General features: G+C 63.6%; 39 protein-coding genes and 1 pseudogene. 27 read left to right on the top strand and 13 right to left on the bottom strand.

Annotation, left to right across the window (positions count from 1 at the left end; all coding sequences use genetic code 11):
* Positions 1–83, top strand: an 83-nt coding sequence (locus J9892_RS13230; RefSeq protein WP_202904331.1) for a transposase, incomplete at its 5' end; no start/stop codon positions are given.
* A gap of 57 nt (positions 84–140) precedes the next feature.
* On the opposite strand, the pseudogene J9892_RS13225 reads toward J9892_RS13230, so the two are convergent.
* A pseudogene (locus J9892_RS13225) lies at positions 141–701 on the bottom strand (AMP-binding protein); the annotation flags it as partial.
* Between the two features lie 323 nt (positions 702–1,024).
* Between J9892_RS13225 and J9892_RS13220 the strand changes: the two are divergent.
* On the top strand, positions 1,025–1,564 hold the full coding sequence (locus J9892_RS13220) for a glycine zipper 2TM domain-containing protein (RefSeq protein WP_010674678.1): 540 nt from the start codon (positions 1,025–1,027) through the stop codon (positions 1,562–1,564).
* Positions 1,565–1,719: 155 nt separating this feature from the next.
* Here the strand turns inward: J9892_RS13220 and J9892_RS13215 are convergent, their stop codons facing one another.
* Entirely contained in the window at positions 1,720–4,938 is a 3,219-nt protein-coding gene (locus tag J9892_RS13215) for an ExeM/NucH family extracellular endonuclease (protein WP_246876670.1), read from the bottom strand.
* 553 nt (positions 4,939–5,491) lie between these two features.
* On the opposite strand from J9892_RS13215, the gene J9892_RS13210 reads away from it, so the two are divergent.
* The 4 genes from J9892_RS13210 (at position 5,492) to J9892_RS13195 (ending at position 9,815) form a co-directional block, all read left to right on the top strand.
* On the top strand, positions 5,492–6,613 hold the full coding sequence (locus tag J9892_RS13210; RefSeq protein ID WP_010674676.1) for an ABC transporter substrate-binding protein: 1,122 nt from the start codon (positions 5,492–5,494) through the stop codon (positions 6,611–6,613).
* A gap of 101 nt (positions 6,614–6,714) precedes the next feature.
* Positions 6,715–7,767, top strand: a complete 1,053-nt coding sequence (locus J9892_RS13205; protein ID WP_010674675.1) for an iron ABC transporter permease — start codon at positions 6,715–6,717, stop codon at positions 7,765–7,767.
* Entirely contained in the window at positions 7,760–8,530 is a 771-nt protein-coding gene (locus J9892_RS13200; protein WP_010674674.1) for an ABC transporter ATP-binding protein, read from the top strand. Before J9892_RS13205 ends, J9892_RS13200 begins: the two co-directional genes overlap by 8 nt.
* Before the next feature lie 55 nt (positions 8,531–8,585).
* On the top strand, positions 8,586–9,815 hold the full coding sequence (locus tag J9892_RS13195; protein WP_010674673.1) for an MFS transporter: 1,230 nt from the start codon (positions 8,586–8,588) through the stop codon (positions 9,813–9,815).
* Between the two features lie 200 nt (positions 9,816–10,015).
* Here J9892_RS13195 and J9892_RS13190 read toward each other — a convergent pair whose 3' ends face one another.
* The 5 genes from J9892_RS13190 to fadI all read right to left on the bottom strand — a co-directional run bounded on the left by J9892_RS13190 (position 10,016) and on the right by fadI (position 15,518).
* Entirely contained in the window at positions 10,016–10,900 is an 885-nt protein-coding gene (locus J9892_RS13190; protein WP_010674672.1) for an AEC family transporter, read from the bottom strand.
* A gap of 11 nt (positions 10,901–10,911) precedes the next feature.
* A complete protein-coding gene (locus tag J9892_RS13185) occupies positions 10,912–11,469 on the bottom strand; it encodes a YaeQ family protein (protein ID WP_010674671.1) in 558 nt (185 codons plus the stop codon).
* A 188-nt stretch (positions 11,470–11,657) separates the two neighbouring features.
* A complete protein-coding gene (locus tag J9892_RS13180) occupies positions 11,658–11,798 on the bottom strand; it encodes a TIGR02808 family protein (protein WP_005325161.1) in 141 nt (46 codons plus the stop codon).
* A gap of 262 nt (positions 11,799–12,060) precedes the next feature.
* Positions 12,061–14,208: a fatty acid oxidation complex subunit alpha FadJ gene (gene fadJ, locus J9892_RS13175; protein WP_201972182.1), complete on the bottom strand. Its 2,148-nt coding sequence runs from the start codon at positions 14,206–14,208 to the stop codon at positions 12,061–12,063.
* A complete protein-coding gene (gene fadI, locus J9892_RS13170) occupies positions 14,208–15,518 on the bottom strand; it encodes an acetyl-CoA C-acyltransferase FadI (RefSeq protein WP_039039117.1) in 1,311 nt (436 codons plus the stop codon). Before fadI ends, fadJ begins: the two co-directional genes overlap by 1 nt.
* Before the next feature lie 183 nt (positions 15,519–15,701).
* On the opposite strand from fadI, the gene J9892_RS13165 reads away from it, so the two are divergent.
* From J9892_RS13165 to J9892_RS13115, 11 genes are all read left to right on the top strand, one after another.
* On the top strand, positions 15,702–16,652 hold the full coding sequence (locus J9892_RS13165; protein WP_151027840.1) for an AAA family ATPase: 951 nt from the start codon (positions 15,702–15,704) through the stop codon (positions 16,650–16,652).
* A gap of 28 nt (positions 16,653–16,680) precedes the next feature.
* Positions 16,681–17,571, top strand: a complete 891-nt coding sequence (locus J9892_RS13160; RefSeq protein WP_171865403.1) for a DUF58 domain-containing protein — start codon at positions 16,681–16,683, stop codon at positions 17,569–17,571.
* Positions 17,556–18,113 carry a DUF4381 family protein gene (locus tag J9892_RS13155; protein ID WP_235673820.1) on the top strand — a complete coding sequence of 186 codons (558 nt, stop codon included), beginning with the start codon at positions 17,556–17,558 and terminating at the stop codon, positions 18,111–18,113. Before J9892_RS13160 ends, J9892_RS13155 begins: the two co-directional genes overlap by 16 nt.
* On the top strand, positions 18,110–19,072 hold the full coding sequence (locus J9892_RS13150) for a VWA domain-containing protein (RefSeq protein WP_151027838.1): 963 nt from the start codon (positions 18,110–18,112) through the stop codon (positions 19,070–19,072). Before J9892_RS13155 ends, J9892_RS13150 begins: the two co-directional genes overlap by 4 nt.
* 21 nt (positions 19,073–19,093) lie before the next feature.
* Positions 19,094–20,551 (top strand): tetratricopeptide repeat protein, encoded by a 1,458-nt coding sequence (locus J9892_RS13145; protein ID WP_210538459.1) that lies wholly within the window; start codon positions 19,094–19,096, stop codon positions 20,549–20,551.
* Positions 20,552–20,613: 62 nt separating this feature from the next.
* The gene (locus J9892_RS13140; RefSeq protein WP_210538460.1) at positions 20,614–22,092 is read left to right on the top strand and encodes a BatD family protein; all 1,479 of its coding nucleotides are present in this window, start codon (positions 20,614–20,616) and stop codon (positions 22,090–22,092) included.
* 30 nt (positions 22,093–22,122) lie between these two features.
* Entirely contained in the window at positions 22,123–22,713 is a 591-nt protein-coding gene (locus J9892_RS13135) for a sigma-70 family RNA polymerase sigma factor (protein WP_029314498.1), read from the top strand.
* On the top strand, positions 22,706–23,449 hold the full coding sequence (locus J9892_RS13130; RefSeq protein WP_210538458.1) for a DUF3379 domain-containing protein: 744 nt from the start codon (positions 22,706–22,708) through the stop codon (positions 23,447–23,449). The genes J9892_RS13135 and J9892_RS13130 overlap by 8 nt, the downstream gene beginning before the upstream one ends.
* Before the next feature lie 407 nt (positions 23,450–23,856).
* Positions 23,857–25,128: an outer membrane protein transport protein gene (locus J9892_RS13125; RefSeq protein WP_010674659.1), complete on the top strand. Its 1,272-nt coding sequence runs from the start codon at positions 23,857–23,859 to the stop codon at positions 25,126–25,128.
* Positions 25,129–25,379: 251 nt separating this feature from the next.
* Positions 25,380–26,636 (top strand): outer membrane protein transport protein, encoded by a 1,257-nt coding sequence (locus J9892_RS13120; RefSeq protein WP_210538457.1) that lies wholly within the window; start codon positions 25,380–25,382, stop codon positions 26,634–26,636.
* A gap of 116 nt (positions 26,637–26,752) precedes the next feature.
* On the top strand, positions 26,753–27,994 hold the full coding sequence (locus tag J9892_RS13115) for an EAL domain-containing protein (protein ID WP_010674657.1): 1,242 nt from the start codon (positions 26,753–26,755) through the stop codon (positions 27,992–27,994).
* A 61-nt stretch (positions 27,995–28,055) separates the two neighbouring features.
* Here J9892_RS13115 and J9892_RS13110 read toward each other — a convergent pair whose 3' ends face one another.
* Positions 28,056–29,222 (bottom strand): thiolase family protein, encoded by a 1,167-nt coding sequence (locus J9892_RS13110; RefSeq protein WP_010674656.1) that lies wholly within the window; start codon positions 29,220–29,222, stop codon positions 28,056–28,058.
* 132 nt (positions 29,223–29,354) lie between these two features.
* On the opposite strand from J9892_RS13110, the gene J9892_RS13105 reads away from it, so the two are divergent.
* Positions 29,355–29,753 (top strand): MerR family DNA-binding transcriptional regulator, encoded by a 399-nt coding sequence (locus J9892_RS13105; RefSeq protein WP_010674655.1) that lies wholly within the window; start codon positions 29,355–29,357, stop codon positions 29,751–29,753.
* A gap of 107 nt (positions 29,754–29,860) precedes the next feature.
* On the opposite strand, the gene J9892_RS13100 is transcribed toward J9892_RS13105, so the two are convergent.
* Complete coding sequence (locus J9892_RS13100) at positions 29,861–31,105, bottom strand: dicarboxylate/amino acid:cation symporter (protein WP_029314496.1); 1,245 nt, start codon at positions 31,103–31,105, stop codon at positions 29,861–29,863.
* Positions 31,106–31,373: 268 nt separating this feature from the next.
* On the opposite strand from J9892_RS13100, the gene J9892_RS13095 reads away from it, so the two are divergent.
* From J9892_RS13095 to J9892_RS13085, 3 genes are all read left to right on the top strand, one after another.
* Complete coding sequence (locus J9892_RS13095) at positions 31,374–31,658, top strand: pyrimidine/purine nucleoside phosphorylase (protein ID WP_010674653.1); 285 nt, start codon at positions 31,374–31,376, stop codon at positions 31,656–31,658.
* Between the two features lie 156 nt (positions 31,659–31,814).
* Positions 31,815–33,197, top strand: a complete 1,383-nt coding sequence (locus tag J9892_RS13090) for an L-serine ammonia-lyase (RefSeq protein ID WP_010674652.1) — start codon at positions 31,815–31,817, stop codon at positions 33,195–33,197.
* A 284-nt stretch (positions 33,198–33,481) separates the two neighbouring features.
* On the top strand, positions 33,482–34,852 hold the full coding sequence (locus tag J9892_RS13085) for an L-serine ammonia-lyase (protein WP_010674651.1): 1,371 nt from the start codon (positions 33,482–33,484) through the stop codon (positions 34,850–34,852).
* Positions 34,853–35,014: 162 nt separating this feature from the next.
* Here J9892_RS13085 and J9892_RS13080 read toward each other — a convergent pair whose 3' ends face one another.
* Together J9892_RS13080 and J9892_RS13075 are read right to left on the bottom strand one after the other, a co-directional pair.
* Positions 35,015–35,977 carry a lytic murein transglycosylase gene (locus J9892_RS13080; RefSeq protein ID WP_010674650.1) on the bottom strand — a complete coding sequence of 321 codons (963 nt, stop codon included), beginning with the start codon at positions 35,975–35,977 and terminating at the stop codon, positions 35,015–35,017.
* On the bottom strand, positions 35,974–36,252 hold the full coding sequence (locus tag J9892_RS13075) for a YcgL domain-containing protein (RefSeq protein WP_029314494.1): 279 nt from the start codon (positions 36,250–36,252) through the stop codon (positions 35,974–35,976). Before J9892_RS13075 ends, J9892_RS13080 begins: the two co-directional genes overlap by 4 nt.
* 106 nt (positions 36,253–36,358) lie before the next feature.
* On the opposite strand from J9892_RS13075, the gene minC reads away from it, so the two are divergent.
* The 6 genes from minC to J9892_RS13045 all read left to right on the top strand — a co-directional run bounded on the left by minC (position 36,359) and on the right by J9892_RS13045 (position 40,063).
* A complete protein-coding gene (gene minC, locus J9892_RS13070; RefSeq protein ID WP_039039101.1) occupies positions 36,359–37,084 on the top strand; it encodes a septum site-determining protein MinC in 726 nt (241 codons plus the stop codon).
* A gap of 18 nt (positions 37,085–37,102) precedes the next feature.
* Positions 37,103–37,915 carry a septum site-determining protein MinD gene (gene minD, locus J9892_RS13065; RefSeq protein WP_010674647.1) on the top strand — a complete coding sequence of 271 codons (813 nt, stop codon included), beginning with the start codon at positions 37,103–37,105 and terminating at the stop codon, positions 37,913–37,915.
* A 2-nt stretch (positions 37,916–37,917) separates the two neighbouring features.
* Positions 37,918–38,187, top strand: coding sequence for a cell division topological specificity factor MinE (gene minE / locus J9892_RS13060; RefSeq protein WP_010674646.1), 270 nt, complete (start codon positions 37,918–37,920; stop codon positions 38,185–38,187).
* 180 nt (positions 38,188–38,367) lie between these two features.
* A complete protein-coding gene (locus tag J9892_RS13055) occupies positions 38,368–38,694 on the top strand; it encodes an HI1450 family dsDNA-mimic protein (protein ID WP_029314491.1) in 327 nt (108 codons plus the stop codon).
* A gap of 53 nt (positions 38,695–38,747) precedes the next feature.
* Complete coding sequence (gene mtgA, locus J9892_RS13050; RefSeq protein ID WP_113979241.1) at positions 38,748–39,455, top strand: monofunctional biosynthetic peptidoglycan transglycosylase; 708 nt, start codon at positions 38,748–38,750, stop codon at positions 39,453–39,455.
* A gap of 284 nt (positions 39,456–39,739) precedes the next feature.
* Entirely contained in the window at positions 39,740–40,063 is a 324-nt protein-coding gene (locus J9892_RS13045) for an HI1450 family dsDNA-mimic protein (protein WP_010674643.1), read from the top strand.
* Positions 40,064–40,108: 45 nt separating this feature from the next.
* Here J9892_RS13045 and J9892_RS13040 read toward each other — a convergent pair whose 3' ends face one another.
* Both J9892_RS13040 and J9892_RS13035 read right to left on the bottom strand, forming a co-directional pair.
* On the bottom strand, positions 40,109–40,420 hold the full coding sequence (locus J9892_RS13040; protein ID WP_039039099.1) for a DUF1289 domain-containing protein: 312 nt from the start codon (positions 40,418–40,420) through the stop codon (positions 40,109–40,111).
* A gap of 1 nt (position 40,421) precedes the next feature.
* Positions 40,422–41,291, bottom strand: coding sequence for a S1-like domain-containing RNA-binding protein (locus tag J9892_RS13035; protein ID WP_042014378.1), 870 nt, complete (start codon positions 41,289–41,291; stop codon positions 40,422–40,424).
* Positions 41,292–41,742: the final 451 nt, after the last annotated feature.

Raw genomic sequence — 41,742 nt, 5'->3', positions numbered from 1 at the left:
GGTCACGCTCTTACTTTGCGGGCTCTTGCGGCGGAGCACCGTTGGAGGTGATCAAGCAATACATTCAAAACCAGCGGGGCTGACGCCCCGGCGAAATTCCCCTCCCACCTACGTCGGAGGGAGTCCCCTTTCGCATTTAAGATGGCCTGCCACTCGTCCGCCGGCAGCCAGCCGGGTTCGTCCCCGTCCCCCAGGGCGATGAACCCCTCGTAGTCGAGCTCGCCGATCAGCTCCCCTTCCCGGTAGAGGGGATCGTCGATGGCGATCACCAAGGGCTGGCTGTCAATGAGAGAGAGCGCCTTTCGCACCACGGCGCCGAACTCCCGGTCCACCAGCACCACCTTGCTCTGGGCGTGCTGGAAGATGAAGGCCATGGCGTCCGCATCGAGCCGGGTGTTGATGGTGTTGAGCACGGCGCCGCTCATGGGTACCCCGAAGTGCGCCTCGAACATGGCCGGCACATTGGGGGCGACGATGGAGACTGTGTCCCCCTCGCCAATGCCGCGACGGCGCAGGGCCGAGGCGAGCTGGCGGCAGCGCCGCTCGGTCTGGGCCCAGCTCTGGCGCAGGGTGCCGTGGATCAGCGCCGGATAGTCGGGATAGACCCGGGCGGCCCGCCCCAGAAAGCTCAAGGGGGTCAGCGCCTCGAAATTGGCGGGCGTCTTGCCAAGGCCGGCGTCGTACATGTTCTGCTCTGTCATCGGATCCTTCCTCACAGGGACACAAAACGGGGTGGCTCTCGCGGTTCACCACGACCGGCATTGCGCCCTGATGCGGGGCCAGGATGCCGGCTGGAACCGGATGAAAGGGTATCAAGGGGGGCAGATCCCAGGTATTAGCGAAACGTCTTAGGGGCCCTCGGCCCTGCTCCCCCTGTCGCCAATCGCCGACGCTATTTTTGCGCGGTCACTTTTTGCGCAGTCAGCCCCTGTCGCGATCCCGTGGCCCTTGCCTTGAGCCTGCGGCGCAAAATGCCAAGAATGATCCCAAGCCCTCAACGGGTATGAGTACGAGGAGAAGAGTGATGAACAAATCCATGTTGGCAGGTGTCGGGATCGGTGTGGCCTCTGCGCTGGCATTGTCGGCGGTCGCCAGCGGATCCCTGTTTTCATCAGAGCCCCAGTTTGCCGAGGTGCTGGCCAGCAAGCCGGTGACCGAGACCATCAAGACGCCGCGTCAGGAGTGCCGCAACGTCACCCTGACCCACCGCAAGCCGGTGCAGGACGAGCACAAGATCCTGGGTACCGTGGTTGGCGCGGCCCTGGGCGGCGTGGTCGGCCACCAGTTTGGCGGTGGCAGCGGCAAGAAGGTGGCCACCGCCGCCGGTGCCGTGGCAGGGGGTTATGCCGGGAATCAGGTGCAGGGCAACATGCAGGCGGGTGATACCTACACCACCACGGAGCAGCGCTGCAAGACGGTGCAGGAGAGCAGCACCCGCACCATCGGCTATGACGTCACCTACCGCCTCGCCGGCCAGGAAGGGGTGGTACGCATGGAGAAGCAACCCGGCCCCACCATTCCGGTCAAGGATGGCAAGCTGGTACTGAGCAACGCGCAGGGTTGATACTCCGTTAGGAGCGCCCTGCCATGAAGAAGGCCCACCACGATGGTGGGCCTTTTTCATCTTCGCAACCCAACCTGTCTGCAACAGGTCTTCCCAACAAAAGTTTTCTCAACAGAAAGGGGCCCGCAGGCCCCTTTCTTGTTGCTCAATCATCCTCAGTGGCGACCGAAGGGCCACCAGGACTTGTCGTTGTCCAGAATGTCGACCCGGGTCTGCTGGACGGCGCCCGGCTGGGCCCCTTTCAGCTTCTCGAGGCTCACGCTGAACTGCTCGGTGGGCTCGACGAACCAGTCATCGATGACCAGCACCTTGACCGACTTGCTTCCCCCCTCGCCCGCGGCCCAGCTCACCGACTGGCCGAGCCAGGGCAGGAAGTCCAGCCCCCAGCGCGCCGTGATCCCCTCAAGGCTCACCCTGGCACGGGCGGGCTTGCTGAGATCGCCGCTTCGCACCAGGGGGATCTCGGCAAACCACTGCTCCTCGTTCACCGTCATGGTGGGGTGAGCCAGCGCAATGGTGGACGGCGCCAGCTTGTCCTTGATGGTCACCAGGGTCTGGTGCTGATCCCCCAGGGCCGCGCCGCTCGCATCATAGAGCTCCAGGGTGAAGGTCTCGTCCCCCTCGCGCAGGGTGTCGCTCTTCACCGGGATGCTGATGGTCTGGCTGTCGCTCTGCCCGGCGGCCCAGTGCAGGGTGCCGGTAAGCGGCGCCACGTCGTTGGCATCGGCGCTGCCGTAGGCGATGCGATAACTCACGCTGGCCTCCCCATGGCTGCCATCGCTGCGGCTGACGGTCAGGGACAGGGTGTTGCCCTCCTCCACGCTGGCGGCGGCGCTCTCGAGGCTCAACACCCCGGCGGGGGGCAGCGGATACTGGATGGCCACCAGCACGGGGTCGTGATCCGAGGCGCTGAAGGGCCCCTCGGATTTCGCCAGCTGGCCGCTGTACTTGCTGCCGTACTCGAAGAAGTTGCTCTCGGCGGAGTTGATGTGCCAATCCTCGATGCCGATCACCTTGGCCGCGAGGCTCGGATTGGCCAGGGCGTGATCTAGGTTGCCGAGCTCTCCCTCATAGCTGTAGGAGTAGGTGTCGGTGCCGTGGAAGCGGGTGTTGAGGTTGATAAGGCCATATCCCTTGCCCAGGGCGCTGCCGCTCTCTTCGAAGGGCTGACCCGCCAATGTGGTGAAGGAGGCGCTCATGATCTGGCGCGACTGGGCGGCCGGATCATAGTCGGTCAGCACCCGGATGGGGTCCTCCATGCCGTAGGCGTTCATGTCGCCGATAAGCAGCAGATCCCCGGCCAAATCCTTGAGGGTCTCCCCCAGCACCTTGGCGGCGGAGACCCGCAGCGCGTTGCAGTGGCCCTGGCCATCGAGGGGATCGGCTGTGGCGTAGTCGGGGTAATCCTCGAAGCAGGCGGAGCCCTTGGACTTGAGGTGGTTGACCACCAGGGTCAGGGGCGCATCCCCCTTGGGCGAGCTGAAGCGCTGTACCAGCGACTCGCGCATCCCCTGGTTGATGGTCACCGGCTTGCCGCTGGCGTCCTGCGCCTCGGCCTGCTGCACCGGCAGCGCGATGAGGCTGGCGGCCCCCTCCGGGGTCACCTTGGCGGGCCGGTAGATGAGGCCCACCGTGATGGCGTCGGTGCCGATGGGCTTGCCATCCGGCGAGGCAATCCAGCGGTAGTGATCCGCCTCGTCCGGCTGGGCGGCGTTGAGGGCCCCCACCAGGTTGGCGATGGCGGAGTTGTCGCCATAGCCGTTGTTCTCGATCTCCATCAGCCCCACCACGTCGGCATTGAGGCGGGTAATGGCGCTGACTATCTTGGTGCGCTGCAGCTCGAACTCCGCCACCGTGAGGGCGCCCCGGTTGCTGCCGGTGGGGTTGGCATCCCCTCCCACGACAGTGGTGAAGAAGTTGAGCACGTTGAAGCTCGCGACCCGCAGATCCCCCGCCTCGGCGAGCTCGGGGGTTTCCACCCGATCCCAGCCGCTGTGATCTATCTGGCTTGCGTCGATGCGGTTGCTGGCCACCAGCCGGAACAGGTTGTAGGAGTAACCGAGGGCCCCCTCCAGCCCGTTGAGCCTGTCGCCGATGCGCAGGTAACCGTCCTCGGCATTGAAGCCGGGGAACCAGGGCAGCACGCCATCCGGCGCCTTGGCGTCGGTCTCCACCACCAGCTGGTTCTGCTGGTTGCGCAGGGCCCAGTTGCTTGCCTCCTCGCTTTGGGCCGCAAATTTCTGGGTCGACTTGATAAGCGGCGCACCATAAGAGAGCACCAGGTTGTTGCGCTTGCCGTCGTAATCGAAGCTGAAGTTGCGGGTCACCACCAGGCTGGATTCGGGCACCAGCCTCACCTGCATTCCCTCGTGACGCTCCAGCAGCTGGCTCAGGCTCTCCCCCGCCACCGGCACCAGATCCACCGCCGCCGGCACGGCGCCGGCAGGCTGGGTCACCGCCAGTTCGTCGGCACTGAGCTGGGTCTGGTTGAAATACTCCTTCACCTTGCCCGAGACGCACACCTCGGCCCCCGGCACGACGGCAGCGTTGGCCTTGGTGCTGTAGACGAAGAGACCGTCGGAGGTGGCCGGCTCCCCGTCCCCCTGCACGTCCTGAATGAAGAAGCCCTTGTAGAGGCCGCTCACCACCTGGGTCACCACGCCGCGGGTGGCATAGGCCTGTTCGGACTCAAACTTGCCGGCCGGCACCAGCGGGCTGCTGCTGCCGGGGCCCTGAATGGCGGGCACGGGCACCAACTGATCCACCGGGCAGACGAAGGCGGGCGGCTGGGTGCCATCGCAGGGACCATCGCCGCTGCAACCCAGACCGCTGGCGTCATCCTTGGGAGCAGCCACATATTCGAGCGCCGGATCGAAAGGGGCGGTCGCATCGACCCGGCCCGTGGTGACGGTGGCCTTGCGGCGCAGGGTCATGTCCAGGGTCGAGACGCCGCCCGAGACCCAGGCCGTGCCCGGATCCACCCCCACCTGGCCGAAGCTGTCCACAAGCTCGCTGCCGCGATAGAGCACCAGGGCGTCGTCACCGTTGAACACCAGGTTGCCGCTGGTCTGATTGGCCTTGGCCAGGATCTCGCTGCTGGCGGAGGGATTGGCCAGCACCAGGCTGGCCCCCGGCGCCAGGGTGCCCTGCAGCGCCAGGCTGTTGGTGGGGGCCTCGGTGAGGGGTTTGCCGTTGGCATAGAGCGCCAGCCGGTATTGGGAGAGATCGACGGCGTCGCTGCCGAGGTTGCTCAGCTCCAGCGCCTTGTTGTTGCCGGACCCTTCCAGGTATTCGGTGATAAGCAGTTGCGCCTGCGCCTGTCCAGCGAGCGCCAGCCCGACGGCCAGCGCCACGAGAGAATGTCTTCCTGACATGGTCAGTTTCCTTTTTTTATTTGCAGTTCGTGTTATTGGCGCCCCGCGCAAGGCGGGCCGCAGCACCTTGTTGCCGGCGAGATCATGACGATTCGGTGCCATGATCCCGCGGCGGGCCTACTCTGCCCCTTTGACGGCGGAGCCGCTGGGAGCTGGCTAACAATGACAACAAAATGTTGCGTGCAGGTGACGGGCAATACCCGAATGGGCAGTGTCCGTCATCGGTGCGCAGGAAATCGTCGCCACCTCTGGCGGTGCCATGCCAGGGAGACTAGACATCGGACAGACTCCAGGGTTGAGAGCGCGAGAGGTGCGGCGGCCAGTACCCTGCTCCACACGCGGCAAGATGGGCACCACGGGCCACCCTTTTTCCATGCAAACAGAGAGAGGGCTTCTATTGGAGCAGGGTGTTGTGCCGCGGTGGCATGGGTTCCAGTAGTGACATAAATAACAAGAGAGGGGATGGCACAAAGGTTTGTTGCTTTTGCGCTCGCGAATGGCAATAGTTCTCACTTTCTTTTTTTGACCGTCTCTATTCCCGAGGTGCTACAAGATGTTTCGTCACCCCCTGGCAAAGTTGCTGCTGCTCGGCCAGCTCGTCCTGGCGAGCTGGATGGCGCAGGCCGCCCCCCCCGTTGAAGTGGAAGATGTGATGGGCCGCAAGGTCTCCCTGAGCCTTCCGGCCAGCCGCATCGTGCTCGGTTTCTATCCCGAAGATTACCTGGCCGTGGCCGGTGAAGGCGGCGCCGAGCGCCTGGTGGGCATGTCCCTGAGCTGGTTCATGAAGTCCCGTCCCGCCATCTGGTCTCTCTACGTGGCCAGCCAGCCACAACTGGCCAAAGTGCCGGACCTTGGCAACGTGCAGGATCAGAGCTTCTCCATCGAGAAGACCCTGGCGGTCAAGCCCGATCTGGTGATCCTGGCGAAGTGGCAATACGAGGCCCTGGCCGCGGACCTGCCGCGCCTCGAGCAGGCGGGGATCCCGGTGGTGGTCATCGACTACAACGCCCAGACCCTGGCACAGCACATGGCGAGCACCCTGCTGCTTGGCAAGCTGACCGGCCAGGAGGCCCGTGCCCGGAAGATGGCCGACGAGTACAAGGCCAAGATTGACACCATCACCTCGCGCATCGCCGCCGCGAAGCGCAAGCCGCCCCGGGTCTACATCGAGCTGGGTGACAAGGGCCCGGCCGAGTACAGCTACACCTATGGCAAGGACATGTGGGGCGCTATGGCCCTGCTGGCGGGCGGTGAGAACGTGGCCGCCCCCTTCGTCGATCGCTGGGGCCCCATCCACCCGGAACAACTGCTGGCGAGCAAGCCCGAGGTGATCCTGATGGCGGGCTACGAGAGCGTGAGCAGTGCTGTCGCCATGCAGGTGGGCCAGGATGTGTCGGCCAAGACCGTGCGCCAGCGCCTGCAGGGCTTTGCCGCCCGTCCGGGCTGGCGCGAGTTGCCTGCGGTGAAGCAGGGTCGCCTCTACGCGGTCTATCACGGCGCCACCCGCAGCATCATGGATGCCGCCCTCATCGAGTTCATGGCCAAGGCCCTCTATCCGGACCTCTTCCAGGATCTCGACCCCCTGGCCACCTATCAGGCGTTCTACCAGCACTACCTGCCCATCCGTCCCCAGGGCACCTTCATGCTGGGCATCAAGCAGGATGACGCAAGCTAATCCCGGCACTTCGGGTGCGGCCCACCTCGGCCACCCCCTCTTCAGCAACCCTCTTGGATTGTGTGGGCGCCTCTTGCGGCGCCCGTTTCAGGATTGACATCATGAATGATTTGGCTGCCCTGCAGCAGACCCTCGCCCGGCAGCGGCAACGGGAGCGCCGTCGCTGGCACTGGCTCCTGCTGCTCGCCCTGGTCCTGTGCATTACCCTGGTGCTCGACATCGCCACCGGCCCCTCCCTGCTGGCCCTGCACGACGTGATCGATGCCCTGGTTTCCCCCGCCCAGGCCGATCCCATGACCCGCACCATCGTCCACGACATGCGCCTGCCCATCGCCCTCATGGCCCTGGTGGTCGGCGCCTCCCTCGGTCTTGGCGGCGTGCAGATGCAGACCCTGCTGGACAACCCCCTCGCCAGTCCCTATACCCTCGGGCTCGCGGCGGCGGCGGGCCTGGGCGCGGCGCTGGCCCTCTACACCGGCGGCCTCGGGCTTCCTCCCCTGGTGGCCATCCCGGCCGGTGCCTTCATTGTGTGCATGTTTGCCGCCTGCCTGCTGTTTGGTCTGGCCATGATGCGCCATGTCAGCAGCCAGACCCTGATCCTGGCGGGCATCGCCCTGCTGTTCCTGTTCCAGTCCCTGCTCTCCCTGCTGCAGTTCCTCTCCTCCCCCGAACTCAACCAGCAGATCCTGTTCTGGCTGTTTGGCAGCCTGATGCGCACCACCTGGGACTCCCTGATCATCACCGCCGTCGTCACCCTGATCTGCACCCTGCTCATCTACCGGGATGCCTGGGCCCTCACCAGCCTGCGCCTCGGGGAAGCCCGCGCCCGCAGCCTCGGGGTCAATGTCGACAGACTGCGCATGAAGACCCTGGTGCTGGTCGCCCTGCTCACCGCCACCGCCACCAGCTTCGTCGGCGTGATCGGCTTCGTCGGCCTGGTGGCCCCCCATATCGCCCGCATGCTGGTGGGGGAAGATCAGCGCTTTTTGATCCCCCTCTCCGCCCTGTGCGGCGCCTGCATGCTCTCGGCGGCCTCGGTGCTCTCCAAGTCCATCATTCCGGGGGCCCTCTTCCCCATCGGCATCGTCACCGCACTCATTGGCGTGCCCTTCTTCATCTGGTTGATCCTCGGCAGGGGGCGTAAACGTGCTTGAAATATCCCGACTCTCCCTCTCCCTCGGCCAGCAGACCTTGCTGCGGGATCTCAGCCTCACTCTGCATCCGGGTCAGGTCCATGTGATCATCGGCCCGAACGGGACCGGCAAGACCTCCTTGATGCGCACCCTCTTTGGTGAACTGACCCCGGACAGTGGCGACATTCGCCTCGGGGACCAGAGTGCCCGCCAGATGACGCAGGCCAGGTGGCGCCAGCAGTTTGGCTACATGCCCCAGAACATCCAGCTGGAGCTGGATCTCAGCGTCATCGAGGTGGTGGTGCTGGGGCGCCTCGACAGCCTCTCCATGCGCCTCGCGGACGAGGACATCCTGGCCGCCGGCCGTGCCCTGCAGGCGCTTGGCATCGCCCATCTGGCGGATCGCCCCCTCTACTCTTTGAGCGGCGGCCAGCGGCAGATGGTGCTCTTCGCCCAGGTGCTGCTGCGCGACCCCCGCATCATGATGCTGGACGAGCCGGTCAGCGCCCTGGACCTGCACCACCAGATGCAACTGATGGAGCACCTGTGCCAGCAGACCCGGGAGCAGCAGTGGATCACCCTGGTGGTGCTGCACGATCTCAACCTGGCCGCCCAGTTTGCCGATCAGCTGATCGTGCTGGCAGGGGGAGATCTGCAGGCCTTCGGCCCCCCCGCCCGGGTGCTCGACGCGGCCCTCATCGAGCGCCTCTACCAGGTGCCGGTGGAGATAAGCCACGATCAGCACGGCATCCCCTTCCTCAGAACCCTGCGAAAGACATCATGACACAGTCCTGCGCCACCCCGGCGACCACCTCCCCACGCACTGGCGGGAGGCGACCATGAACGGCGCCTCCTACTGGCGGGACTGGCAGGGCATGAGCCCGGCCGCCCGCCTGCTCATCACCAATGGGCTCGCCTTCAACCTCGGCTTCTACATGATGATGCCCTTCCTCGCCCAGCACATGGGCAGCGGGCTCGGCCTGGCCGGCTGGGCCTGTGGCCTCGTCATGGGGATGCGGGTCTTCAGCCAGCAGGGGCTCTTCCTGCTGGGCGGCACCCTTGGGGATCGCATCGGCTACCATCCCGCCATCGTCTGGGGCTGCCTGGTACGATCTTTAGGCTTCGTGCTGCTGGGCTGGGCCGAGTCCCTGCCCATCCTGCTGCTGGCCGCCGCCCTCACCGGCTTTGCGGGGGCTCTGTTCACCCCCTGCGCCCAGGCCTACCTTGCCAGCGAATGCCACAACCCGAGCCAGCGTCAGCGCGCCTTCGCCCTGCACAATCTGGCCAGCGAGGCGGGCATGCTGCTCGGCCCCCTGGTCGGCCTCACCTTGACCCAGCAGAGCTATACCCTGACGGGGATCCTGGCGGCGAGCCTCTTCGCCCTGCTCGGAGTGCTGCAATACCGGGTGCTGCCTAAACGCCCGGTGAGCAACCCGAGCCCCCGTGGCGCCATCTTGCGCCAATGGGGGGAGATAGTGCGCCAGCGCCCCTTCATGGGGTTCACCCTGCTGGCAGGCAGCTACCAGATCCTGTTCCACCAGCTCTACCTCGCCCTCCCCGCCCATATCCAGAGCCTGCCGGACGCCACCCACCTGCTCGGCGGCGTCTTCACCCTCTCGGCGGTGATCGGCGTTCTGCTCCAGCTCCCAGCCTCCCGCCTGGTGGAGCGCCGCCTGGGAGTACCGCTCGCCATGGGGCTGGGGATAGGCATGATGGGCCTGAGCTATCTCGCCCTGCCCCTGCTGGCACCCTGGCCGACGGCAGGCGTGTTGACGCAGGTGGCCCTGCTTTCCCTGGGCTCCATCCTCTGCTTCCCGCTCTTCGCCGCCCAGCTGCCCCGCTACGCGCCCCCTGAGCAGCTCGGCAGCTACTACGGCTTCTATGCCAGCGCCGGGGGCTGCATGGCGCTCTTTGGCAACCTGCTCATCGGCTTTATGCTGGGGGATGCGGGCAGCCGCCCCGCCACCGCCATCTGGTGGCTGCTGGCCCTCGCCGGCCTGCTGGCGGGGTTTGGTCTCTATACCCAACTGCGCAAGGATGGCCAGGTTCAGCCTGCTCCCCATCAATAAACAGGGCGGCCAAGGCCGCCCGGTTTTATTCCCTTTCTCCCCCTTCCACTCTCTGCCTTATCCGGCTAAACCGGCTTCAAAACCTTGTCAGATACGCGAGCAAGCTCGGCTGTACTCGATGAGCAAAACAACATCGGACATGCACGATAGCAATAAAAAGGACGCCATCGGGCGTCCTTGAAGAGGAAGACAGAGCAGGGTCAACTCCCCAGATGCAGCGCCAACCAGACCGCCAGCGGGATCACCACCACCGAGAGCGCATTGCCGCCGAGCACAATACTGGCCACCTTGTCGGGCTGACACTGGTACTGCTCGCACAGGATGTAATTCAATACCGCCGGGGGCAGCGCCACCGACAGCATCAGGAGTGGTATCCAATCAGGTTCGAGGGGCAGCAGCCAGACGGCGAGCCCCAGGGAGAGGCCCCCCGCCAACAGGTAGAGCAGGTTGCACTTGATGGCCAGCCCCAGATGATCCAGCTCCCCTTCCATCAGCCGGATGCCTAAGGCAAACAGCATCAGGGGCACCGCTATCTGGCCGAGCAGAGCGGCGCTGGTCACCAGGTATTCCGGCAGCGGGATATGCAGGTTGGCCACCAGCAGCCCGGCGAAGGCGGCCCAGAGCACGGGGCTTCTCAGCCAGAGCCAGCGGGAGCTGCTGGCGGAGAGGATGAACATCCCCACCGAGAAGTGGAGCAGGTTGGAGAGCACAAAGAGGATGACGATGGCGCCGAGCTGCTGCTCGCCAAAGGCGAGCACCATCAGCGGAATGCCGAGGTTGCCGGTGTTGCGAAACATGGCGGGCAGGATCAGTGCGGCCCGCTCTATCTCCTTGAGTTTGAGCAGGGAGAGCAGCGAGCCGGGAAGCAGGATCACCAGGGCACCGGCCCCCACAAGGGGCAGGTGCGCCGCCAGATCCAGGGGGTATTTCACCAGGGCTGAGAAGACCAGCGCCGGGGTAAAGAGCTCGATATTGGCCCGGTTGACATAACCCAGGGCCCCGCCCGGTCGCAGCCGTCCATAGAGGGCGCCAAGGCCCACCACCGCAAACACGGGAATGACGATATTGAGCAGGGCGCTGAACATGGGTATCCCGTTTACAGTTCGCGGGCCGGGCGTCCCATCAGCACCACGGGGTCCAGCGTCACCTCCTGGCTGCCGTTGCTGACCCAGAGCTGGCCGTCGGAGATGGTGCAGGTGAGCTGCATGGTGCGCTCCACCATGGCCGCCAGGGGCAGGGTCTGGCTGTCGGAGAGTTCGATGACGCTCAGGTTGTCGTGCAGACCGAGCTTGCCCTGGTTCTGCTTCCACCAGACGCTGGTGCCACGACCGCCATAGAGGTAGAGCACCACCTGGCGAGAGCGGTTGCATGCCTTCTTGAGGCGGCGCTCGTCCGGCTGACCCAGCTCAATCCAGAGTTCAATCTCATCGGAATAGTTCTTGCACCAGAGCTCGGGCTCGTCGTCGGCAGAGAGCCCCTTGGTGAACTCCAGCCGCTCGGCGGCATGCCAGGCGAAGGCCGCTAGGCGGATCATCATGCGCTCGTCGGTCTCGGAGGGGTGACGGGCCAGGGTGAGGGAGAAGTCCTGATAGAGATTGCGATCCATGTCAGACAAGCTGATCTGGGCCTTGAAGATGGTTGCCTTGAGCGCCATAGAAGTCGTGAATACCTGATAAAAGAGAAGGGGGCGGACATGCCGGGCGTCAGTGTAATCAAAATGGCCGCCGGGTTCGACCGTCTTGCGCTCCGTTTACCCCATCAGGGGCGGGCAAGTGCTTCAGAAGACACAAAAAACAAATGCCAGTCCGAGGACTGGCATTTGGCGGCATGAACGAGAGTGACTCACTTCTCGGCGGACTTGACCCCGAAGGCATTGAGCAGCAGGCAGCAGGTGACTGCCACGGCCACGAAGCCACTCAGAAAGATAAAGGGCATGGCCCCGTATCCCAATATGTTCCAGATGGTTTGTTCGAGCAGACTCATAGTGTGTCCTTCATCCAGTGAAATGGGTGTCCCTTTCGTGACGGGGTCGCCCCCGTTCCTGATGAGACTATTTGACCTCAACCCGCGCCTGAGTCCTATGCCACCAAAGTAATAAATGGGGCACCAGTTTGCGCCAGATCAAGGTTTTCCCCCTCCCCGCCCCGTTTTTCTTCGCGCCCCCGCCCCAAACCGGAAAGTTACGCCCAACAAAAAGCGAGGCGACCTTGGGGTCGCCTCGCTCGATGTATGCCGTCGAGAGCCATCAGTAGAAGGTCTGCTGCTCCGCCGCCATCGCTTTCAGCCGCGCACAGGGGGCGAAGCGGTCGCCAAAGCGCTTCTGATGGTGCTCAAGACGCCCCACCAGATAGTCGATGCCGAGGCTGTCCATGTAGCGGAACGGACCGCCCAGGAAGGGGGGGAAGCCGATACCGAAGATGGCGCCGATGTCGCCATCCCGGGCCGAGGCCACCACGCCGCCATCCAGGGCCATGGCAGCTTCGTTGAGCATCAGCAGCACGCAGCGCTCGGCGATCTCCTGCCTGGCCAGTTTGGCCTGGGGCTTGACGCCCAGCACGTCGTAGACGCTCGCGTCCACCGTCTTCTTGCCCTCCTTGCCGGTGAGCTTGTTGCGCGGGGCCGCCTTGCCATAGAGATAGAAGCCCTTGCCGTTCTTGCGCCCCTTGCGATCGTCTTCCAGCAGCTTGTCAAACGCCTTGGGGGCCTGGAACTGCTCACCACCCAGCTCCTTTTCGAGGATGGGGGAGATCTTGGCCCCCACGTCGATCCCCACCTCGTCCAGCAGGGTGATGGGCCCGACCGGGAAACCGAAGTCGAGCAGAGCGCCGTCCAGTACCTCCACCGGCTCCCCTTCCAGCACCAGGCGCGCCGCCTCGTTCATGTAGGGCGCCAGGATGCGGTTGACATAGAAGCCTGCCTCGTCCTTCACCACGATGGGGGTCTTGCCCTGGGCCCGGGCGAAGGCCAGGGTGGTGGCCACCGTCTCGGCGCTGGTACCCGCGTGGGGAATGATCTCGGCCAGCGGCATCTTGTCCACCGGGCTGAAGTAGTGCAGCCCCACCACCCGCTCCGGATGCGTCGCCGCCGAGGCGATCTGGTGGATGGGCAGGGAGGAGGTGTTGGAGGCAAACACGGTGTGCTCGCCGCACTCGCGCTCCACGTCCTGCACCATCTGGTGCTTGAGGTTGATGTCCTCGAATACCGCTTCCACCACCATGTCCACCCGGTGGAACCCGGAATAGTCCAGGGTGCCGGTGAGCAGGCTCATCTGTTTCTCCAGCTCACTGCGCAGCAGTTGGCGACGCTTGAGCTTCCTCGCGAGGAGGTCGTAGCTGTAACGCATGGCATTGCCGATGCCGGCGCTCGCCACATCCTTGATCCGCACCGGTACCCCCGCCTTGGTGGCGGTGACGAAGGCGATACCGCCCCCCATCAGGCCGCCCCCCAGCACGGCGGCATGACCCACCTTGCGCGGCTCGGCCCCCTGATAGCTCACCTCTTTCTTCATCTCCGTGGTGGCGAAGAAGAGGGAGCGCAGGGCGGCGGATTCCGGCGTCATCACCAGCTCGCCGAAGTGGCGGGCTTCGGCCAGCAGGCCGGCCTGCATCCCCTCCTCCACGCCGATGCGCACCACCTCGATGATACGCTCCGGCGCCGGGTAGTTGCCCCGGGTCTTGGCCTTGACCCCCTTGCGGGCCTGATCGAACAGCACCTTGCGACCAAATTTGTTGGTCTCCAGCACCTTGCCCTGCAGATCCCGTTTCAGGTGGTGGCGCGGCTTGCCCTTCTTGGCAAGCTTGATGGCGGCCTCCAGCAAAATGGACGGGGGCACCATGTCATCCACCAGCCCGAGCTTCCTGGCCTGTTTGGCCCGCACCTGCTTGCCGGTCAGCATCAGATCCAGTGCCTTGGCTACCCCGATGAGGCGCGGCAGGCGCTGGGTACCGCCGGAGCCCGGCAGCAGGCCGAGCTGCACTTCCGGCAGGCCCAGCACGGTTTTACCGTGATCGGTCACCACCCGGCCATGACAGGCGAGCGCCAGCTCCAGCCCGCCGCCGAGGCAGGGGCCGTGAATGGCGGCGATCACCGGGATCCCCAGGGCTTCGATCTCGGCGAACACGTCCTGTCCGGCCCGGGACAGCGCTTCGGCATCCTGGGCGCTGGTGCAGGCCGCCAGCATGGCGATGTCGGCCCCGGCAACGAAGGAGTCCTTCTTGCCGGAGACGATCACCAGGCCGATCAGATCCCCGTTCCCCTTCACCTCGGCCAGCAGAGTGCGGATCTCGTCCGCAAAGGAGGCCTTCAGGGTGTTCATGCTCTCACCGGGCACATCCATGGTGAGGATGCCGATGCCGTCTTTGCGAATATCCAGAGAAAAAGTCTTGGCACTCATCATTCCACCTCCAGCACCATGGCCACACCCAGCCCACCCGCCGCACAGGCGGTGTTGAGCCCCAATCCCCCACCCCGGCGCCGCAGTTCATGCAGGGTCTGGGTGATCATGCGCGCCCCGGTGGCGGCAAAGGGGTGACCAAAGGCCAAAGAGCCGCCGAGCACGTTGAACTTCTCCATGTCCACCTCGCCAATGGCCTGATCCCGGCCCAGCTTGTCACGGGCAAATTCGGCGCTTGCAAACATCTTGAGGTTGGCCAGCGTCTGGGCGGCAAAGGCTTCGTGCATGTCGATGAGGGTCAGATCCCCAAGGGTGATGCCGGCACGGTCCAGCGCCAGCGGCGTGGCATAGGAGGGGCCCATCAGCATGTCCTGCCATACGTCGATGGCGGAAAACGCGAAGCTGCGGATGTAACCCAGCGGCTCCAGACCCAGCTCGCGGGCACGCCCTTCGCGCATCATCAGCACGGCGGCGGCGCCGTCGGTAAGCGGAGTGGCGTTGGCGGCCGTCACCGAACCGTGGGCCCGGTCAAAGACCGGTTTGAGCTTGGCGTAACTCGCCAGATCCGAGCTTTCACGGATGTTGTTGTCCCGCTCCAGCGGCGACTTGTAGGGGGGCACGTGGGCGGTGAACACCTCACCATTCAATTTGCCCTGCGCCCAGGCTTCGGCCGCCAGGGTGTGGGAGCGGTGGGCCAGCGCATCTTGCGCCTCGCGGCTGATCTGGTGGGTCTTGGCCATCTGCTCGGCGGTCTGCCCCATGGAGAGACCGGTGGAATACTCGGCCACGGCCGGGGGCACCGGCAGCAGGTCCTTCAGGCGCAGACGGCGCAGAATATTGAAACGCTGCTGGAGGTTGCGCGCCTTGTTGAGATCCACCAGGGCGCGGGCCAGAGACTTGCTGACCCCGATGGGCAGCACGGAAGAGGAGTCGGCACCGCCGGCAATGGCGATGTCCACCGTGCCGGCCATGATGGATTCGGTGACGTTGGCCACCGCCTGGAAACTGGTGGCGCAGGCGCGCGACACGCTATAGGCATCGGTGCTGACGCTCATGCCGGTGCCGAGCACGATCTCCCGGGCGATGTTTGGCGCTTCCGGCATCTGCACCACCTGGCCGAACACCAGCTGGTCGATGAGCTTGGGGTCGAGATCGGTGCGGGCGAGCATCTCGCTCACCACCAGTTTGCCCAGATCCACCGCAGGCACGCCGTGAAAAGCGGTGGCCTGCTTGGCAAAGGGGGTGCGCAGACCCGCCACGACGGCTATCCGTTCGCCCTGGCGAGTCGTCAGTTTCAATGGCTGTTTCATCCTGGCTCCTTGGGTTAAAAAGGCAGAGGTCTGACCTCATTGCGCCACATCTTAACAATCCAATCACAACTTTCATACGGCTGATTGAAACTAAATTGTCCCCATCTTGCCACCCTCCCTCGCCCTTGTGAGCCAACTGGGGTATAAAAAGATCAACTTCCATAAAAACAACGGGTTTATCGCATGGCAGCGGCCGAGTTCAGAGCACTTGGAGACTATCTGGGCAGCCAGATCCTGGGACAGGGTCCCCTCATCGAGGGGCTGCTGATCGCCCTGTTATGTGAAGGACATGTGCTGATCGAGGGTGCCCCCGGTCTTGCCAAGACCCGGGCGGTCAAGGCGCTGGCCGGTGCCGTGGAGGGGCGCTTTGCCCGTATCCAGTTCACCCCGGATCTGCTCCCTGCCGATCTCACCGGCAGCGAGGTCTTCCATCCCCAGGATGCGAGTTTCGTGTTTCAACCCGGTCCTCTGTTCAACCATCTGGTGCTGGCGGACGAGATCAACCGGGCGCCGGCCAAGGTGCAATCCGCCCTGCTGGAGGCCATGGCCGAGCACCAGATCACCGTGGGCAAGAAGAGCTGGCGCCTGCCCTCCCTCTTCATGGTTGCCGCCACCCAGAACCCCATCGAGCAGGAAGGGACCTATCCCCTGCCGGAGGCCCAGCTCGATCGCTTCTTGCTCAAGCTGCTGGTGGATTACCCCAGCCCCGCCATGGAGCTGGCCATCCTCCAGCTCAACGCCCGCGGCGACGCCCTGCCGACGCCGCCGGTCACCCTCAGCCAGTCCGACCTGCTGGAAGCCCGCACCGCCGTTCAAGGGGTACAGATGCAGGGGCGCCTCGAGCACTATCTGGTGCAACTGGTGTGCGCCACCCGCCCCGGCAGCGGCCTGTGCCCCGAGCTAGACCCCCTGGTCGCGGTGGGGGCCAGTCCCAGAGCCAGCATCGGCCTCGCAAGAGCCGCACGGGCCCGGGCCTGGCTCGCCGGGCGCGACTTCGTGCTGCCCGAAGACATCCAGCAACTGGCGCCAGCCGTGCTGCGCCACCGCCTCATCCCGAGTTATCAGGCGCTGGCGGACAACCTCGATAGCGAGGCGCTCATCGCCCTGCTGCTGGATGCCATTCCATGCCCCTGAGCCGACCCCCACAGGCAGCCCTATCGCCATGACCCCCGTCGCCGAGCCCCAGGATCACCCCGACATCGCCCTCACCCTCGAGCGGCTGCTGGCGGTGCGCCTCTGGACGCGCCAGGGCGAGCGTGCTCGCATTCATCAGGCGGCCCAGGGGCGTATCGGGCGCCAGCCCGGGCTCCATTTCAGGGAGCTTCGCCTCTATCAGGCCGGTGACGAAGTGCGTCACATCGACTGGCGGGTCACCGCCCGCCTCGGTCGCCCCCACACCCGCCTCTACGGGGAAGAGCAGGATCAGGCCCACTGGTTGCTGCTGGATCTCTCACCCGCCATGTACTTTGGCTCCCGCGCCCAGCTCAAGGCCCGCCTTGGCTGCGAGCTGGCCGCCGCCCTGCTCTGGCAGGGGGAGAAACAGGCCAATACCTTGATCTGCCAGGGCGCAGCCCCCCACACAGAGCACCAACGCGGCTCTCTCATGCCTCTGCTGGAAGCGCTCTGCCACCATTACGAGGCAGGGCTGGATCGCGCCCCCCCGCCTAGGACGCTGGCCCAGACCCTGGCACGACTCACCCTGCCCCACGGGGCCAGATTGACCCTGATAAGCCATCACCAGGCACCGGACCAGGCCCTCTGCCAGCAGTTGCAACGCCTTCGCCTGCGCCACGATATCCACTACTGGCAGATCCGCGATCCCCTGGAAGCCGCTCTGCCCGAGCAGGGGCAGCTGGCAGTGCAGGCAGGCAGACACAGCGGTTGGCTCGCGGGAGAAGATCCCCGCTTTCGCGCCCGCTACCAGAGGGCGGCCGACGAGCAGGCCGAGGCCTGTCGCCAGCAGTTGCTGCCCCTGGTGACGCGCCTCTATCGCCTCGACAACGGCGCCACCCTGCAACGCCAGTGGCAGGAGGGCGGATGCCGTCTGTTTTGAAGGGGGAGCAGGGCGTGCCCGCACCTGATGCATATCGCCAGCCCTCGTCCAGCGAGGCCTTGCAAGCCATTCGTGCCGAGCTGCGCGACATCCACCAAGGCCCCGCTCTCGAGCCTGCACAGGATCCTCGCCTGATGGCCCTCGGGGGGCTGCTGATCGCGGCGATCGCCGCTTGCCTGATCGCCACGACGGCCCTCACCCTGTTGCGCCAGCGCCGCTGGGCGCATCGGATAGACTGGCAGGCCGACGATCTCGTCCCCAAGCTGCAGGATGCCCTGCGAGAAGCGGCCATGGCCCGCTGGCCCGAGGCGGCCCCCCTGCAAGGGGAGGCCTGGCTCGCCTGGCTGGACAACAAGGGGGGGAGCGATTTTTCCCGGTTTGCCGCCCAGTGGCCGCTCTGGCTCTATGGGGGCAGAGTGCCCGATGAGGCGCAGCGCAAAAGATTGCGCCTCGCCTATCTCGCCTGGGGGCGACGCTGCGTCAGCGCGCCGCGATTCCCGGCAAGCAAGCGAGGGGCCCCTTCCCCGGAGGGTACGCGATGATCCTCGCCTGGCCCTGGTTTTCCCTCGCCCTCGCCCTGCCGCTGCTGGTGCGCTTCGGCCTGCCTCCCATGAAGGGGCGCAAGGGAGGAAACCGGCTCGTTCATGGAGGTTTTCCCCTGCTCCAGCCCCAGGCGGGGCAGCCCTTGTGGCGCATGATGATCTGCTGGTGTGCCCTGGTACTGGCCCTGTGCCGCCCCCAGTGGCAGGAGCCCCCGATCATTCACTACCAGAGCAGCCGGGACCTCATCCTGGCGGTGGATCTCTCCGACAGCATGCGCACCCAGGACATGCTGGATGACGGAGAGCAAACGGACAGGCTTGCCGCGGTGCGCCAGCAGATAAGCAACCTTGTCGCCTCCCGCCCGGGGGATCGCATCGCCCTGGTCGTCTTTGCCGATCACGCCTATCTGCTCTCCCCCCTCACCCAGGAGACCGGGGCCCTGCTCACCCTGGCCAGGGAGCTCGATTTCGATCTGGTGGGGCGCACCACGGCCCTGGGGGAAGCCATCCTGCTGGCACGCCAGCACGCCGACCCCACCCGCCCCACCGCCCTGCTGCTGGTGACGGACGGGCGCAATACCTCGGGCAATGCGGATCCCCTGACCGAGGCCAGGCTCGCCGCCAAAGCCGGCATCCGTCTCTATACCCTGGGGGTGGGCGCCGACCCCGACACCTTCGCCGGGCCCGCAGGGGACGCCGATCCCAGTGCCGAACTGGATGAAGCCCTGTTGCAGCAGTTGGCGACGCTGGGAGGAGGCCGCTATTTTCGCGCCCGCAACCGGGGCGATCTCGCCGCCATCAACCAGGCCATCGACACCCTGGAGCCCCTCGCCCGGCCCCAGACCCTCTCCCGGCCCCACCAGGAGCTCTACCCCTGGCCACTGGCCCTGGCCTGGCTGCTGCTCTGCTGGCCAGCCCGCTGGCACATCCCCCTGTCACACAGGCCATCCCATGAGTAGGCAGGCCATGATGGTGGCACCATGGAGCTGACCTTGCTGCGCCCCCTCTGGTTGCTGGCCCTGCTCCCCTGGCTGTGGCAGGGGTGGCGCCGCCGCGATCCCGGCTTGCTCTCCCCGGCCATGCAAGCCTATCTGCTGCCGAGCCGCCATCGGGCCATCCCCTGGCGCTGGCTTGCCTGTCTGCCGGTGATCCTGGCGCTCTCGGGCCCCGCCCTGCGCCAGCAGAGTCTCCCTATGCCGAGCCCGGCCCTCGATATCTGGCTGCTGGATCTATCCGACTCCATGCTGGCACAGGATCTGGCGCCGGACCGGGCAACCCGGGTGAGACTGGGATTGCAAGAGATGCTGGCCGACATAGCGCGGCAGGACGCGGCCCATCCCATCGCCCTCATCCTGTTTGCCGGGGATGCCTACCTCGCCATGCCTCCCACCCGGGATCATCAGGCCATCGCCCTGCTGCTGCCGGACCTGCGCCCGGCCATCATGCCTGTCCAAGGCAGCGCCCCCGAGCGCGCCGTTGCCCTGGCCCTCACCCTGATCCCGCCGGGCCAGTCCGCCCGTCTGCTGCTCGTGACCGACGGCCTCTCCGGGACAGCGCGCGATCGCATCGCCGCCCTCTGGCCCTGCCTCAACGACCTGTTCTGCAAGGCAGGCTCGGCCCCGCGGCTCGACATCCTGCTGGCCAGCGGGGGCAAGGAGACCCGGCTGCCCGGCGTGGCTGCCGAGCGCTGGCAGCTCGGCAGCCCGATCGGCCACACCTTGCCGGCGCCCGACGAGGAGGCCATGACCGCCCTTGCCGCCAGTACCGGAGGCAGGCTGGCCTGGCTTGATTCCGGCCTGCCCCGCTTTGCCCCCCTGCCCATGGGCCAGACCCTGACGCAGGGGCAATCCCGGGATCTCGGCCCCTGGCTGCTCATCCCCTTGCTCCCCCTGGCGCTGCTGGCGCGGATCGGCGCCCACTGGCTGCTGGTGATCCTCGTCATTGGCGTCGCGCCCCCTTCCCTGCAGGCGGCCTCCCGACAAGATGAAGAAGGCTGGCAGGCTTATCGCCAGGGACACTATCGGGAAGCGGCCAACGCCTTCCAGGATCCGGTCTGGCAAGGCAACGCCTGGTATAGAGCCGGGGATTACGCCAGGGCCGTCGCCGCCTATGGCTGGGCAAACAGCGCCACCGCCCACTACAACAGGGGCAATGCCCTGGTCTGGCTCGGGGATCTTGCCGCTGCGGAGCAGGCCTATCTGAGCGCCCTTCGCCTTGAACCTGGGCACAGGGATGCCTTGCACAACCTGGCCCTGCTGCGGGCCAACCCGCCACAGTCGGCGCCCTCGGCAAATGCCCCGGCGCAGGCCGACACTCCCGACCCCGCCCGCGCCTCAGAGGCTCCCCGCCCCCCGGCGCCCCCCGTGCTGCTGCTGGAGCAGCGCCTTCGCAAGGAGGCCCTGCGCCGCCCCCTGCTCAAGGTGGAGGAGCCCTGGTGATCCTCGTGCTGCGCTTACTCTCCCCCCGGATCGGCTGCTGGCTGCTGCTCGCCCTGTGCGCCATGCGGGTGCAGGCCGCTCCTGTCGAGGCCGAGCTGTTGCCGGGGGCGAGCGAGCGCGACTGGCTGCTCGTCATCGAGGCCGACGGGCTGTACCGCGATGAGGATCTCAACCTGCAACCGCTGCTGCGCCAGTTTGCGGTCGGGCGGGTCAGCATCCAGCGGGTCAGTGCCCAGAGCCGCAGCCTGACCCGCTGGCAGATCCCCCTGCACCTGCTCGATACCAGCCCGCGCCAGGTGCCCTCCCTGCCCCTTGGCGCCGATCTCACCCCCTCCCTGGCGGTGCCGACACGTTCCCTGGACGGCACCCTGATGCCGGCACAAGACCCGGTATTCTCTCCGGTCGAGCTGCAGGCCCGGGTGCTCCATGAGGGGAATCTCTACCCCGGCCAGCCCTTCATCTATGAGCTGACCCTCTGGCTGCCTGCCAACCTGGAGGCCCCCAACCTCGGCGAGCCCATCACCCCGGCCTTTACCATTCGCCGCCTTGGCGAGGATCGCTGGGATTCTCCCGCCAGCCCCGGCCTGCCCGGGCGTCTCACGCGAAAATGGCTGCTGCAGGCCAAAGGACCCGGGCTCCATCCCATCGAATCCCCCCGCTTTCAGGGGCGGTTGTCGCACCAGGACCAGGCCGGTGCGACCGCGCCGGGCAACGGGGGGGATCTGCTGTCCGCCAGGGCGGCGACCCTCTTCATCAAGGTGGACAAGGCCCCCCTGGAGCCGGTGGCGAGCAGCCTGGTGCTGCGCCAGCAGTTCAGCCCGGCGCAGGCCAGGGTGGGTGAGCCGGTGATCCGCACCCTCACCCTGGTGATGGAAGGGGGGGATGGCAACCGCCTGCCCCCCTTGCCGGCCCCGCCCCTGCCCGCCGGCCTCTCCATGAAGCCGGACGGCGAGCAGCAGCAGGAGCGATTCGTGGCCGAGGGGGCGCTTCGCTTCGAGCGCCAGTGGCGCCAGGCCCTGACCGCCGACGAGGCGGGGCGCTATGTGCTGCCCCCCCAGACCCTGCGCTGGTTCAACACCCAAAGCGGTCGCATCGAGGAGGCGCGCCTGCCCGCACATCCTCTGGTGTTCACGGCAAGGGAGAGCGCCACTCCCGCCTCCCCCACACCGGGGACCCAGTATCTCTATTGGGTCCTCGTGGCCATCCTGCTGCGGGCATTCATGCGCCGCTGGCCGCGCTGGCACGCCTTCTATCGCTTGCAACGGGCCCTCGCCACGGGCTCTCCTGACGAGACCAGGGAAACCCTGCTGACCTGGGCCGTCCTGCGCTGGGACACCCCCTGTCTGCATCTGGCCAGGCTGCCCTGTCACCGCGACCCCGCCATGGGGGCGCTGCTGGACGACCTGGATCGGGCCTGTTTTTCCCCCAAGCGAGTCCCTAGCGAACACCTGCCCAGACAGGCGCTCGCCAGGGAGTTGTGCACCTGGGAGAGCTTTGCGATAGCCTATGGTCTTCGAATACTGGCGTGGATGCGTGCATGATGCGCCCCTCATGAAACAGGACACCCCTTTATGGCGTTAGGTTTTTTCAGAAGAAAAAGGGCCGACACGGGAAAGGATCCCTGCACTTCTCCGGTCTATGGGGAGATGGCTGACAAACAAACCAAGTACGAAGCCCTGGTGCACGCCCTGCACGGGGACATCTACCGCTACGCCTACTGGCTGTGCCGGGATCCGCAAATCGCCGAGGATCTGGTGCAGGAGACTTTCCTGCGCGCCTGGAAGGCGATAGATACCCTGCTGGACGACAAGGCTGCCAAGGCGTGGCTCATCACCATATTGCGGCGGGAGAATGCCCGCCGCTTTGAGCGAAAGCAGTTCGATCTCGTCGACCTCGACGAGCACCCCCTACGGGATCAGGGTGTCCTGCCAAGCGAGCAGGAGATGGAGCACGAATGGCTCAGGCGTCACATCGCGCGCCTGCCTGCCGAGTATCAGGAGCCGCTGCTGCTGCAGGTTCTGGGGGGATTCAGCGGGGAGGAGATCGCCGAGCAACTCGGCCTGAACAAGAACACCGTCATGACAAGGCTGTTTCGCGCCCGCAACCAGATAAAAGAGGCCATGGAGTCTGCGAAACAACAGAGAGGACACACCAATGGATGAGCTTGAATTTCGCCGCCGGGCCATCACTCACCCCTCGGACAGGGATCCCGCCTTCTTGAAAGCCGCCGAGGCGTCACCGGCCAATCGCAAGCATCTGGACGAGATGCAGCAGCTCGAGCGCCAGGTGCGCAGCACTCTGGAAGTGGACGTACCGGCCGGTCTTGCGGAGCGGATCCTGCTCAGGCAGGCGATGGCAGCCGAAGAGGAGCAGGTGGTCCCGCTGCCCGTCACTCCTGCACGCACGCCATGGCGCGCTCTGGCCATCGCGGCCTCGGTCGCCTTCCTGCTCGGCATGAGCACCCGCTGGATCAGCTGGCCTGTGGCACCGGACACCCTGTCGCTGGCTCAGGTCGCCATGTCCCACGTTTATGGGGAAGAGCCCTTCATTCATGCGGTGGATGAGCGGGTCAGCCTGCACACCATCAACGCGAAAATGGAGAAATATGGCGCCACCCTGAGCGAGATGCCGGGCATGAAGGTAACCTATGTCAACCACTGCGCCTTCTACCAGGGACCGGCCCTGCACATGGTGCTGCAGGGCAAGATGGGACCGGTCACCCTGTTCCTCGTCCCCAAGCACCTGCCACTGACGATCCAGCCCGATTTTGCCGATGGCCGGCTCAAGGGGGAGGTACTGCCGCTCAAGGGGGCCAACATGGTGCTGATCGGCGACATGCAGGAGCCGCTCGCCCCCGTCGTCCGGCAGATCGAGTCCCGCCTGCAGTGGTCCATTTAACAGATCTTAACCCTGGCTGACCGGAACCGGTGCCACGCAAAAACACAGGCAGACACCCTCAATGTCTGCCTGTTCATCTCAGAATCCCCGCACGTTCCCGCTTCTTGCCTCTCTGACATCACATTTTTGCCATTTATTTTGAATGACACGAACGAAACCCTTTGTTTCTTATTTATCCAATAATGGATAAAACAGACCAATAAAACGGCAAATTCAAACAAATGATTAACACAATGGAAACTTTTATGTATTCTGCTGTCACTGGTCTGATTTCTTACCTCCTACCAGATCCATAGAATCACGCCAGAAATGTATGGGAAGAAGCTGACATAACAACAGATCATGTCGTCAATAGCCGCCAAAGATCCGCGATGTCGACAGAAAATCTGCTACAAAGAGAGAACACTATGACGACTGCCTTTTTCAAGAAAAGCCTGATCGCTGCGGCCGTGACCCTGGCCAGCACCCAGACCTTCGCCGCCGCGTTCCAGCTGAACGAGCACTCGGCCTCCGGTCTGGGTCGCGCCTTCGCAGGTGAAGCAGCCATCGCCGACAACGCGGCCGTGCTGTCCCGCAACCCGGCGGCCATGACCACCTTCGACAAGATGGCACTGTCTGTATCCGGCACCTATATCAAGCCCGACGTGGATGTGGCTGGCGACATCTATGCCGGCCCCACCAAGCTGGCTCCGTCCAGCGAAAGCGACATCGCCCCCGATGCCTTCGTGCCGGCCACCTACTTCATCCAGCCCCTGAATGATCAGTGGGCCTGGGGGATCGGCCTCTTCTCCAACTACGGCCTTTCCACCGAATATTCCAAGACCTTCGCGGCCGGTGCCGGCGCCGGTGACACCGAGCTGCTGACCTTCAACATCAACCCCAACATCGCCTATCGCATCAACTCCAGCTTCAGCGTCGGTGCCGGCATCAATGCCGTCTACGCCGCCGCCGAGCTGAACCGTTATGCCGGTGCGCTTTCCGCCGCCATTCCGGGCGCCAACTCCGATACCCGTCTGGCTCACCTGAAGGGCGACACCTGGGGCTTTGGCTGGAACGTCGGCACCCTGTACGAGATCAACGACAACAACCGTCTCGCCCTGACCTACCGCTCCCAGGTGGACTTGAGCTTTGACGGCGACTTCCAGGGTGCCACCTCCGGCAACCGCGTCGTCGATGGCAACCTGAAGCTGGATCTGCCGGCCCAGGCCGAGTTCGCAGGCTACCACCGCCTGAACCAGCAATTCGCTGTCCACTACTCCGTGAACTGGACCGACTGGAGCGCCTTCCAGGAGCTCAAGGCCACCAGCAGCAACTGCGCCGGCGGCGTGTGCCTGCAAAAAGACGAGAAGTTCAAGGACTCAGCCCGTTACGCCCTGGGCGGTACCTGGTACGTCAACCCGTCCTGGGAAGCCCGTATCGGCTTCGCCTACGACAACAGCCCCATCGAGCCGGAATACCGCAGCCTGAGCATTCCTGACTCCGACCGTATCTGGTACAGCGCCGGTGCCACCTACCACATCAATCCGGACATGAGCCTCGACTTCGGCATGGCCTATCTGGACGGTAAGGAAGTGGACGTGAACGAAGGCCTGCGCAACCACAGCGATGCGCTGCGCTGGAAGGGCACCTCCCACGGCAACGCCCTGCTGGCTTCCGCCCAGTTCAACATGAAATTCTGATTTTCATGTCATCATCGAGAGCGTCCCAGGGCGCTCTTTTTTTATCCAATTTCGCCAATTGAGCGCACAGCTGTAGTAAACAACTGTACTCTTTTCTTTTTTTATCAAACTGTTATGGGTATTTCTTTCAGCATTTAATCCCGTTTTGCCGCACGTTCCCCTCTCCCCGTTGCCTTGCTGGTCATACCATATAAAATCCCGGCCCCAACCGAATAACAGAATGAACACCCAGTTCATCCCGAGGAAAGACCATGCATCCGACGTTCAACCCCTCCCTCATAGCCCTCTTGCTGCTGTCGAGCCAGGTACAGGCTGCCGGCTTCCAGCTCGCGGAGCAATCCGCCACCGGCATGGGGCGTGCCTTCGCGGGTGAAGCCGCCATCGCCGACAATGCCAGCGTGCTCTCCCGCAACGCCGCCGCCATGACCCGGTTCGATACCCTGGCCTTCTCCGGCGGCGTCATCCACGTGCACCCCGACGTCAACATCGAGGGCACCACCCGGGTGCCTACCCCCCAGGGGCCGGTCAGTCTGGATGCCGGAGCCCACGACATTGCGGGTGACGCCTGGGTGCCCAACGCCTATCTCATCGTGCCCCTCAGCGAGCAATGGCGCCTCGGACTTGCCGCCACCTCCTATTACGGACTCGGGGTCAAGATGCCGGACAACTACAACGCCGGTCACTTCGGCAACGTCTCCGACATCAAGACAGTGGATCTGGGGGCCTCCCTGGCCTATCGCATCAACCGCATCTGGTCCGTCGGGGCCGGTCTCTCCGCCATTCAGGGGGAAGGGGAAGTGGGCGGCACTTTCCCCTCCAACAACCAGATAGCCAAGCACCTGAAAGGGGATGGCTGGGCCATGGGCTGGAACCTGGGCACCCTGCTTGAGTTGTCGCAGGCAACCCGCGTCGGTCTCTCCTATCGCCACGACGTGACCCTGACCCTCTCCGGTGACGCCATCGGCATCGATCAAAGGGGCCAGCCCTTCACCGATACCGGCAGCCTGGATCTGCCCCTGCCCGCCACCGCCGAGCTGGCTCTGTTCCATCAGCTCACCCCGGCCCTGGCGCTGCATTCGAGCATCAACTGGACCAACTGGAGCAAGTTCGTGCAGCTCGAATCCGAGCTCGACCACCACGGCACCATGCACATCAAGGAGGAGCACTGGGAAGACAGTTGGCGCTATGCCCTGGGGATGACCTACCAGCTGGCCCCCCAGTGGCAACTGCGCTCCGGTATCGCCTACGACCGCAGCCCGGTCCCGGCGGATCGCCGCACCATCTCCATCCCCGACTCGGATCGGGTCTGGTACAGCGCTGGCGTGGGCTACCAGATTGACCGTCACCTCTCGCTGGATCTGGGGCTGACCCTGATCGACGGCAAGAAGGTGGACGTGAGCGAAACCATGCAGCTCAGGCCCGGCATCCCCCAGACCACCTCCACTTTCAATGGCACCTCGGAAGGGGATGCCTGGCTCGCCGGCCTGCAGCTCAACTACCTGTTCTGACACCCCGGGTTTCCTGACAAATAGTATGCCAGTTGTTGACCTTCCCGACCGGTCGGCACTGGCATAGTGATCCGCTTCACCATAGAATCAAGCCTGTAACCATGGTGGAGAGATGCATGTATTCCTATGTAGCAAGGCAGCCCATTCTGGATCGGGAGTTGAACACCCAAGCCTATGAGCTGCTGTTTCGCGACAGCCTGGACAATGTATTTCCCTCCGTCTCCGCACAGCAGGCCACTTCCAGGCTGGTTGCCGAGCAGTTCTTGCAGCAGAACATCGATCAGCTCATCGGAGATCACCCCTGCTACATCAATTTCCCCCACTCCCTGTTGCTGGACGGATTGGCCGAGTGCCTCCCCCGTGACAAGGTGGTGATCGAGATCCTGGAGGATGCCGAGCCCGACGATGCGCTGCTGGAGAAAGTGATCCAGCTCTATGGGCTGGGCTATCGGTTGGCGCTGGATGACTTCACCATGGTCTCAGACTGGGACAGGTTCCTCCCCTACATCCATATCATCAAGTTCGACCTGCGCAGCACGCCGCAACCCTGCATCGAGCACTTCATGGCGAATCATCGCCACCTGCCCCTCACCTATCTGGCCGAGAAAGTCGAGGATCAGGCCGAGTTCGAGCGGATGAAGCAGCTCGGCGTCACCCTGTTCCAGGGATTTTTCTTCAGCCGCCCCCAGATGGTGCAACAGCCCACCATACCGCCGGCCCAACTAGTGGTGATGCAGCTGCTCGAGGTGGTCAATCAGACCGAACCGGATCTGGACAAGATTGAGCAACTGCTCAATCAGGATCTCACCCTCTCTCTCAAGCTGCTGCGCTACATCAACCACCTCAAGCGCTTCCCACAACCCATCGCCTCGTTTCGCCAGGCCGCAAGCTCCCTGGGGCACGCCCAGCTCAAGCGCTTCGTCGCCCTGATCGCCGCCACCAGTGCGGGAAGTGAAAAGAGCGCCGAACTCCACCAGATGTCCCTCATCAGAGCCCGGTTCTGCGAACTGCTGGCCCAGACCCATGCGCCCGCAGAGCAGGCACAGCAAGCCTTTGTCACCGGCCTCTTCTCCCTGCTGGACGTGCTCATGGGAGAACCGCTGGATCAGCTGCTCGGCTCCATTCCCCTGACCGATGACATTCGTGCCGCCCTGCTCACCCGCAAGGGCAAGCTCGGGTTCTACCTCGCGTTCTGTGAAGATTTCGAGAAAGCCGACTGGCAGCGGGTCGCCGCCAACACCGTCCGGCTCGGCCTCAACGAAGAGAAAGTCAGCCACCTCTATCTGAGCGCCACCGCCTGGGTCAACCAGCAGCTTCAGGCCATGGAAGCGCAACCGGTCCACTCCCGCCAGAAATGACAACGTCCCTCTTGAAGGGACGTTGTCATTTCATCAACCCGCAGCAATCTCACCCACGCATTCAGCCTGCCTCGATGGCGATGGCCGTTGCCTCCCCTCCCCCGATGCACAGGCTCGCCACCCCTCGTCTGAGCCCGCGGGCACGCAGGGCATGGATCAGGGTCACCAGGATGCGGGCGCCACTGGCGCCAAGAGGGTGCCCCAGCGCACAGGCCCCGCCGTTCACGTTCAACTTGTGATGGGGGATGCCGCACCCGGCCATCGCCAGCATGCTCACCATGGCGAATGCCTCGTTCACCTCGAACAGGTCCACCTCCTCCACCGACCAGCCCACCCGTGCCAGCAACTTGTCGATGGCGCCGACGGGGGCACTGGTAAACTCCGCCGGCAAGGCGGCGTGACTCTGGTAACCCACTACCCTGGCCAGCACCGGCAATCCGAGCCGGGCAGCGCTCTCGCCCCGCATCACTACCAGGGCTGCCGCCCCGTCCGAGATGGAACTTGCATTGGCCGCCGTGATGGTGCCGTGCTTGCTGAAGGCCGGCTTGAGGCCGCGGATCTTGTCGGGCCTGGCCTTGCCCGGTTGCTCATCCTCGGCCAGCAGCAGGGTGTGGTCAGCGGTCATGACGGGAGCCAGTTCCGCGGCAAATGCACCGCTGCGCTGCGCCGTCAACGCCCGCTCCAGGGAGGCGATGGCAAAGGCATCCATGTCGGCCCGGGTCAGTCCGCTGCGATCAGCACTCAACTGGGCGTAATGACCCATCAGATGGCCTTCGTAGGCATCCTGCAAGCCGTCCAGGAACATGTGATCGAGCACGCTCTGGTGCCCCATGCGAAAACCGCTGCGCGCCTTGTCCAGCAGATAGGGGGCGCGGCTCATGCTCTCCATGCCCCCCGCCACCACGACCTCGGCCTCCCCCAGGCGCAGGCTGTCCGCCGCCAGCATCACCGCCTTCATGCCGGAGCCGCACACCTTGTTGATGGTGGTACAGGGCACGCTGTCCGGCAGCCCACCCTTGAGCGCCGCCTGACGGGCTGGCGCCTGGCCGACCCCTGCGCTCAGCACGTTGCCCATATAGACCTCATTGACCTGCCCCCCCGTCATCCCGGCCTGCGCCAGCGCGGCGCGGATGGCGCAGGCGCCAAGCTCGGGGGCACCGAGCGCGCTCAGGGCCCCCTGGAAGGCCCCCATGGGGGTACGTTTGGCCGCCACAATCACGATATCCATCGATAGCACTCTCCTTGTTACATCGGGATAACATATGCCGCGACCGCGACGGGAACAAGACTTGCGAGGAAGTTGACGTTTGGGTAAGGTGCCAGCCTGCATTGACAACCAGATGGCAGCCAAGACAGCCCCATGACCAAATCCAGGGACGACACCCGCACCTTCAGCATCAGCGAACTGGCTCGCGAGTTCGATGTGACCACCCGCAGCATCCGCTTCTACGAGGATCAGGGCCTGCTCAACCCGACCCGCCAGGGACAGCACAGGATCTACAGCCGTCAGGACAGGGTGCGGCTCAAGCTGACCCTGCGTGGCAAGCGTCTGGGCTTCAGCCTCGCAGAGATCCGGGAGCTGTTCGACCTCTACGATGCGGACAAGAGCAGCCGCTCCCAGTTGCAGACCATGCTGGGGCTGGTGGCCGACAAGCGGGAGACCCTGCAGCAGCAGCTGGAAGATATCCAGATGGTCCTGCTGGAGCTGGAGGCGGCCGAACAGCGCTGCCGCCAGGCCCTGGCACACCTCTCCCCCTGAGGCACGCAGACGGGCGAGGCGAGCGGGGAACACCGCCAGCAAATAGACACAAATGAAAGAGGGAGGCTTGAAGCCTCCCTCTTGTCATGCATCGTGGACGACCGATATCAGGCCTCCTTGCTCCAGCGGTTCGGATCGTAATCCGGGCTGTAGCGATCGACGATGATGGCACAGGCCGCATCGCCGGTGATGTTCAGCGCGGTCCGGATCATGTCGAACAGACGATCCAGCGCGAACAGCAGCGGCAGACCCTCGATGGGAATCCCGGCCGCCAGCAGCACGGCAACCACCAGGAAGCTCGGGCCCGGCACACCGGCCTGACCGATGGCACCCAGGGTGGAGGTGACGATGATCGCCGCCCAGGCCCCCATGGAAAGATCGATGTTATAGACCTGGGCGAAGAAGATGGCGACCAGGCCGTAATAGATGGCGTTGCCGCTCATGTTGATGGTGGCGCCCAGCGGCAGCACGAAGGACGCGGTGGCGTTGGTCACCTTCAGATCGCGCTCGCAGGTCTCCATGTTGACCGGCAGGGTCGCCATGGAAGAGGCGGTGGAGAAGGCCACGATCTGCGGTTTCTTCATCGCGGAGAAGTACTTGCGTACCGGCGTGTTGGAGAAGAACGCGATCAGCAGCGGATAGACCACGAAGCCGAAGATGAGGATGGCGGCGATATAGACGACGAACAGCTTGAGCACTAGGGTCAGCACGTCGAAGCCGTAGGTGCCGATGGCGTCGGCCATCAGGCCGAAGACGCCGATGGGGGCGATCAGCATCACCTTGTTGATCATCCAGACGAAGGCGTCCACCAAGGTGTTGAGCCCGTCCACCAGCGGCTTGGCGCGCTCGCGGGGCTGCTTGGCCAGGGCGATGCCGAGGAACATGCAGAACACCAGGATCTGCAGGATGTTGGCCTCGTTCAAGGCGCTGAACACGTTGGTCGGGATCATGCCAAGCAGGGTGGCCACTGCATCGGGCAGTGCCCCCTTGTCGGCGTAGTCGCCGGAGAACATGGCCGCGGTGGCGCCAAAGTCAACACCCACACCGGGTTTGAACACCTGACCCATCACCAACGCCAGGAACACCGCCAGTGCGGAGGTGACGAGGAAGAAGGCGAGCGTGGTGACGCCAATCTTGCCAGCAGCGGGACTGGCCCCCAGGTTGGCGGCCCCGGACAGGATGGCCACCGCTACCAGCGGGATCACCAGCATCTTGATCAGCTGGATAAACAGGGTGCCGAGCGGCGCAAACACCGTGGCTTGCTCTCCCATGAGCGCCCCGACCAGCGCGCCCAGCACCATGGCCACCACTACCTGGAAGCCGATGCTTTTGATTAATCCTTTTGTTAACACAGAATGTTCCTTTATTTAGCAATTACTCACACTTTTACAGCGTAAATGACCACCCAGAGCGTCAAATCCTCTCCATTGCTCTGGCGGTGCGCTTTATCTCATATTTGCGCCCCGTTTTACATTAGAATCCGTTAACGAAATGCATTGATAACTTTATGAGAAAGTAAAACCTCAAAAGAGACACGGCTGTTTTTGCTCCTTTTACCATGACAACATCCAAAACAGTGTGCTACGTTGGCTCTGCAAACGTGCATACAGGGAAGAAAAGATGCTGAAAGTTAACGAGTATTTTGACGGAAATGTTAAATCCATCGGTTTCGAGCAAAAAGGCGAGAAAGCTACCGTTGGTGTGATGGAAGCGGGCGAGTACCTGTTCAATACCGCCGCCCCGGAGCGCATGACGGTGATCAAGGGCGCCCTCACCATCCAGCTGGCCGACGAAGATGAGTGGCACACCTACCAGCAGGGGGAATCCTTCGACGTGGCCGGTCACTCCTCCTTCAAGCTGGAAGTGAAGATCGCCTCCGCCTATCTGTGCGAGTTCCTCGACTGATGTATCACGGGCGCCATGGGATGCCGAGCGGCTCCCCCATGGCGCGTCTCTCCCGCGCCCATTTCCCTACCGCCATCACACCCCGCTATCTCCCCCCTTTTCAACGACTACAAAAAATTTACAATGTTTAGACGAAATCCATAATTGGAGTACGTCATGATCAGTGTCTTCGACATGTTTTCCATCGGGATAGGCCCCTCCTCCTCCCATACCGTGGGACCGATGCGGGCCGCCTGCGCCTTCATCCAGACCCTCAAAGCGAACGCACTCCTCTCCCGTACCGGACGCGTTGTCGTCGAGTGCTACGGCTCACTGGGCCAGACCGGCAAGGGGCACGGCACCGGCAAGGCCATCATCCTGGGACTGGCCGGATTTGAACCCGAATCCGTGGACATCGAGGCCATTCCCGCCTTCCTCGCCCAGGTAGAGCAGACCCAGACCCTCTGCCTGGGCGGTGAGCAACCCAGCGAATTTCCCCGCATCGGCGCCATCCTCTTCAACCGGCGCAAGACCCTTCCCGCCCACTCCAACGGCATGACATTGCGCGCCTATGAGGGTGACACCCTTGTGTTCGAGCAGACCTACTACTCCATCGGGGGCGGTTTCATCATCGAGGAGAGTCACTTCGCCAACGCCCGGGAAGAGGCGGCCCGCTTCGATGCCGCCCACCCCATCCCCTATCCCTTCGAGAGCGGCGCCGAACTGCTGGCCCAGTGCCAGGAGAGCGGCCTCTCCATCTCGGGGCTGATGCTGGCCAACGAGAAGGTGTTTCGCTCGGAAGCGGAGATCAAGGCCGGGCTTCGCAAGATCTGGCAGGCGATGCAGGGGTGTGTGGAGCGTGGCTGCAAGAGCGAGGGGGTGCTGCCAGGCGGTCTCAAGGTCAAGCGCCGGGCTCCCGCCCTCTATCGCCAGCTCTGTGGCGAGACCAATTTCAACAAGGATCCGCTGATGGTGATGGAGTGGGTGGATCTCTTTGCGCTGGCCGTCAACGAGGAGAACGCCGCCGGAGGCCGGGTGGTGACGGCGCCGACCAACGGCGCAGCGGGCATCATCCCCGCGGTGTTGCACTATTACGATCGCTTCGTGCGCAAGGTGGATGACGAGCTGCTGATGCAGTACTTCCTCACTGCCGCCGCCATTGGCATCCTCTACAAGAAGAATGCCTCCCTCTCGGGGGCCGAGGTGGGCTGTCAGGGCGAGGTCGGCGTGGCCTGCTCCATGGCCGCTGGTGCCCTGGCCGAGCTACTGGGCGCCAGCCCCGCCATTGTCGAGAACGCCGCCGAGATCGGCATGGAGCACAATCTCGGGCTGACCTGCGATCCCGTCGGTGGCCTGGTGCAGGTGCCCTGCATCGAGCGCAACGCCATGGGCGCAGTCAAGGCGATCAATGCCGCCCGCCTCGCCCTGCGCGGCACCGGCGAGCACAAGGTGTCGCTGGACAAGGTGATCAGAACCATGTGGGAAACCGGCAACGACATGAAGACCAAGTACAAGGAGACCGCACGGGGCGGCCTTGCCGTCAACATCACCGAGTGTTAAGCCGCTGTGATAAAGCCGCATATGGCACTCGAATACCCGGCATCGCCGGGTATTTTTTTGCAAAACGTTTGTCTGACGCTTAACAAAATGGATAACCATCAAAATAAATTTTATACTCGCGCCACGAATTCAACAAAAATAGATCTGTTTCAACTTTTTTTAGGCATTGAACCGTTACACTGTGGTTATCCGGTTCCCTGGCCTTTGTGACGACAGACCCGTCCCATGGATCCCTTTTCTGCGAGTGGGCATGGCGCCCCCTTCTACCCTGAGGTAATTGTTACATGATCAGCGTTTTTGATATCTTCAAAATCGGTGTTGGCCCCTCCTCTTCCCACACTGTCGGCCCCATGAAGGCAGCCAAACAGTTCGTGGATGAACTGCGTGCTGGCGGCAAGATCCGTGACATCACCCGGATCCAGGTCGATGTCTATGGCTCCCTCTCCTGGACCGGCAAAGGCCACCACACGGATACCGCCATCATCATGGGTCTGGCGGGCAACCTGCCGGAGAACGTCGACATCGACGCCATCCCCGAATTCATCTCCCGCGTGGAGCAGACCGGTCGTCTGCCCATCGGCCTGCACTGCCACACCGTCAGCTTCCCCAAGGGCGCCATGATCTTCCATGACGAGGCCCTGCCCCTGCACGAAAACGGCATGAGGCTGACTGCCTTCATCGAAGATGACGCCGTCTACAGCAAGACCTACTACTCCATCGGCGGTGGCTTCATCGTCGACGAAGAGAACTTTGGCAAGGGTGACAGCGGCGACATGTCCGTGAGCTATCCCTTCAAGAGTGCCGCCGAGCTCATCGCCCACTGCAGCCAGAGCGGTCTCTCCATCTCCGCCCTGATGATGGAAAACGAGAAGTGCTTCAACACCCCGGAAGAGATCTACAAGAAGCTTGGCAAGATCTGGACCACCATGCGGGAAGGGATCGAGCGCGGCTGCCGCACCGAGGGCGTCCTCTCCGGCCCGCTGCGCGTACCGCGCCGCGCCGCGCCGCTCTACCGCCAGCTGACCACCAACGAGAACCTCTCCAACGATCCCATGAACATCGTGGACTGGGTCAACATGTTCGCCCTGGCGGTGAGTGAAGAGAACGCCGCCGGTGGCCGCGTCGTCACCGCACCGACCAACGGCGCCGCCGGGATCATCCCGGCCGTGCTGGCCTACTACGACAAGTTCATCCAGCCGGTGAGCCGCGACGAGTACACCCGCTTCTATCTGGCCGCTGCCGCCGTCGGTATGCTCTACAAGATGAACGCGTCCATCTCCGGCGCCGAAGTGGGCTGCCAGGGTGAAGTGGGCGTCTCCTGCTCCATGGCCGCCGCCGGCCTGACCGAGCTGATGGGCGGCAGCCCCGAGCACGTCTGTGAAGCCGCCGAGATCGGCATGGAACACAACCTGGGTCTGACCTGCGACCCGGTGGCCGGCCAGGTACAGGTACCCTGCATCGAGCGCAATGCCATCGCCGCCATGAAGGCGGTCAACGCCTCCCGCATGGCCCTGCGTCGCACCTCCAAGCCGCGTGTGTCGCTGGACAAGGTGATCGAGACCATGTACATCACCGGCAAGGACATGGACTCCAAGTACCGCGAGACCTCCCGCGGTGGCCTGGCCATCAAGGTGATGCAGGTCGCCTGCGACTAACGCCGAGTCGCGATGACATGAAAAAAGCGGGATATATTCCCGCTTTTTTTTTGGTCGCGATTTAAAGGGCAGCGTTCGTGGATAAAGGGAGGCCGACAAGGGATAAAAAGAGACGGGCATATCACCTCCACCCGTTCGCCGTGACAGGAGAACGGGGGAGAGCTATTTCACGATGCGATCGGCCAGGGTGCCGACGGCCACCACGAAATAGGGGGAGCGATTCCAGTGACGCAGTACCCGGTAATTGTCATAGGCAAGGTAGCTTCGCCCGTGAATATCGTCGGGGCGGATGAGGGAGGCCTGCATGTCGACCGCAGGCAGAGGTGAGCCGTCCTGCTGGCGAACCCCGAGGGCCTGCCAGGTCGCCAGGGACTTGCGGGTATCAAGCCCCAGCAAGGCGGGGTCCAGGCGTTCTGGCACCCTCACCCGCCGTCCCCAGGTCTGGTCTTCACGCCAGCCGTTCTGGCTCAGATAATTGGCAGCCGATCCAAATACATCCGCGAGATTGCCCCAGAGATCCTTCTTGCCGTCCCCGTCCTGATCCACCGCGTATCGCAGGAATGACGAGGGCATGAACTGCACCTGTCCCATGGCCCCCGCCCAGGATCCCTTGAAGTTGGCGGGGTTCACATGTCCCTGCTCCAGAATGCGCAGGGCATCGAACAACTCGCCTTTAAAGAAGGCTTCACGGCGACCGTCCCAGGCCAGGGTCGAGAGAGAAGAGATAAGGGGATAATGGCCGGTTATTTTGCCGAAATTGGTTTCAATTCCCCACAAGGCAACAATAAAGCGGGGTTGAACCCCATATTCCCGGCCTATTTTTGTAAGCAGCGGCAAATGCTGGCGATATAAGGTTTGGGCTTGCTTGACTTTCCATTCCGGCACCGCCCGGGGAATATATGTGTCCAGGGTCAGTTTGAATTCCGGCTGATTTTTGTCGTGCCTGATGGCGGCATCGACAAGATGTACATCCGCAAAGGCCGCACTCACCGTCTCGGGCAACATGCCCGCCGCCAGCGCCTGCTCTTTGAGGCTCGCCACGTACTGGTCAAAATCGGGGCCAGCCTGCACCGGCGATCCCGACAGGGCGCCTGACAACAGCAGTGCCAGCCGCCCCGCCCTCATCGTGCGCCCTTTAATTGCGCCTTGTGCTGCTCCAGCAGGTTTTCCGGTGGCGGTGGCACCTGCAGATAAAAGCCCTGGCTCTTCAGGGCGGCCATCACCCGCTCCGTGGAGGCCAGCCCCAGGGGCTTGGCCGGGTCCAGTTTGGTCATCAGGACCAGTTCGGGACGCCCGAAGGTACTCATCAGCACCTCGGGAACGCGGGAAAAGTCCTCTCTTCGTTCAATAAAGAGATAGGTCTCGGCTTTTTTGCGACTTTTATAGACTGCACACAACATGGAAATTGATATAATCCGACGGGTTTATTGCCTCTGGTGGTGGCAAACTATAACATCAGGAATTGAATAACAATAACGTATTACCGTCTCGGTTCGGGGAAGATTCATGGTTGAACGCGATAACGAATTGAAAGGGACCACCTTCACTATTTCTGTGTTGCATCTCAGCGATGGCAATCCGGCCCGGATCCGACAACTGCTGGAGGCCAAGGTCGCGCAGGCCCCCCAGTTTTTTAATTGTGCCCCCCTCGTCCTCAATGTGGAACGCCTCGAAGCGATCCCCGATTTCGAACAGCTCAGGGAGCTGGTCGAGTCGGAAGACTTCGTGCTGGTCGGGATCACGGGGGCGCGGGACGAGGCGATGAAGACGGCCGCCAAGGCGGCAGGCCTCGCCGTCATGGTGTCAGGCAAGAGCCGCAAGGCAGAACCTGAGCCGACGCCGCCAGTGCCTGAGCCCAAGCCAGTGGAGGCCGCACCGGTTCCCCCGGTGCCAGCGCCCGTGGAGGCAAGCAAGGTCCACGTGGGCCCGGTGCGCTCCGGTCAGCAGATCTATGCAGCCGGCACCTCGTTGGTGGTGCTGGGTTCGGTGAGCCCTGGCGCCGAAGTCATCGCCGATGACAGCATCCATGTTTATGGTGCCCTGCGTGGCCGAGCCATCGCAGGGGCCAAGGGCAATCCCAAGGCCCGCATTTATTGCCAGCAATTGCAGGCCGAGCTGCTCTCCATCGCGGGCACCTTCCAGCTCAGCGATGCATTGCCTGCAGGCGTGATACAAGAGCCGGTCCATATCCGGCTCGACAATGAACAACTTCGTATAGACCGAATCAAATAGAGTTACAAGGAAGCGAGAATGGCGCGAATCATAGTCGTTACATCGGGCAAGGGTGGCGTTGGCAAGACGACAACCAGCGCGGCACTGAGCACCGGTCTGGCCCAGCGTGGCCACAAGACCGTGGTCATCGATTTTGACATTGGTCTGAGAAACCTGGACCTCATCATGGGTTGCGAGCGGCGCGTGGTCTATGACTTCGTCAACGTCATCAACGGGGAAGCCAACCTCAACCAGGCCCTCATCAAGGACAAGCGTTGCGAAAACCTGTTCATCCTGCCCGCCTCCCAGACCCGGGACAAGGATGCCCTGACCCGTGAAGGGGTGGAGAAGATCCTGGATCAGCTGGCGGAGATGCAGTTTGACTACATCGTCTGCGACTCCCCCGCCGGTATCGAATCCGGCGCCCTGATGGCGCTCTATTTCGCCGACGAGGCCATCGTCACCACCAACCCGGAAGTCTCTTCCGTGCGTGACTCGGATCGCATCCTCGGTATCCTGGCCTCCAAGTCCCGCCGTGCCGAGCGCGGTGAGGATCCCATCAAGGAGCACCTGCTGCTGACCCGCTACTGCCCGACCCGCGTCAACCGCGGCGACATGCTGAGCGTGCAGGACGTACAGGAGATCCTGGCCATCAAACTGCTCGGGGTGATCCCGGAGTCCCAGGCGGTGCTGCGCGCCTCCAACTCCGGCGAGCCGGTCATTCTGGACAAGGAATCCGATGCCGGTCAGGCCTACGAGGACGCCGTCGCCCGTCTGCTGGGTGACACCAAGGATTTCCGTTTTCTGGAAGAAGAGAAGAAGGGCTTCTTTAGCCGACTGTTCGGGAGTTAAGCATGTCATTATTGGATTATTTTCGTTCCAACAAGAAACAGAACACCGCACAACTGGCCAAAGAGCGGTTGCAGATCATCGTGGCTCACGAGCGTTCATCCAGAGGGGGGCCGGATTACCTGCCCCAGCTCAAGCAGGACATCCTCGACGTGATCCGCAAATACGTGCAGATCGACCCGGACAAGATCACCGTCCAGCTTGATCAGAAGAGTGACGAGTTGTCGGTGCTGGAGCTCAACATCACCTTTGCCGACGACCAGAAGAAGGGATGAGCTGACGCACCATGCGCGACCCCTTCCCCCAATGAAGACCGGATCCTTTCCCAGGATCCGGTTTTTTAATGCCTGGCGTCCCGGCATCTCGCCAAGGGCATCAGGGCCAGCTAGAATACCGCGCACCCCGAGGCGCTGCCGACGGGCTTTCCCTCCCCCCTTATCTGGAACACGGCTCTTATGTCTTTGAATGACGAAATGCACAGCGTCGAGGAACTGCTCGACACCGCCCTCGAACTCTTCATGGAGCTGGCCTCCGACAACCTGCCCGAGCAGGAGATCGTCCGCTTCAATCAGGAGTTCAACGACCGCGGCCTGCTGGCGGAGACCGATCCCGCCGACGACTGGGCGGCCGACGTGGGATTCGAGGTGAGCGACGCCGACTATGCCGAGATCTGGGTCGGCCTTGGCAACGAACAAGAAGAGTACGAGCACCTGTTTGCCCGCATGCTGCTCTCCCGCCGCGTCGACGAGAAGTTCTGCCACATCGAATGGCTGCCCCAATAATTCCGGATCCCGATGATCCTGGCCACTATGACTGGGACGGCGGGCCCGCGCCCGTGAGGCCTTCGCGCAAACGGCGACTGCTGGGCTGGCTCGGCAAGCTGCTGCTGGCCGCCTTTGCGAGCACCATCGTCTCGGTCGCGCTGCTGCGCTTCATCGACCCTCCCATGTGGACCTGGCGCCTCGAACGCGCCCTGTTTCCCCCTGCCAAGGTGGCCGAGGTGAAGCACGACTGGGTGCCGCTTGAGCAGATTTCCCGGGAGCTGCAACTGGCGGTGATCGCCGCCGAGGATCAGCGCTTTGCCGAACATCACGGCTTTGACATGGACGCCATCAGCTCGGCCCTCAGGCACAACCAGCAAAGCGGGCGGGTGCGCGGTGCCAGCACCCTCAGCCAGCAGACCGCCAAGAACCTCTTCATGTGGAGCGATCGCAGCTTCCTGCGCAAGGGGATAGAGGCCTGGTTCACCCTGTTGATGGAGCTGGGCTGGGACAAGTCCCGCATTCTCGAGGTCTATCTCAACATCGTGGAGTTCGGACCCGGCATCTATGGCGCCGAGGCGGCCGCCAGGCACTACTTCGGCAAACCGGCGATACGCCTCACCCGCTACGAGGCCTCCCTGCTCGCCGCCGCCCTGCCCAATCCCTGGCGTTATCGGGTCAAGCCCCCCTCACCCTATGTGCAGCAGCGCTCGGCCTGGATCCGTCGTCAGATGGGTCAACTCGGGCAAGTCACCCTGAACCGGGTTCACGGCACAGAGTAGCGCCATCCTGCGGATCAGAGGCGGGCCCCAGATGGCCGCCGACGGTTTCCCGATGAAGGGGCAGATAGTGCCACCACCAGGTTTCGCGCCGCCGCTTGATCTGCCTTCGGTACTGTCGTCGCTTCATCTTGCCAGGCCGCCCCGTCACGCCGCCCCTGCTGGCGGCTCTGTTAACCTTATCCCCTGATCCCGCCATTTGACAGCACGGCGTCACCGCCCCCGGGCTGGCTGCCCATCCCAATACTTGTTAAAGTGGCGAACCTGGACGTATCTGGAGTGATTTCATGGAACAACGTAGCCCGGATCAGCTGGTCGAGTGGGCCTATGATCAGTTTCTGGAGCAGGCCGCCGACATGCTGGCCCCCGAACAAATCGTCGACATCACCCTCGAGTTCGAGCAACGTGGCGCGGTGGAGGCAACCCTGCCCAATGCCGACTGGTCAACCGAACTCGGCGAGCCGGTTGACATGGCACGTTGGGCCGAGGTCTGGGTCGGCTTGCTGGATCATCAGGACGAGTTCGAGGTGATCTACGCCACCTTCCTGCTCCCCCGGGATCAGAGCGAGCACGACGTGCATATCCGCTGGCACCGCCAGCAACAGGCATAAGAAAAGGCGCCCCAGGCGCCTTTTTCGTTTTTTGCGCTGCCCGAGTCAGGGGCGTGCCGCGATGGCCTTGGCCAGACAGCGGCGACACCAGCAGGCGCTGGCATCGCTCATGGGCAACGCGGGAAGCTGGTTGCACCAGCAGCGCTCGATGGGTTCCCCCGCCGACACGGCGCAGAACGCCGGCTCGCCGCAGCCCGGGCAGGCATGGGTGCTCTTAGAGCCATCGAGCTCGGCCATACGGGCCAGCTGGGCCTCGCTGTCCATGGTTGACCACTGGCCTATCTCGGTCAGGGTGCGGCCACAGCCGAGGCAGAGCCCCTCTTTGGCCCGGCAGTCACCGATGCAGGGACTCGGCAACTTATTCGTCCCCTGCCGGCGTGTCGGAGCCCACGAGGCGGATGCTGTGCTCCTCGATGACGATCTTGCCCTGCTTGTAGAGGCCGCCGATCGCTTTCTTGAAGGTGCCCTTGCTCATGCTGAACATCTTGTAGATGACGTCAGGATCGCTTTTGTCTCCCACCGCAAGGCTGCCCCCCTGCTTTTGCAGGCGCAGCAGGATGCGCGCACCGGCGTCATCCATCCGGGCCAGCCCCGGCTTTTGCAGGGTCAGGTCCAGCTTGCCATCTTCGCGCACCTGCTTGACCCAGGCGGTCAGCGGTCGGCCCGTCATCACGCGGCCGAACACCTCGTTCTTGAACAGCATGCCGGCGTACTGGCCATTGACCACGGCCTTGATGCCAAGGGGGGTGTGCTCCCCCGGCAGCACCGTCACCTCGTCACCGCTCTTGAAAGGGGGGTCGATGCGCAGGAAGCGCTCCAGACGGCTGGTGCCGACCATGCGCCCTTCGTTGTCCAGCATCAGGTGCACCAGATAGACATGGCCCACCTGCATCGGCTTGTTCTGCTCGCGGCTTGGTACGAAGAGATCCTTTTTCATGCCCCAGTCGAGGAAGGCACCAATCTTGTTGGCGTTGACCACCTTGAGACCGACGATGTCCCCCACCATGGCGAAGGGCTTGTCGGTGGTGATCACCGGCTCGCAATCCGCATCCAGATAGAGGAAGACGGACACCTCGCTCTCCTCGGCGACGCCTTCCGGCAACTGGCGCCTGGGCAGCAGCAGCTCGCCGTATTCCCCCGCCGCCAGCCAGGCGCCGCGCTCCTCGATCTCGACGACGGTCAGGGTGTTCATCTTGCCAATCTGTAACATGGTGATCTCTTCTTTCAATATCCGGATGGGCCCATCTCATGGAAGACCCGTCATATAGAGGTGCATCGCCGCCGTCGGATGAGAGAGGACGGGGCCGATTTATGTCATGCAGGCGCGCATGTTACCCCAGAGCGGCAGCAGGACCTAGCCCCTCCCCCCTGTGTCTGACCTCTTTTCCCGCTCCCGGGTGGCCAGATTGACGATATTAGCAGCATTCAGTTCCCCCTTTGCTGCAAATAACCCCACTTTTAGGTAGACTTCGCGGCCGTCAATCCAGAGGAAGCGTCGATGAACCCAGCCACTCGTACCCGTCATCTCAATCATTGACATCCTCCCCCACCTTAGCGCTTCGCGTCACAGGAGGGGGATTCCCATTACTGGGTGATAGCTGCTCGCGCAGTACCGGGTTCCTGCTTCATCGGGCGGCCTGATTGCACCGCGCCTCCACAGGCTAAAACGGCGTGTCCCG

Source organism: Aeromonas sp. Prich7-2, assembly GCF_017939255.1.
In the GTDB taxonomy this organism is placed as follows: domain Bacteria; phylum Pseudomonadota; class Gammaproteobacteria; order Enterobacterales; family Aeromonadaceae; genus Aeromonas; species Aeromonas caviae.
The sequence above is the reverse complement of the archived record's forward strand: the minus strand, read 5'-3'. Positions and strand labels throughout refer to the sequence as shown.

What these genes read in the sequence shown, in the direction of transcription:
- J9892_RS13220 (WP_010674678.1), top strand. Translation starts at nt 1,025, where the DNA reads ATGAACAAATCCATGTTGGCAGGTGTCGGGATCGGTGTGGCCTCTGCG.
- J9892_RS13215 (WP_246876670.1), bottom strand. Translation starts at nt 4,938, where the DNA reads ATGTCAGGAAGACATTCTCTCGTGGCGCTGGCCGTCGGGCTGGCGCTC.
- J9892_RS13210 (WP_010674676.1), top strand. Translation starts at nt 5,492, where the DNA reads ATGTTTCGTCACCCCCTGGCAAAGTTGCTGCTGCTCGGCCAGCTCGTC.
- J9892_RS13205 (WP_010674675.1), top strand. Translation starts at nt 6,715, where the DNA reads ATGAATGATTTGGCTGCCCTGCAGCAGACCCTCGCCCGGCAGCGGCAA.
- J9892_RS13195 (WP_010674673.1), top strand. Translation starts at nt 8,586, where the DNA reads ATGAACGGCGCCTCCTACTGGCGGGACTGGCAGGGCATGAGCCCGGCC.
- J9892_RS13190 (WP_010674672.1), bottom strand. Translation starts at nt 10,900, where the DNA reads ATGTTCAGCGCCCTGCTCAATATCGTCATTCCCGTGTTTGCGGTGGTG.
- J9892_RS13185 (WP_010674671.1), bottom strand. Translation starts at nt 11,469, where the DNA reads ATGGCGCTCAAGGCAACCATCTTCAAGGCCCAGATCAGCTTGTCTGAC.
- J9892_RS13180 (WP_005325161.1), bottom strand. Translation starts at nt 11,798, where the DNA reads ATGAGTCTGCTCGAACAAACCATCTGGAACATATTGGGATACGGGGCC.
- fadJ (WP_201972182.1), bottom strand. Translation starts at nt 14,208, where the DNA reads ATGAGTGCCAAGACTTTTTCTCTGGATATTCGCAAAGACGGCATCGGC.
- fadI (WP_039039117.1), bottom strand. Translation starts at nt 15,518, where the DNA reads ATGAAACAGCCATTGAAACTGACGACTCGCCAGGGCGAACGGATAGCC.
- J9892_RS13165 (WP_151027840.1), top strand. Translation starts at nt 15,702, where the DNA reads ATGGCAGCGGCCGAGTTCAGAGCACTTGGAGACTATCTGGGCAGCCAG.
- J9892_RS13160 (WP_171865403.1), top strand. Translation starts at nt 16,681, where the DNA reads ATGACCCCCGTCGCCGAGCCCCAGGATCACCCCGACATCGCCCTCACC.
- J9892_RS13155 (WP_235673820.1), top strand. Translation starts at nt 17,556, where the DNA reads ATGCCGTCTGTTTTGAAGGGGGAGCAGGGCGTGCCCGCACCTGATGCA.
- J9892_RS13150 (WP_151027838.1), top strand. Translation starts at nt 18,110, where the DNA reads ATGATCCTCGCCTGGCCCTGGTTTTCCCTCGCCCTCGCCCTGCCGCTG.
- J9892_RS13145 (WP_210538459.1), top strand. Translation starts at nt 19,094, where the DNA reads ATGGAGCTGACCTTGCTGCGCCCCCTCTGGTTGCTGGCCCTGCTCCCC.
- J9892_RS13140 (WP_210538460.1), top strand. Translation starts at nt 20,614, where the DNA reads ATGCGGGTGCAGGCCGCTCCTGTCGAGGCCGAGCTGTTGCCGGGGGCG.
- J9892_RS13135 (WP_029314498.1), top strand. Translation starts at nt 22,123, where the DNA reads ATGGCGTTAGGTTTTTTCAGAAGAAAAAGGGCCGACACGGGAAAGGAT.
- J9892_RS13130 (WP_210538458.1), top strand. Translation starts at nt 22,706, where the DNA reads ATGGATGAGCTTGAATTTCGCCGCCGGGCCATCACTCACCCCTCGGAC.
- J9892_RS13125 (WP_010674659.1), top strand. Translation starts at nt 23,857, where the DNA reads ATGACGACTGCCTTTTTCAAGAAAAGCCTGATCGCTGCGGCCGTGACC.
- J9892_RS13120 (WP_210538457.1), top strand. Translation starts at nt 25,380, where the DNA reads ATGCATCCGACGTTCAACCCCTCCCTCATAGCCCTCTTGCTGCTGTCG.
- J9892_RS13115 (WP_010674657.1), top strand. Translation starts at nt 26,753, where the DNA reads ATGTATTCCTATGTAGCAAGGCAGCCCATTCTGGATCGGGAGTTGAAC.
- J9892_RS13110 (WP_010674656.1), bottom strand. Translation starts at nt 29,222, where the DNA reads ATGGATATCGTGATTGTGGCGGCCAAACGTACCCCCATGGGGGCCTTC.
- J9892_RS13105 (WP_010674655.1), top strand. Translation starts at nt 29,355, where the DNA reads ATGACCAAATCCAGGGACGACACCCGCACCTTCAGCATCAGCGAACTG.
- J9892_RS13095 (WP_010674653.1), top strand. Translation starts at nt 31,374, where the DNA reads ATGCTGAAAGTTAACGAGTATTTTGACGGAAATGTTAAATCCATCGGT.
- J9892_RS13090 (WP_010674652.1), top strand. Translation starts at nt 31,815, where the DNA reads ATGATCAGTGTCTTCGACATGTTTTCCATCGGGATAGGCCCCTCCTCC.
- J9892_RS13085 (WP_010674651.1), top strand. Translation starts at nt 33,482, where the DNA reads ATGATCAGCGTTTTTGATATCTTCAAAATCGGTGTTGGCCCCTCCTCT.
- J9892_RS13080 (WP_010674650.1), bottom strand. Translation starts at nt 35,977, where the DNA reads ATGAGGGCGGGGCGGCTGGCACTGCTGTTGTCAGGCGCCCTGTCGGGA.
- J9892_RS13075 (WP_029314494.1), bottom strand. Translation starts at nt 36,252, where the DNA reads ATGTTGTGTGCAGTCTATAAAAGTCGCAAAAAAGCCGAGACCTATCTC.
- minC (WP_039039101.1), top strand. Translation starts at nt 36,359, where the DNA reads ATGGTTGAACGCGATAACGAATTGAAAGGGACCACCTTCACTATTTCT.
- minD (WP_010674647.1), top strand. Translation starts at nt 37,103, where the DNA reads ATGGCGCGAATCATAGTCGTTACATCGGGCAAGGGTGGCGTTGGCAAG.
- minE (WP_010674646.1), top strand. Translation starts at nt 37,918, where the DNA reads ATGTCATTATTGGATTATTTTCGTTCCAACAAGAAACAGAACACCGCA.
- J9892_RS13055 (WP_029314491.1), top strand. Translation starts at nt 38,368, where the DNA reads ATGTCTTTGAATGACGAAATGCACAGCGTCGAGGAACTGCTCGACACC.
- J9892_RS13045 (WP_010674643.1), top strand. Translation starts at nt 39,740, where the DNA reads ATGGAACAACGTAGCCCGGATCAGCTGGTCGAGTGGGCCTATGATCAG.